Here is a 56,748-nt window from a genome sequence, read left to right as displayed (position 1 = left end):
TTGATGGAGACGATCTAAGGCTTCCTTCCTCCTTTTGGTGATTCTTTTCTTTTTTGTCCCGGTGACATGTTTCTCGTCGCCCCGTTGACGTTCTACCCGCTCAAAAAAAATCTGAAGCTCCGGAAGGCTTTGAATGCAGGACATACAAATATAAAATTTTTTGAAGTATATGGTTTTTTTCTCACTTGAGCAAAACAAACATTCTTTTGTTTGATATCTATAAACCATAATTGCCTTTCTCTTATCATCTCCGAAATATTCCAATTTATCATGGGGATGAAGATTCAACACGTTCCTATACTCCGTGGGAAGCACAATTCTCCCTAAGCCGTCTATCGCCCTAACAATTCCGGTTACTCTGCCCTCTTCCATCAACACACCTCAAAATGAAAATTTCCTATTAATCAATTAAATGTCGTACCAAACGGCTCTAACTTATACACCTCATTTTCCTGGTCTGAGCGATTAAAATGTACTTATCCAACTCTTGACTTAACCGAACGATATGTTCACAAGTCAAACTCTTTCCTTGTTGTATAGCTTCTTCCATTTGTCTTAGAATGGTCTTCATTTCATCTTGAATGACTTCGTCACTAAGGCTTTCCGTTTCGGAAACTTCATATAGGATGGTCACCTTTCCTCCCCCCTAAAAAGGTTTCATAGCATCATTGTAATTAATTTTTCGAGTTTTCTATAAAATTCTAAAACATGATAAATTTGTAGTTAGAAACAAAAAAAAACAGGCATCTGCGCCTGTTCATTTTTATAGCAATTTATAAGTATCGCTCTGGGGAAATTAATGTCCCGGATTTGCATCACTATACATCATAATTTGAGTTTGCTTTTCTATGGGGTAAGTTGGGGTATTGTAAAAGCTGCCGCTCAAAGATAAAAACAGAACAATGGAAAAAAGAATTGCTTTCTTCATAATCCTTTCCCTCCTTGACGCTTAATCATTTACATTATATGCCATAATATAAATTATATCCATAAGCTCTTTATTAAGGATTATTGAATTTTTGGTTAAACAATAAAAAAACTCACGCATGCAAGCATCCTTTTCTTCAAAAGCATTAATCTTATTCAAATATTGTAGACTACTGGCGTAACTCTTCACTCCCTCATCAATTACACCAATAGTTAACTGATAATGTCCTTTGTGTCGATAATACTTCCCTTTCGCTCTGCAAACATTAGGGTCATCAGGATATGTATTCATTATTTCATTCTCTCTTTCTAAAAGTTTCGAACAAGCATCCAAATTATCTATCTTTAAGTAAATCTCAAAAAGTTCGTCTACTATATATAAACGAGACTGCGGGCTAAACATCCTAAGATTCTCTTCAAGTAAGGGGACTGCAATTTCATATTCACCTTTTCTTGCTTTTGTTATTGCCCGTGTATGCTTAGCAGCTTCGTTAACAAAGTCATACTCGTATTTTTCAAAAACGTCTAATAACTCTTCAACCTTATCATAGTTTTTCAGAGCCGAATAAGAATTTATCATGGACAGATGCGCTCTTGCCTTTAATTCTGATTCATTTTTTTCAAGCACCATCCCATTCCCACAAAACTCAATGCACTCCCTGTATTTTTTCGTATTATGAGCGTGCAATCCGATTCTAAAAAAATATGTTACCTTTTCTTCATCAGATAAAAAATCAGTATAATGTATAATTTCCAAGCCAGATTGAAACGTTTGTTCAAGACGCTTTAAGTCTGATCTTTCTATCAGATATTTCTGCAATAAGCCTTTCGCAACGAAGGTAGTAGTGCCGTGCTGTCTCGAATACCTAACAATTAATTTATATATCTCTAATCTTAGACTAGGATCATCCACCCTTTCAGTAAAATCATAAAGCCGTTTTAAAGACTCTTCCGTTTCGCAATTAGGGTTTTCAAGTAACCGTAATGCCACTTTAGGAACCAGTGAAATATGCTCCTCATATGACACCACATCTTGTAGAACTTCATATAAGGTATCAATTCGATTTTCTATCGTTATGTAGCACTCCATGATCTCTTTATAAAAATCGGGAAAAGCCGTAGCGATTGCTTTCACTGTTTTAAATTCAGGACGTTTTGTCACCCCTGATTCAATTTTATGTATCGTAGGGAGACTTACACCTGTAAATTCCTCAAGATTAGCATATGTCAAATTTTTCTCTTTTCTAAGTTGGAAGATGATATCTGAGATGGTTTTATTTTCACACTTAATATCCACCATGGCACATACCTTCCTTTTGACTAAATTTTACATGGGTAATTATAGCAAATTAAGTTTCGACCCACAAATTTTAATTTTTTACAATATACATGTAATTATTACATTAAATATATTTATTCGACAAATATTCACAAAATTCAATGATTTAGTGGTAATTAATGTAAGCACTTTGCTTATATGAAGTAATCGAGGGGAATCAAGGGGATAAAAAATAGACATCCATTCCTATCCCAAATATTGTGTTATTGTGATAAATTATGTTTGAACAAGCCAGTCGGCCGACCATTGTTCAAAATTACCCAGTTGGGAGGGATTTATATGCAACTTTTCTAACACAGCATGCGTCAATATATTCGAAACATTACAAATTTTTAAAATGGAGGTAGTATCTTGAAAAAGAAAATTTTATCTGCTATTTTGTCCGCTGCTTTAGTTTGTTCCTTCTCTTCCGGGATCGCCAGCGCTGCTGCAACGAAATATGAAAACACGAATTTGCTTAACTGCTGGAGAGTTTCAACTCAGGGATCTGTTTATACGCCTGTATCATTAACTGCGCGGGTTTTAATCAATTCTGAGCAAGTAAGTGGGCAAGATTTTATTACAATGTATCGTGAAGATTTGATAGCTGAAACTCTTTCTCAGTACTGGGGGTCTTTTCCTAATGCATCATTGAATGTTGGACAACTAAACATACGTGGAACAGGTCAATCGCTCCCCAATGACGGAACATACTGGTCTAGTCCTAGTTACCGTGTAGTAGGAAAGTATAACGATTCTCAGCGTACTTTTAATTTAAGTTCTGGAGCAAGCAATGGAACGGCGGTATTTTTCGTGAATTCCGGTGGATATCAGTTAAACAATACTGCCCAAGTCGACTTTACTTGGTAAAATGGAGGAGGAATTAATATGATTTTAAAAAAATCAAAAATGACGTTGCTCGTTGCAGTCGTTTGTGTTTCAGCGGCAGTTTCTTCGCTGTCGGTTTTCGCCAGTGATAAGTTTTCAGAACCATTCTCCAAAGTTGAAACCAATTTAACTAAAAACAAAGCATATGCAAACGAAAAACTGGTGCAAGTTGGAAACGACTATGTATCGAAAAAAGAGTTATTGGATTTCAAAGCGAATAAAGAGTTTGAAATGAGTTTATCAAACAATCCCAGCCTTAGTCTCAAGGAGGGCGATCTTTTAGAAGAACTAGTTACCGAAAAATTACTTTTGCAAAAAGCCAAAGAATTAAATGTTGAAGCAACCATAGAAGACGGGAAAAAAGAAGCTTTCAGAGTGAAGGATATTTTGGAAAAACAAAATAAAGATGTTCAAGACTTCCAAAAAAGAGTAATTGCACTTACAGGACTTTCCGAAGAAGAGTATTGGAAGAGCTACGCACCAAAACTTTATCAGGAACAACTGACACAAGCGAATCTTTTGCTTAAGCTTCAAAAAGATGGCGTTCTCTCGGTAGATGAGGATCTGAACAAATTCGGTGAAAAATACAGAGAGTATAGAAAAGGGCTATACAAATCATCGCTTGGTAATAAAGTTAAATCATTGGATGCAAAGACTCTTTTAAACGAATAGGTTGAAAGGCACCTTTATCATAGATAAAGGTGCCTTTCTTATTTGAATATGGTCATGACAATTCCAACAATAATCATGAAGAACATGCAAATCACTATAAAATATCCGAAGATTCTAATTGGTTTCGGTAAGTTGTTCCAAACGACTTTTTTAGGCGGACCATTGCCTTCTATTCTTTGGAGTTCTAATAACTGTTCGTCCACGCCGCCTTGTGTCATCTCCTGTGTAGATGGAACTTGTTGAGTTTCATGAATTTTACGTTTCACAAACTCCCCCCCTTTTTAAGGTTGTCAGATTTCGTTACCGTAAAATGTTTCTATTTATTAATTATAATAAATTCAATGTATGATTTCTAGTATGTGGAAGTTCCTTCTTTCTTGATTTTCCGCCTTGAGCGGTGATTTTAATTTCATGGAACAATGGAAAAAACGGCTCTTGTTCGCATTCTTGCAGCAAGGGCCGTTCTTTATTTGTTGCCTCTGCGAATTGGTGGTGCGTCCGCCGTGTTCCGATCCGGAGCAGCAAGCCTGGTACGCCCGATCTGGTCAGGTCCGGGCGCCTACATCATAAAGGTTGCATGCTGATTTTGTTAAACCTCAATTTGTTGCCCCGAAGCTTTCCGCAGCTCATTCGCCAGCCAATGAATGTAATCGGCCTGCTCTTCATACGCTGCGGCCGCGTTGCCGTCTCCGGCCTGTTCTGCCTCCTGCCGTTTGGCGTCCATCTCCTCCCATGCCGGACTCATCCATGTATCGATTATCGTGTCGGCTACCCCTGCATTTAGCATTGGCTCCGTAGCCTCCTTGTCGTATTGTTCGAGATAGTAACTCGCGATCAGGTTGTTCAACTTTCGTGTATAATCCGGGTCGGTTGCATAGCCGCAGACACGCAGCATTTCTGTTTGCTCCTGGGGCGTCTGGGCTCTTCGTACACGATCATACCGACTCCAATCGAAAAGCAGGTCCTGATCGCGGAAGCAGTCCTCGATGCACTCGTAAGCTCTCCAATGAGCCTGTACACCATCAACCCGCACGTTGTTGTAAACCTCCCATGTCTTGGTGCTTACCGACTTTCCCTTCCAGAACTCGTTCGGCCGACCGCTGCCGACTTTATAACCGACGAGGTTGTTCCATTCATGAATAACGCATCCAGTCTCAAGCATAGCCTGGGCGATGCGAACGGAAGGGAAGATCGGCGAACCTTCCCTCCGCAGCTTCACCGCAACCGGGGCAACGATGGCGATGAAATCCTCACGTTTCATTGCTGATCATCTCCGTTTGCTTTCTTCAACTGCTTGACGAGCTGATTTCCATAGACCGCGACGGCACCGCACATCAGGCCCTGCATGACGGCCACGGCCGAGAAACCGATCAGAAGCGAAACAAAAAATACAGCGGCTGCCGTGACCATGTAGACAATGCTCCAATCCGGCACTAAAGGCGTTTGTTTCAAGATATACCCGAGCACCCAGCAAGCAACTACAACGACAACAAGCTTCGGATCGATCATGTTATATACGTTAGTCCAATCCATTTCCATTTGAATGTTCCTTTCTGCCGATTCAGGCTCCATGTTCTACGCCTTTGGTACAGTTACAAATTGATTTGTTTTTGGATCGTAAATTTTGCCAATCAATGTTTCGTCAAATGAATCGACCTCGATAATATGGCCGTCATAGTCAGCAATAGCTTTTTCACTAAGACCGTTCGGGTACTGGCAAACAGTATGGACTACCCCGTCCGGGTGTGTCATTGCATATACCATCTTAAAACCCTCCTATTGGAATTCGATTACTTGCCATGCGACACTTACACGCCTAGTTTCAGACGTGTTCGAGAATGTTGTAATGGACAAAAGGATATGTTCATTGTCCTGGAAGTACGCGCGAGTGGGTACCCCCAGATATGAAGCTTGAGTCGCTGCGGGATCGCCACAATATGAAATCACGATATAGGACTTGTCCAAATTCACAGGCTCAATCCGAACTGAATTTCCTGCGTAAACGTCGTTTACGCTGGTGACACCATGTTGTACTTTTTTCAATCCTCCTCCACCTCCTACGGGCATCCATTTACCATTGTTGTTGAACTCAAGTCTACTTTCGGCACCATTCCATCGGAGTTGTAACGTAGTCCATATGGAGCCGTATTCGGTTAAGTAGTTGGTGGCGGTTCCCATGGTACCGTCATTTCGAAAATGTGTTACTCCGGTGCCTTGTCCCTCAACTCCAAGACGAAGTCCGCCTTCCTTGATCGAAAGAGTTCCGGTCATAAGCGATTTTCCATCAAGTTGCACATAGTCGTTTAATCCAACATTAGCGTTAACAGCCATGGCTTGAGCAAGGTCGGCAGTTGATTGAGCATTTTTTGCAGCAGATTTCGCAGAATCCGCCGTGCTCTGGGCATTAATAGCTCTATTTTTTGCATCGTCGGCCGTTACCTGTGCATTTTGTGCCGCCGTAGCAGCGGCATTTGCCGTTGATTGGGCTTTGTTAATATCTTGCGCCTGGTTCGCCAGTTGTCCCGAAAGAAACACATCGTTGTTGATCAGGGTTTGATGAATAGGGCCCCATGTTTCAGGAACGGCGTTGTCGCTTTCCTCTAATTTTCGAACCCGATCCTTGAAATTAGGCGAGCCGATCAGATCAGCCATTGACAAAAACCTCCTTCAATTTAGAATACTTCGTTCCAATATAAGTCAAACACGTCTTCCGGGTCCTTCGCTTTCCCGCCGAATACTTTTCTTGCGATCATGTCTCCATCACTGTCAAAAATCGCAGCTTCCGTAATCACGGAATGATCGGCCTGGCTATTGACCGGAATCCGGCCGACGTAGACAAGCGTAATGTCGTCTGGTGGAGTACCGTACGTGATTGGCACTCGAATACATTCGTGTTCAAGCTTTGTGTCGTTTATGGTTGCTGCCGTCGTTCCGGTACCAAATGCCATTGTCGTAATTTTCGCCAACACCGTACCGTCCCGCCGAGCTGCCAGCATCTTCAGACGTCCGATTTTTGTTGTCACAGCTCCGCTCACACTAAAAAACTCCTTTCTTTAATTTCGCCGGATCGGGAAACAATCAGGCCAAGGCGATGCCTTCCTCCATGTTCAAGGGCTTGGGCTCCAAGCTTCATTTTTCCATCCAGTTGAAACGGATAGGGTGCCGGTTTGGAGGATATCTTCCAAAAGTATTTGATCATGAGATAATCGTCGATCACATTTTGTCTCACGTTGATACGTATCCGTGCGGCTGCCGAGTAGACCGGCGCAGCCTGGTATGAAGCCTTCATGAAAACCTTCATATGAGCATTCACGGAATGGGGAATGAGCTCTTGAACATACATGAACATCAAAAGCCATAACAGCTTACTTTCAATGGGCTTTGCTCGATTGATCGAATCCCGGAATATCATACGTTTCCCGGCCGTAATTTCTCGATTCGTCACATCCAGCATGATCACAAATTGCGACCATTTCCCCAAATACTCCGCATTTGGATTCAGGTTGTACTTTTCGCGCCACAAGGGATAAAGCGTCGCGTCCGCGTATCCTAGACTAGCCAGAACGCTTTTCATGCCGATCTCGGTGCCTCCCAAGCGGTATAGATCGTATGCCGCCAAGAGCCGGGAACGGTAGTTTTCATCAGGCTCTCCGGCATGCCTGGGCATTTTTCGATCGATACCATGCAGATCGAGCGCCCGGCCAGTTGCCGAAGAAATAAATTTGATTGTTCGCAGTTCAAACATGGCGATCTTGGCGTCATTCAAAATAGCCCCCGCAGCATTCGCCAGCTTGAAAATATCCATATCCTGCTTGCGGGGCTGCTTCTTAAATATGTTGTGCGCCCAGGTAAAAAGGTCATCGGCAAATGTTCTCATGTGTGTGCCACCGTCTGGATTTTGACTTCTACCAAAACCGCCACCTGTCGTCGGGTCATGACGACCGAATCTAACGGGCGTATGACATCCACTTGAATCACATAGTCGATCGTCCGCAGATTTGTGATCAAGAGCGAGACATCAAACGGATAGCGCGGATCAATATGCAAAATCTCGCCAGCCTGGTCGGCAGCTCCGTACCGGAACATTTCCCGAATGCGAAGCAAAGCTTCTTTTTCTACCGCTTCGGCTTCAGCAAACTGGGGGACATAGTGGAGCATCACTTCAATATCGATTTTGACCGGCTCCGCAGCGTATGCCCGAATATCCCCGATGAGTGATCCGTATTTTGTGATCAAGGTTTGCGCCTCTTGCACGATCGCAGCCGATGGGACACCGGCCACACCCATGATGATAATATCCGCCGTGCCTTCGCCTCGGGGATGCTGGTCTTCGATATGCACGGCGACGACGCCGGAAATCGACTCGATCAGCGATCGGTAATAATCACGGATGCCGCCCGTGGATAGTTGTTCCCATCGGCCAAGCGTCCGCTGTCGAAGTGAATCGTCTGTTTCCAGGTCTGTCCCTTCACGGATGATCCAGTTTTCCTCATTGGTGACAGATACATAGGGTACAAACGTCAGCATATTTTGAATGTTTCCGGCAGCAACGTTAAATCCGGCTCCGGCTTCTTCGGCCTCAATCTCGCCGTCTGCTTTGAACGCGCCGAGCGGCAGGACAACCGTCTTTTTAAGGTAGAACCGTCTCACGATGCCTTTTAAATCGGGATTTGTAGAAAACATCGTACCTGCCTCTACCGTCACGACTTGTTCGGCGTTCGAGCGGATGAATGTGATCCTTCCGTTTGTTTTGGTAGCTTGTTTCCGAAAGACGCCATATTCCCGTGCGGCTACATCCAGCCAGGCACCGGAAGCCGAATGTACAAACATTTGCCGGATAATGACCGGTAATAAACTGTACAGCCCTGCAAGCGCCCGCATAAATAACGCCAGCAGCGTATAGAAAACTCCGCCTTTCCTCATAATCCGTGCCGGAAATTGCTGGCTTCTCAATTGCTCTTTCATTTCGTCAAGCAGTTGATCCTCATTCTTGACCTCAATCAGTTCGTGCGGCTGCATCTTATCAACTCCTTATCAATCTAACACCGTCCACGGTGATGAGGAGTTTTAGCGCGGATCGGGGGTCCTCTAACTTGGCCGTCAGAAGACGGAAGGAAGCAGAAATAACTATTTCCCGCATGGTCCATCGTTCGACCTGGACAACCACGCTGCCCGGATCAATGCTAGAATGCTGCCTAAGCCGTTCCTTGATATCCTGGATCAGTTCCTCGCGGGCCATTTTGGTATTTTCGCGCTGAAGATATTGAACGAGCAATAGACCATATTCCCGATCAAAGGGGTACGAGCCTTTGACTGTTTCCAGTTCATGCTGGATGTCCTGGAGGATGGCATCATCACCCGAAACCAGTTGCACATCGCCGTCCAATGCTTCCCGGAAATTCCCTTCATCATCCAGATAAATGTCCGTCCATTCGTCAACCGTAGTCATGGCCGAATCACCTCGTCAATGAAAGGGAATGACGGGTCCCCGTAATAAAATCCGATGCGGACGAGCTGCCCGGTTTGAATAGTTGAGCCGATCGGGGAGGGCACATGTGGAAGCGGCGGAAAAAGGGCATGCGGGGTATCATCGACCGCAAGCACCTGAAGATCGCAAAAATCACCCTTTACATCCAGCACGACGGCACGCATCATATGCCGGGTTGGCGCCAGCAGCTCGGGCATTTCCGTCTCAATGATCACCTTGATCGCCTCTTTAAATGTTCCAAGCTGATCCGACATGCTTCGTCACCCGCTTTCTAACGTGTAATAAATTTCTGTTCGCAATTTTTCATCCTTAATATAGTGATGCACGGTATCCACGAGGGCAATGCCTTGTACGCGGGGATGTAATAGGGAAACATACTGCGAGTGATCAAGACCAGGAACAAAAACCGTACGCATCCGGCCGCGATCGCCGTCAGTCATGAGCTCAAGAATGTTTTCGTCGTCGAATAAGAACATTTCCTTGGGCCGTTCCACGGGCCGCCAGATAAAAACATCTCTTGTATCGCAGTATGTAGCGAAATCAATACCCCATTGCGGATGGATTCTCTGTTTGATCATGTCATACCCGTTCAACCCCGCGACAACCGTATTTTTTGGTTCAAATACTTGTGGTGCGAGACGAAATTCCTCCATCCCAGCCTGTTCAAGAACGTACTTGATCATGTCTTGCGGGCTGGCCTGAATGAATGATTGAGATACTTTGACGTTCAACAATTTTGCCATGCTGTCTTTAGCAACGTTCTGGCCGCTCACTTCTCCCGTAAATACTCGCGCAGCCGTTGACTCGTCATATCCAAGATCGACCTCAACGATCGATCCGATCGTCACCTGAAGATCGACTTCCGGTTTAAACAGGAACGTCACATATCCACCCGGTTCTTTTCGGGACCGCCACAGCTCAAGCTGGGCGATCCCGTTGGTGACAATGACATTCCCGATACGAATGCGTTGATATATAGTCATCACTCTACTTTCGGTATGGGTGCATCGTCGACAGCCGCCGAAGTGGTTTCTGCCGGAGGCGGATTCTCTTGCACACTGGCCGCCGGAATCACCAATTGCTGGCCGATGTGGATCAAGTCAATATTTGCGATGTTGTTTGCCGCCGCGATCGCTTCGACCGTTGTCTTTTCGGCCAAAGCTATTGCAGAAAGCGTGTCGCCTTTTTTCACCGTATAGATATTGCCGTGACCGGTCGCCGCCTGCACCTTCTGAACGGAAATCGTCGTGACCTCCACAACCTGAAATTCGAGCGTGACTGAAATAAAATCAGAATTGTTTTTATCGCTGCTGCGCAGCCGCATCAGCATGACGCGGCCGACGCCTCGCGCTTGAGCATGGCTGGAAACTAACTTATACGTCTCCGGTTTGGTCTGTGATGGGGAAGAGCGGAACACCTGATGAATTTCTCCAAGCTTATCCTCGGCTGATCGTTGTTCATCGGGAATGATGATCATATTGAGGCGTATCGTCATTGGGTTATAGCTATAGTTGACAATCTTTTTCTTGGTCGTTCCGGTTTCTTCATCCGTCTTCACGTCGCCGGTAATTTCCATGCTTTCAAACACGCCAGGTAACAGCGTGTCGCCCACTTTTATCTGCTCGTCTTCCAGATTAATGTCCATGTTCTCACTTCCTGTTATGTGCCTTGAGCAGCCGTTCCAGATCGTCCATCAGATCGCGGCGTTCCTTCTCGGTGCCGCCGTGGTAATTCAGCACGATCGAAGGGGTCCCGGCTGCCTGCTCACGAATGGTTTCACGTTCGGACACGGATTCCCGGAACAGTTCCCGAACATTCATATTAGACCGCGTTCGCAGGCCAGGGGCCGGAGCTTCCGAAACGGAACCCTCGGCGATCGGACCGGAGCTGAAGGCCAGCCCGCCGCCCGTCGCTGCGAGTCGAACGGAAAACGCACGATCCAGCCCCAAACCTTCCATCATGGAATGGGTGGCGGCTCGCAATTGTCCCGCGCCCTGACGCACTCCTTCCGCAATCGTTCCCGGTATTTTCGATCCCGAGTATGTGAGATCGGAAAGGGGGCCTACCTTGGCATCACTGAAAGGCAAATATTGACGTACTTTCTCGAAAATCCCCTTCATAGCCTCGACCGGTGCTTCCCCCACAGCTTTTATGCCTTCGACTAGCGTCGTGATGATTGCCTTTCCGCTGTCAAAAAGTAGAGTGCCTAAACCTTCAAAGAACCGGCTGATACCGTCACGAATACCGGTCAGCATGTCAAGCATCCCCTGCCAGGCTTGCGCCCAATCCCCGGTTAGTATAGACAGCCCTATTCCAATGACACCGGAAATGATTGACCAGGCGACTTGTACAATACCGGCGATCATATTCCAAACGCTATTAGCGACCGACCATATCAAGTTAAAGGCTGTGACGATGGTCTGAACAATGAAGTTGACATACGTCGAAATATACGGACCTAACCCCGCCCATACGAAACTGATTACTTGCTGGATCATGGGCCAGTACGTCATAACCCAATTCCAGACAGCCATAAACCCGTTCACAATGGAGCCCACGATGTTCATCACGACGGGGGCGACAGTCACATAAATTGCTCGGACGGTATTGATCACCGTATCGCGGATCATGGGCCAGTTTGCGATTACCCAATTGACAATGGCGGAAAAAGCCGCAAGTGTCTTTTGCAAAATCTGCATCACCGTCGGACCAATGACCGCCCATATGTTTTGCCAGGTCTGTTTGGTTATGGCCCAGTATTCAAGCAGTTTAGCCTTGGCTCCATCCATGCCGCCATTCATCTTGATAAACGCCCCGATTAGAAGGCCGATCACCAGGATCACCCATCCGATCGGGTTGGTCAGCATCAAAACGCGCATGACCTGCATGGCGATGTTGAAAGCTAGAACTGCACCTTTAGCGATGCCAATGACGCCAGCGAATGCCCCGAATGCGATCGCGATCCCACCGATGAACGGGGCAACGGGACGGAGGAAATTAGTGACGGATTGGCCCGCGCTAATGAGTGCCGTCAGCACTTTCGCAATAATTTGAGCTACGAACTGCACGGCTGCCGATATTTGCGGCATATGGGAAATGACTTGGTCCAACAATCCGTTGAGTATCCCGGCGATCGGCCCGCCTGCCCGAGCTAATTCGACCGTGATGCTACGCCACAATCGGGAAAATTTGGTCCCCAAATTGTTGTATAGCGCATCACCGGCCCGTTGGGTTGCGCCTCGGAAATCGCCAAGCCCTTTCTGTCCTTCCATCATGGCGAGAATGACACGATCCTCCATGTCCTCCCATTGGGTGCCGAATAGGGCCACCCCAGTCTGATTACGCTTCAGAGAGTCATCCAAATTTCCGAGCGCAAGCAGCGTGGCCTGGAAGGCTTGATTTGCACGATCGCCACCGGCTGCGATGTCGGCAGCCATTTTTTGACCGTCCATGCCAAGAGCCTGAAAGGCTTCTTGACTGCCTTTGGACATATCTTGCATACGAATGAATGATTCCTTGACACTATCGCCGACCTTGTCCAGATTGAAACTTCCCTCGCGTGAACCTGCGATCAGCGTGGCAAACATTTGCTCGGCGCTCATGCCAAGCCCGGCGAAATGGACGGAATACTCATTGATCGTGTCCATGAAATCGCCCGCGTAATCGCCGCCGAGCTGGAAGCCGGTTGTAATCAAGTCAAGGGCATCGGTTGCGCTTAACTCGGCGAAGTTTGCCTGAAGCGTGCGAACAACCTTCGACGTTTCGGAAATCTCCGCATTAAAGGCATCGCGGATTACATAGCCACCGGCAAGAAAATCACCAGCAGCTTGATCGGACAAGTCTTTCATGCTTTGTCGGACGGTCGCTAAGTCTTCAGTGATCCCCGTGATCGAGTCGCCGCGACCGCTGGTGTATATTGCTTCAGAGACTTTCATCAACTCTTCGGCCTGTTGGCGAGTCAAACCGGTTTGCGCTTGAAGCTTCCCCGTCGCTCGATCGACTTCGGCAGCCATGGAGGCCGCAGCGCCTCCTAATGCTGCAATTGCGGCCGTAATGGCGGCCACAGCTCCCGCCGACCACATGCCCGCTCGTTTGAGGAAAGAGCCGGATTTTTGCTCCAGACCTCCAATGTTTTGTTGCAGCTCGTTCGCGGACCGTCCGGCTCTCATTGCTTCCGGTGTCATACGATCGACCATGCTCATGATGACCGATAGTTTGAAAAGAGAACTTAGCCCCCCTATAGTGCGCGCCTCCTTCCTAGCGCCGCGTTATTTTTTGCGGCCGCCGCCAAATGCTTGCGCGATCGCAGCCGCATGCAGCTTGATTTCTCGATCTTCATACCAAAGCGACCGCGCATAATATTCGGCGAAGTCCTCCAGCTCCAGGCTTTCGGAAACTTCCGGGAAGTATTTGCGGATCAGCAGGTGCCCGGCTTCGAGGAAGTTCGTATCGATTTCCTCGAAGCGTTCGGACACCGCGTTTATAACTTTTTTAAGCTGGTAGCCGCACTTGCCCCGACGATCTCCATCAGACGGGACGCTGTGTTAAACGGCAGGCCCGGAAACTCTTCGGCAGCTCGCCGAAGCTCCTCGTCTTGTTCCGGCACGATGCAACTGAACGTCAGATTTTTCATCGCCATATCGGGCTTGGAGTTGAGCTCCTTCGTAAAACGCGAAATGTCACTTGCTTTCGGGCGGGTAAAATAGAACGCGAACTCGGCCTCGTCGCCATTTTCGTATTCCAATCCTTCAATGCGAATTTCGTACACGCGTCCGTACTTTTCTTTCAGTTCCTCTTTGTTGATCGTTGCTTTACTCATGTTTATTTATCCTCCTTAAATTGGGCTTACGCCGTCGCGAATGATTTTTCCTGTGACCAAAATTTCGAGCTCGACTTCTAACTTCGTATCGCCTTGAGCGCCTTTATGCGCTGCTTTTGTGAACTTGCAGCCCCGAATTTCATCGGTCCTTGTTCGTTCGCCATCGTTGGCATACGAGACAGTGATCGGGAAAAGCGGAAGCCGGTATAAGGCTTGCCCTTGGCTGCGTGCAAAATCAAGCAGTTTATTGAACTCGTCACGCAGCAGAGTGATTTTGGCACTTGCGGTATAGTTTCCGTTCCCGTATCCAACAGGAGCAGCCCCTTTTCCGTATGCCAGTTCACCGGCCAGCTCGTCGTCATAGTCGATACCGGAGATAGCGATCGCGGTGCCATAGGGCAGGCCGACAGTGATCGATTCCCAATCGTACAGCTTGCCGTTTATCATATTTGCCTCCTACAATACTGGATTTTGCAACTTCAACCGTACCGTGATCCATTTCATGATTGGGATCGGCACGATCGCAAGATCGATCTCAATGCTTCGGGTTGTTGTGACGTTTTGCCCTAGCGGAATGTTGACATGGAACTCTCTGATTTCCGCAGCTCCTGGGGTCATCATTTGACCGTATAGAGGGGCGGCGATATTGGCGAGCAAGTTGTCGAGCCCGTCCGCATCCGCCTCGCTCTGCACAAAACGAACGCTCGCTTGGCGAACCAGGCGGGCCGCTTTGTCTACCGTGCGACGTATTTCTACAAACTCAAAATCGGAACCAGGCTGCGCCATCATACGGCCGTTCGTAATATAGAACCCAGGAAGCCCTTCAAATGAGCGAGCCGTGATGAATCCGGCCTCGTCGAGCGCTTTTATGTGCGTGTTGTCCATTCCTTCCATCAGTGACAATACGTTTGAAAGCGGAAAGCTCATCACTTTGCCGGGGGATTCACTCACACGACAACGGGCCAAGATGCCGCAATAAACGGCTGCAAGATTCGTCCAGCGCTGTCCATCTAAAGCAGCTACCCGTACAAGAGGAGCAACTACCGATACGCGGTTACTTGTGAAGCTTTGGCGCTCCTTGATCAGATCCTGAACCCATTCATCGATTGATTCTCCTGCGTCCGGTCGCCGAGCTTCACATACGAAATGGATTGGTTTATGAAGCTCTTCAAGTGCGTTTGCTTCTGAAGCGCACATCGACCAAAGCGACGCGCCGGAGCTGCCGACAACGTGGATATATTCAAATTCCAAGGAATTGTTTTTGACCACGTTCATCGCGGCAATAAAGTCCTGATTGCTCATTTGTGGACCGGTAGTCTCGAAGCGATATTCGTCGCCTTCCGCGAACGCACCGGAGCCCGAAAAGGTTAGGGTTAGACCGGTCCCATCCACGGCAATAATGCCGTTTGTGGGAATGGTTCGCGCCGCTTGATACGATTGGCCGCCATCAAAGGAAAGTACATACTGCGCCTCATTGAGCCCGCCGGCCTTGTTGATTTTCACAATGACGTTATACCGGTGATTCGGCTGCCCGGAGACGGACAACGTCATTGTACCGGTGCCGCTGCGTACCACCGTCCCGATCGTACCGGCGACACTTGCGGCAGCCGGAACAACGATGATTTCACGCGCACCGACTTGCATCGAATCAAGCAGGGCAGAAACTAACTCGCCTTTACCAAACTGGTCAATCACCGCAGATGGGGAGGAAACCCGGTATATGCGGTTTGGTACCCCTTTCGTTGACACGCCAATTTTTAGGTGAACGCCTCCAGCAGCATCGTTTGCTGCTCCAAGCCCGCCGTCCTGGATGACGACTTTCGCATCAGGAAGCCCCTTTGCCATACCATCACCGTCCTTTCCTGGTAGGCGGAATCGGCTTTTTTAAAAAAGCCTCGACAGCCTTCTCGTATTCTTTTTGCGTACATTCATAGCCTTCAGCCCAGCCGCTTGTGGCGAGCAGCCCGACATATACCGCTTGCCCGGTATTCAGAGCATCCCGCCAATATTCGATTGGCTTTCGCTCTGCCGTTGACTTGGGGCTCGTTTCGGCAGGCTGCGATTTCTCGTCACTCATGGTCTGTTTACCTCCGTCGTAATAATTACTTGTTCGATAGTATCCAGTTCCTGGTCGCGGAAAATGCCGGATTCAAATTCGATGAACACCGTGGCAGCCGCCCGATCTTTTTGATCCGGTATCCATTCAATTGCGCTCGGGCGAAGCGGCGTGTAATTGCCCTTACCGTCGTCAATCCCGTCCGGCAGCTCGTTCAGCAATAGTTGAATCCAGGAATCGACCTTTTCTTCGTCCCGATCGAAAATCGAAACTTCGATCGGGATGATCCGCTTAAATCGTTTCGAGCGAAGATAGCGGCGGCCACCTTGTTCGAACTTTGCGGCCTTCTTCCGATCAGGCTCTAACTTTTCGCGTGCCGTAAGGATGATCGCGGAAGGGGAAGCCCGAACCCGATCGAAAGCATCCTCGTCGCGGAAAATCTGTTTGACGCCAATGTACTTTAAAGTCGTTTCAATGAGATTTTTTGCACGATGGATCATGTGATACGCTCCTTCACAAACTCGTTGATCAGCTCCATGATGTCGGCCTCTTCGCTGCTTGATACGCCAAGATAGGGGCGAGCAGGAATAGTCACCTTTTTCCCACGACCGGCAGGACCGCCGAACTGCTGAATTGCAGCTTGTGCCAGATTTGTACCTACGGCCAAGCCCTCATTGGTTGCCTTTGTCGCGATGGAACGCATGAGCCTGCCTGTGTCTTTCAGCGGTCGGCCGCTCGCGATGATGCGTTGAGCCCGCTTGGAAACCTTGCCCCGTTTGGTCTTGTATCCGCTAGAACCGTCTTTTCGTTTGCTCCGACGACGGGCGCGGGCTTCCAAGGTAGCAGGGGAAAGTGGTTTCCAGCGTTGACCGTCCGAGGATTTCTCCGTTTCGAAGCGCTCTTTGCTTCCTTCAGCCACAATCTGCGCAATCTGTGCATTGAGCTGCTTCAGCTCGGCGGGGCTCAAATTCAGATCACCCAAAACATTGAGCAGCCTTGACCAATCCCCGTCCACCCGCACGCCTTCGGTCGTCATTAGTCATACATCCTTTGGAAGACCGAGCCGTATTGCTTCGGGCGCGAATAGGTGCGAATGCTGCTTTCGTTTGCCGTTAGCTTGACTTCATCGGCAGCGATTTTTTCCAAGAGGTTGATCGCATCGCGGTACCGGCGGACAAAGACGTTATCCTCATCGTTATAATGCCGGGTAAACAGGTTGTAGATGGTGATGTCTGCCGTCAACTTGTTCACGATTTTCGGAACGGGGTCGAGCGGGACAGGGTAGCGCATGGCAATGTAGGTGTTCACAACCGCCATTGCTGCCTCGATCGCGCTGTTCGCGTTGCCCTCATGAATGATTTCCTGGCCGTTTTCATCGACCGCAGGATTTTCCCGGTCGTTCGTAATTTCGATGAGCTTCGATTTGTCGATTTGACCGAGCAAGTCGTCAATTGTGCAATACAATTCGGGTTTCACTTCCTTCCAGCCTTTCAGCGCGTCCATAGACCGCGTTATCACGCGTGATAACGGCCATTACATGGTTCGATGGATCGCTCGTACCCCTAAACCGTTAGAAGGCAATTTCGGCGGTCTAGGACTTACTTTTCGGGTGTACCCTCGGGGTCTTGATTTTTGCCTTGGGACTTCATTTTTTCAGCCGGTTGTTCAAGTACTTTTACAGCGCCGAGCTCCAGTAGCTCGCCTGCTTCCTCCTCGGTCAGTTCCACCGGTTGTCCCGGTTTGAACTTCGAGTCATTATGGCGGAGCTGCCGAACGACCGTGTATGTTGAAGTCTCTTTTACTTTTTTTTCTGTCATAGTCTTCTCCTTAAATGACATTTTGAATGAGGAAGCCCGCATCTTTGGCGGTCAGCTCTACACCGTATACGTCGGCAACGTGAATGACATTCGACTTGATCGTCTCGTCCCGATACTTGCTCGTTTGCGGGCGGCCCTTCTTTCGCATCGTGTACCCGAAGGCAGGCACCCAAATGTCGCCCACGCCTTCCGGGACGTAGGCCAGCGTCATGCTGTTGCCCCAAACGTCGTGCATCACGCCGTCCCGGTCAGCATAGACGGCTTTGCCTACGACCACCTTGCTAACCTCAAAAATCTGCGCCAGCAGGTCGGCCGTTGCAATGCCCTTCTGGGAATACTTGATTTTTTCCAGAATCGCTGGGTGTTCCTTCAGCTTTTCGTAAACCGAAGCGCCGATCTGAAGCACGTTCGGGTACAGGCCGATGCTCGATCGGATCGTCGACTTGGCATCGCCGATGATCTCAATCGGCTTACTGGTCGGATCGCTCAACTTGTCGCTGCCGGACAGCGTTTCGACGTGGCTGGTGGAGTAGTTGGCCGCGTTCTGCGCACGATCCGCCTGATCCTTCTCCTTGCGCAACTGGATGTTGTCGGTCAGTATCTTGGTGCGCGACATTTCCAGCTTCAGCACGTCGGCGGCCTCTTCAAGCTCGCGGTCATCGATCGGTGCTTCGAGCGTTTCTTCTTCCAGCGAATAGGGCAGTGTCGTCGCGTCGATTTCGATGCGGTTCGACTTGCTGCGGATTTGACGCCGGGTGTTGTAAATCCTAAAAGCTTCCGGCCCCCATTTCGGGATTTTACCGGCTTCCTTGTCGACCGGCGCGATCGGGAACAACGCGTCGCCGATGTACTCGGCGTTTTTGTACCCGATCGCTACGTTCGTCAGAATCGGGTCGACCAGACGGTTTTTTGCAAGTCCTGCCATGATTAAGCTCCTCCTTTAGTAGCTGCCGGTGCGCCGAGCAGCACTTCCGTATCTTGGCCGACCGTCGCCACCTCCAGGGCGACGGAGAGAATGACATTACCCGACGCGGCGGGAACGGCGCGTCCCTGGGCGTCGCTGGCGAGCTGATCGCCGACCGCAATCGTCGCCCCGGCGATCACCGGCACCGAGCCGGATGTCGCTACTGTGATTGATCCACCAGCCGCCGCGCCTGTGAGAGACACGCCGATCGCGGCAGCTCCGGCCCCGGCCTGGGCTCCGGCAGCGGTGACGAATCGATACTCCTCTACGTTCGCGGAGGTTTTTCGGGTCAGCGTGTGACCAGGATTGTACTGTGTTGTCATGAACGTTTGGCCTCCTTAGCTCCGGGCAACGGCGATGACCGCTTCCTCGTAGCTCACATTGTTTTTTGCCGCGAAGTCTCGGGCCTTGCGATCCAGCTCCAGTCGATCCTCGTCGACCGTTTCCCCAGCACCGACCGAGAAGTCGGCCGTATTGCTGCCGCCCTGGGTCTGGGTCTTGGCGAACTCGGTGAACAACGCTTCCTTGTCCGGCAAGTTGCCGATAAACGCCTTAAAGAACTGGTACGGCGATTGCTTTGTCGCCTTGCCGTCTGCCGAGAACTCGACGGTTTCTTCGTCGGGGAGCTGCTGCATGAACTCGGCCAAGCCGCTGCGAAGGGCAGGGGTGAGCTTCGTTTTGTGTTCATCGATGAGCGCATGAATGTCACGTTCACGCGCCAGATGATTTTTCACCTTCTCGCGCTCGGCCGCGAAGTCGGCCTCCAGCTTCCGCTTGAATTCGTCCTGCTTGGCGGCGAACTCGGCTTCGAGCTTCGCCCGGATTTGTGCTTCTGACATGGTTGGTTCCTCCTTGGTTTTGGTGAAATCCAGGTCGATCTGTACACCGTCGCGATCTTCCTCGCCGAACTCGATCGGCTTCAGACCTTCGACGGCCGGAGCTGCTGCACCCAGGAAACCGACATGCCGCAGCGTCCATCCGTCATCCGTCTTGCGCAGCCGCACCGACACTTTTTTGTAGCGCCCAGCGTTAACCGCCTCCGAAAATTCCGGCACCACTTGACGGAACGAAGCCAGCAGCTTGTCGCCTTCGCGCTTCAGCGCAGACACCCAGCCAAAGGCCGGGTCATCCTGCTTCGGATGCCCGATGACGATCGGGGCCTCAAACTTGTTCGGGTCGTAGTTGTCCACGACTTGCTGAATATCGTTTTCGGTGAAATCGCCTTGCGGCTCATACTTTCCAGCGCGAAACACTTCATACCATTTCATCGCTTGTCGTCCTCCTTATTCACGATCTTTGACCGATTCGGGCACTTCTCGCAGCGAAACGCTGGGGGATTTGGACCATCCCGGATCGGGTGAAACGTCCGGCCTGAAATTGGCCGGGGTGATGCCCTCGCGAGCGGCGCGGTATTTGTTGATCGCAATCACGCCGCAGCGGCAGCGGTGCCCGTTCGGCGGCCACCATTTTTGCCATATCGGATCGTCGCGATGCGCGATCAGGCCGTTCATTGCCCAGTGACTGGCCCTTGTTCCCGAATCCAAAATCGCGGAATAGCGATAGTACGGGAACATGTCCACCATTTCCGGCTGCTGAAGCTTCTCATACTGGCCGGTTTCATAGGCTGTCTGAATCTGATTGCGAAACACCGTCTCCAGGTGCCAAGGGTCCAAGTCGCTAATACCAAGCGCCTCCGCTTTGGATTCCACAACTTTCAGAAAGTCCTTGAAGGTTGTTCCCTGCTCCAGTGAAGCAAGCAGCGCCTCGTGAATCGCCTGAACCATATCCTGGCTTTGCACACCCGCCAGCGTGAAATGCTTGACGCGCAGCTCGTCCGCAAGCTGCCGGTATTGCTCGATATTGATCGGCATCAGTTGCGAAAAGTAGCGGATCGCCTCCTCGAACTTGACCGGCTTCGCGATGGTCTTATACGGCGGTTCGTCGTCGTCTTCCGCAAAGGAGGCATTTCCTTCGCGTTCGGCCTTCAGATAGTCGAGATGCACGCCGTATTCGCCCATCGCGTAGGCGACAATGCCCGTCCGGGTCATCAGATCGGCCAGTTCGCCGATCGCTTCCCGATCGGACTGCAAACGGGAAACATCGGCGTTAGCAAAGTCGTTCCATTCGCGGACTTGGTTGACCAGTTGCGACCATATTCGGCGAACAATCGGCTGCGCAGCATCCACGGACCGGGCGAACAGTAGCTGAAGCTCATCGTTCCGTTCCTGCTTGTCATCGCCCCGTGCGGTGAACTGAACGACGTGCAGCTCGCGATCATGATCGTGCGTGTTTCTCGCTTTTCGTGAGACGTTTTGTTCCGAAAATAGCGGGGAAGGGGCGGGCTCCGCCTTCTTCACCAGCACGTCGTCCTTTCCCGGTCGCGGGATGTTGTACTTGTCGTAAAAGTAATCGACAGAGATTGGCAGGCCCATATCGACCAGTTTTTCATCCCGTTCAGCTCTTTCCTTTTGAATGTCTTCACGTTGCCGATATATGTGAAAATACGGATAGGCGTCCACCGTGCCAAAATTGAACCAGACGAGAAAGGGGATCAGATCGGTATTGATCGCAGCCATGACCATCTTGGCATCAGCGTCTACGATCTCGTCCTTTACGTCCGCGTGGGTTTGGCTGGCCGCGAACGAACCGCCACTTGGCAACTCGCTAGTCAACGTCTGCCCTAGAATCGCCTTTGAGATTTCAGCGTTACAGAATCGAAGGAACGCTTCGTGAGCATCACCTTTGGCGTTTCCGGCTTCGACGAAATCCACGGAAGAGTTGGCCGGGATCGCAACGGCTGCGTCCTGGACGATAGAAACAAGCGCATCGAGGAGCTTGTCTTGATCGGCCTGTGATGTTCCCGGTTGGTATTTGCCGATCGCCGTAGGCATACCGTACTTCTCCATGAAGATCGCCCAAAACTTGAAGCCGTGCTTTTTGAATTGCCAAGCCCAAAAACATTTGGTAGCAAGGGCGACACCATAGGGATTATGATCATCGCCGGATTCGTGAACGACGGTCAGGAATTTTCCGGGCGGTACCGGCTCGCCTTGAAGATCACCCAGGTTACGCAGGAACCGAAGCTGTCCGTCGATGTCGAATGTGAAATGCTTGATTGGGCGATTTTTCATATTTTCGATCACCCAGCGATTGGCCCGTTCCGTCCAGATCAGCTCATGAATGTTATGGCCGGAAAACACAGCATCAAGCATTTGCCGCATGTCTTGGTCGAAATTAAGCCGCTCGAATGTTTCTTTGACAAACGCGGCAATCTCCAGATCACGCGGATCATCGGAGGCAGGAAGTACGTCCCAATCTTTTGAGAGCACGCCGCTTTTTCGTTTGGTCAGCTCGGCCCACACATGCGCATCGGTTTTCATTTCCTCGAAAATCTCGACCGACTTGCCGGTTTTCTTCAAAATGATATCCGGGTTAGGCAGCGACTTCAGGAATGCCGAGAACGTATTCAGCACACGGGCGATTTCGCTCGTATCCGGTTTTTTGATCGGCTTTCCATCGGGTCCAAGAATCATCCGTATCCCTCCAATATCCGCCTGATTTTACTGCGCCCGCCGACGTGAACGTTATCCGGGTCCAGATATACCGACTTGCCGGTGGCGAGCCGCAGGGCGATTCTAGCAGAGTTGATCGCCATGCCGAAGTGATTCGGGACTTTTTTCTTGTAGCCGATCCGCTTCTCGCCGTTCACTTCTGTTTCTTCCTTGGTCAGCTTCAGCAGATGAGTTTTTACCTGCTTGATGATTTGCTCTTCCTTCTCGTCCCGAGGCTTCGGCAGCAAGGCGAGAGGAGGATTACTCGCGAACAGGTCCGTCGTCTCGTCGAGCGATTCGTCGCGATCCACGGTCACGACGTTCACTTCGCGCTCGCCTTCGCCTTCGGTGCCTTCCTTGATCTCGGTACCCTTGAAATACTGGATGTACCCGAGACACTTCGTCAGGCTGCGCACGACCTCTTTCGACTTCGTTTTGTACGGCATCGCGTCGATAACGAGCGCCCCGATGTTGAAATGCCGTTCAATGTGCAGTACGAGCTCCAGCAGGTCTTCGACATCGATTTCCCAGAAGTTCAACAGGCGAATGCCCTCGTCCCGGTATGGCGCGACGACGGCGACGTGGGCCTTGTCACCCATGTCGATTCCGACCGCTGTCATCTCGTGCGAATAGTCCGTGAAGTAAAAGTCGCTGATATCCTCGATGCGCCGGAGCACATCCGGGCCGACCGGCTGCAAATTGCCGCTGTCGGGGATCGCCAGCGCAGAACGCCGGAAGGTTGCCAGCTTGGAAGGCTTGTCCTTCGCCTTGTCGTACCGGTCCCAGATCAGATTCATGTTCGCGCCGGGGATGATGATCTGCGGCACCCGGTAGCCTCTTCGGCTCTTGCGATCCGGGTGCTCAGCAACCCACTCGCCGTTATTGACATTCAAGTGCTTGCCGCACTTCGGACAGCACAACCGGACATTGCCCGCTTCTCTAGCATCGACGTTCTCCGGCCAGTCATCCTCAACCGGCGCTTGATAGTTGCAGCCGCTGCACTTGATCAGCCACTTGCGCATGTCGCTTTGCTGGAACAGCTCGTCCGTGCCGTCTTCCGGGAAGAGGGCGACCGAGAAATACTTTTGCCAGCCGAGCGATCCGGGAGCGGAGATGCGGTCCTGCGCCAGCTCCATGTTTTCCGGGTCGATCAGGGCCACTTCGTCGAATACGATCTCATCCGCCGGAATGGAGATTGCGCCGGTCTTGCTCATCAGGCCAAGGACATACAGGAAGTGCGTACCGATCTGCTTCAGACCGGCTTGATCTGTCCCTTGCAGGCGCTCCTGCAAGTAGGTGCTGCGGTTGATGTACGGATCGAACCTAGTCGGCCCGAACCTGCGGGCCATGATGTCGGTCGGCAGGTAATAAATGATGTTCTTCTCCAGCACATCGACCATATACATCGTGTGCGCGATCGCCAGCGTGGAAAAACCGGTCTGCGCGCCTTTCTCAATGACGATATGCGGGTGGCTGTGATAGTCCTCGACCACATCCGCCATACAGGCCCGCGCGGTTGGATCGTAGCGCTGTCCGTTGTCCAGGATGAAATACTCCCGGCAGTAATCGACGAAGGAAATGGTCCTCCGGCGATTCGTTCCAACAATGCTCCCCAACATCGAGTTGTTCTTTGGTTCCTTGCTCATGGCTCACCATCCTATCCGGCTGTCAGATCGGATTCGATTCGATCTGCGATCGCCGCCAGCCGATGGTAAAGGTCTGGATCGCTTTTCAATTCCTCCTGGAGCTGCTGCTTGACTTGATCGATCGCCTTCGAAATGCCTTTGTCGAACGTGAACTTCAGCTTCTCCGTGGCAACCGAACTGCGCTGAAGCTGCGTAAGTGCCCGCATCACATTGGTCAGCTTTTCATCCTCCAATGTATTCTGGGCGGTCATAAGCGTCTCCATGACCAACTGCAAAGCGAGCTTGTTCGCCGCTTCGGCCAGCGCTGTGTCCGGTCCTTCGCCGTGCGTTTCGACGATCGCTTTCGCTTGCTCGTTGACCACCTTCAGGCGCTCCAGGCGCGAAAGAAAGTCTTTGCCATACCGTTGAACGGACATGTGACTGATCTCAACACCTGTATCCTCGGCCATTTGGTTGATCCAATCCGCAATTTCGCGGTACGTTGTGCCGGTCGTCAGTTTTTTGTTGACCGCTTCAACAATTTCCGGCGGTAGCTGAAGCACTTTGCTATGTTTGCGTCGGCTGCTCATCAGCGGATCACCATCACACCGGGATCATCCGCGATACTTCCATCCAGCAGATCGATCCCCTTGGCTGTCAGGGTTGCCATCGTGCGCTGGATGCCGAGCTCGTTGCCTTCCTCGGTTCGGACATAGCCCTTCTCTTCGAGATACCGAAGATGAATGCGAATTTTCGGTATGGAGCTATCTAGCCGACTATCATTGAGCGTCAGCGAAATCAGCCGATCGCTGGCCGGGCTGGGGTACTGCACTTTTAAGATAGTCAAGATGAACCCACGGATTTCCTTGGCTTCATTCGTATTCACTCGCTTTTACCTCCTGTTCCCATAATCTTGCTCACGTTTTGCAACATTTCCCGCACGTCGCGGGTCAGTGTATCGACCTTATGTTCCAGACCAGCGATCGCCCGCGTTTGGTCGTCTTTCAGTTCCTTCAGCGCCCGATTAAAGTCATCTTTGAGAACGTACTTTTGCGGCAGCTCGGCCTTGAGCTCCGAAACGTCTCGCTCGATATTCTGGATGTGTTTATCTTGGGCGGATTGATTTTCTTTGACGCTATTGCGAATGTCTTTGAGGAAATAGCCGATGATGCTGGCAAGCGTTAATAGAATGGAACCTAGAACAGAAATTACGGTGATGAGTGCTCCTGTCGGCAATTGATTCAATGCCGTTTTCCTCCTTTGATTCAAACTGTATTCCAAGCATAGCAAAGAGGCGTGCTCGTCTCCGAACACGCCTCTTGATAAGTTTATATGATTTTGTTACTTGAATGATTTAACCGGAATCGCCCGGCAATACATCGAAAATAGAAATTTGGTTCTCGTCAGCCTTGTCCACGATTTCCCGAACCCATGATTCCGATAGCCTGTACCTGCGGGCGAGCTCCTTATAGTTTCCTCCGTCGAACTCCCTTCGAATCATCCTGTCGCGGGCAGCGCGGATTGCGGCCTCCAGCTTCGGGAAGTATACGCCGGTGCCGCCGAACTGTTCGGCCAGAACAAGCGTCGGCTTCAGACCGATGGCTTCGGCGAGCTGGTAGTAAGGATGGGGGAGCTGCGTCGGGTCGATCTCGGCGATGATGTCATCCGTCAAAGACATACTTCTCGCTCCTTCCTGGCATTATATATTATCATGCCAATTTTGTCGCGCCATTTTCCAATCATTGTTAGGGGGCGGCACGCCGATCGGCGCGCCCCCGCATGTTCTTCAGTCCTTCGATCAACTTTATGCCTTGCTGCTTTGTTAGCCATTCCAAACGGTCCACTCCGGTCATACGTTTCATGAAACCAAGCAGTCGGTTCGGATCATCCTTCCAGCCGAGCTCCTGTTCCAGCTTCCGTATGTAACCGATCATTGCTTCGCTTGCCCGGTGCTCCCTTGGCTTCGGGACTTCCCCGACGATCTTGCAGAGCCGATCAATCAACTTTATGCCTTGCTCTTTGGTCAGGGCTGAAATGCTTCGGTTGCCGCTAATCTGTTCAACCAACGAATATAGATCATCCGTTTCGATGCCGTGCTGCTTCTGGATTCCGAAGATTTTTCGTCGTTGTTCTGGGGTGATCTTCATCGCCGGTTACTCCTTTCCGATCGTGCTGATCGCACCGTATTCGAACAGCCGGTCGCAATCGGCGACCGTCATTTGACGGCGGTACATGGTACCGTTAGCGGTGGTTAGATCACCGTCGAATAATTTGTCGTATTCGGGGCTGATCTCCACCTGATGGGATTGTTCAAGCTTTTGTTGGGGCATTGCCATTGTTTTCGTCCTCCTTATTCGATTCAAGATTTATGGGAGTCTGGACCGATCCTTTCAACATCCCGGAGCTTCCAACTGTCGCCGATCATTTCGGCGAGCCGGGCACCTTGGCTGATGCGACGATGGATCGCTTCGACCTTCTCTTCCAATTGAAGCTTTTTGACAACCTTCATATACACATTATCCGGCGCGTAATTGCTGGTGTAGAAGGTAGGGAGCCCGTTCGTAAAGCGGGCGTTCAATAGCTCGAACATGATATCGACGGTAAAGTCGGTCGGGCTCTCCTGGGCGAACTCATCGATCGCCAACACTTCAACCGAGGCATACCGCTCGATGATCGGGCCGATCTCTTCCTTGCGGGACAAATACGCCTTGAAGTTACGGAAGATGGAATCCGTGCGAATAAAGAGCACGGGCACCCGGCGTTCCTCTAACCGGTTCACCATAGCAAGCATAAGCCATGTTTTGAAAGTGCCTGCCCGGCCGTGAAGGTAGATGCCTTTTGTCTCGTCGCCGGGCTTGTAGTTGTTTGCGAAGTCATAGAATGCGGTGCAAATATCCTTGTTTTGTCTTTTCGGCCCGATCGGGAAATTTTCAAAAGTATAATAGCTGTCTTGCTTGGCCTTGCCGGAAAACTCTTGCAGCTTCGCCCAATGCTGTTCCCGCAGATAGTGAGAATATTCGTTACATGTTCCATGACAAGAAGAGATATATGCGGCTGCCGTTGTATTTTCTTCGTCGGGAAGCACAGGGAAAAGGCGGATCACCGTTCCTTCCATGCCGGGCGGCCGTTTGCAAGAGGGATACCCGGTGCAGCCTGCGCACTCTTTCAATTGCTTCAGACGCTCATAAAGCGGGATTTTGGAATGGGCGATCATATCGTCGGTTGCCCCCATATCTTCCAGCTCGGGCAACTGCTCCCGGAAGTAGGCCGGAGAATAGGTCGTTTGAACGGTGGAGAGGCGCTGTTTGATTTTTTGCAGAATATCGTTTCCAAGCGCCTCTTGGATACCTTGCATCATGGCTGCTTGCCCTCCGTTTCAAATTCGATTTCCAGCCGCATCGTGGCCGCGTCGTAACGCATATTTTTGATCGGTCGATCGCGGGGATGCTTGTCCAATTGGCTTGCCAGGCTGCGAAGCCCGACGGCCGCAGTCCCTGCATCGTGGCATATCTTTGAAAACAGTACAAAGCACCGATTCGGGTCAGGAGGGGTTGCGAATAGGATAGGCTCTGATTTTACTTTTGGTTTCGCCATCCTAAATAACCTCGTGCGTGCTTCGGGCCCTACGAACAACGGCTTTTATCATGTGTCCGTTGCCTTCTTGAATCTCGCCATCGCTCAATCGCTTCACCTTGAAAAAAAGCCCGAATGATGTGCGCCGAATATCGACGACGATTGCTTCCACAAGGTTCTTTCCATCTTGTTTTAATCCCCCAAGCAAGGGGTTCGGAGCTAATTTTGCAACCCGAACCGTATCTCCGATTTCTGGCGATGCTCGCTCTTGTTTGATATCCTTGGCTCTTTTCATCACGTCTCGCTTGAGCGTGGATTCCTGTTTTCGCGTCATTCGTTCCGGGTGCTTGCAGTAGCAAGTCAGTAAAATACCTTTCATAGCCTCTTCAAACTTGATGTCTACACATTTAGCAGCTAATGCCTCTACACACGCAACACGGTCTATCCATTCGAATTTAATGCCCGGTACAAAGTCATTCAAATTAGGGGCCTCCTTCCTTGATCAGCGATGTTAGAAACTTGAATAGCCGCTTGACATATGTTTTAGTAAAATAGAAGCAAATTCCATAAGGAGGAAATCTTTTATGCCGCAGCCTATAACGGTCTATCCTGCTGATATCATAGGATTAAAGTCGGAAGAAACCGACATCATCCACGATTATGTGAAAATGTGCGACTTTTTGTTAAAGAAGATGGACGGAAAACTTACGGAACATAGTCTGGAGATTATTCAGGCGAACCGAGATCGTTGCAAGCCCTTAATGTCGCCCCTTCGCCATCAAAACCGTGTGTACGTGACAACGAATCTGGACTTTGTGACGCTCATGATGGTTGATATTGAAAAGGGGATACTAGATCACCTTCAATTTACGCTTGACATCATCGGACCTTTGCAAGCATGGGACGAAGTTGACTTTGAGCTTCTTTCCGCTTGCGTTTGGATTTTCGAGGGAGAGGAACTGATCTTCCGCTCCCTGGTGACTTCGAAAACGTTATGCAAACTCATGGTGGTATTCGACAAAGAAAATCTAGTAGATTACAACTCTAGTCGGTATGACTGGAAGACAAAGCATCGGACAAAGAAACCCCGCAGCAAGGGCAAGTCATTCCTTGAAGAAGACGAATCAGCCGATCCAATTTAGCTTTGTCCGACAGTTGATATGTCTCCGATCCGTAGCGCTGTCTAATCGTTTCCGCGAGCCGTTCGTCATGAGCGGTTCTCTTCTTTACAGCTTGCATGTAGCGCACCCCTTTCCGGCCTGCCATCATCAGGCGGGGTAGGCCATATCCCCGCGACGCCTCCTATCGCGAGGCGTTTCGGCTATTTCTTTTCTGTGGGATACGGAAGGGAGGCTTCAGCCGCTGTCCATCCGATCCCGTCGGCGGAAGAGAAGGCATTTCCCGAAGTTTTACAAGTTCTTCGTCGTTTAGTTTCCAGGTTCTGATGCTGGATGATTTGTGCATAGCCATAGGGGCCTCCTCGTTAATCGTGCATATGAATGCCGAGTTTATCTGCATAGTACAGGCCGATCATCATCATTTGTTCGGGTGTGAACCGATCAAGCATAAGGGAGACGGAGGCGTTTCCCTCGTCGGTCAACTTGTATTCACCAAAATCATTGCAAGAGACAAGCTCCTTTGAAAGAAGATGACAGATCACTTTAGCATGTGCTGTTTCCATGCCGCTTACACCCCCTTACGCGTTTGCATTTAAGTTAATTTGGCCGATGTGCAGGACCATTTCTTCCGTAATCGTCTTCCCTTGAGTCATATCGAGCAGCACGTCCAATATCTCGACACAGTTTCGAAGCCCGCCTTTGCGAGGATTCAGCGCGATTTGAATGATTAGCTTTCGTGCCCCTGGGGTCAGATTTACGTTTTCAAGCAGTTGTTCGACTTCTTCCCGTGACGGGCCTTGCAGCCGCTGGTGAAAGGGAGCGCGGTCGGCCAAGCGCTTCAGCTCCGGCCGCATGTCCGCGAAGTCGAGGAACATTTCCGCCAGGGCGAGGTTACCGACCAGGGCGACGCCGATATTCCCGGCCTCGTCGTAAATGTCTCGCAGAGCTTCGTATTTCTCCGCCGACTTCAGAAGATCGGCTTCGTCGAAAATCAGGAAGAAGGGCGTCCGTTTCAGTTGCTTGACGATCCGGCGCGTGAGCTGGTTGGCCGATCCGATGTCGGTCAGGCCGAGTGCATCGGCCAGCTCCTGAAGCAAACTTTTGACCGTGTGCGTGCTCTTGCAGCGAACATAGATCGCGCTGCCCGGATTCGTCAGCATGTACTTCTTCAGCGTCTCGGTTTTGCCGAGGCCGGGATCGCCTGCAACGATGCCGAACTTCTGCTTCGTTGCGGCCTTCTTCAGCACGTACCGCATCCGCTTGACATCGTTTGTCTCGATGAATGGGAGCTCGTCCGCGCTCGTGATGTAGCTGGCAGCAGCAGCTTTTCCCGCGTCGTCCTCTTGCTCGTCCTCCCACATGCCGATGCGGGTAAGGTAATTTCTCGCGGCCTCTCGCAGCTCCTCGCTTTCTGGATACTTCCCATTGATATAGAGGGAAATCGTGCTTCGCGACTTGCCTAATTCACGCGCAACGTCCGTGATTTTAGCGCCTTCTTCTTGAACCAACTTCAGGAGGAGGGTTCTTTCTTTCGAAAACTCCTCTGCCATCTGAACCACTTGAGCAAGTGCCATGTGTAAATCCTCCTTTTATCCTTCCGTTCCTTCACGGAGAATGTATTCGTCGTAGACGCTCATCGGCTTGGCCGAGCGTTTTGCTTTCGCTGATTTGGCTTCTTCCTCGCGCTTTTTGACCACTTGTTCGGTCCCGAGCATTGCTCGAACATTGCCTTTTGCTGTCCCGTTCGCGCCGCTCATCATTCTAGTTCCTGCTGCTTCACGTTCCGTTACGATGCTTTCCAGCGTGGTTTGTGCTTCGCGAATCGATTGTTTGACCAGCTTGCGCCGAGCAGCGCGTCGTTTTTGCAACTCTTGGATATCGTCTTTCTTTGCATTGAAGGCAAGCAATTCTTTATTCGTGGCGGTAAACAAATACTTGCCGGTCTTCGGATGAAATACAAGCAGCTCCCCGATCCGGTTGGGGTCATATCGAATGATGACCTTTTGACCGGCATAAGCTGGCAGTTCGGGGTGCGAATACCACCGTTTGCGTCCCCGCGTACCGAACCGCTCGATACCATTTGCCGACACGGCTGCTCTCTCAACATCCATGAGACAAATGTCAAGGGCTCGTTCGTCAGCGAAGCCTTCCCGGATTTTAGCGGTCGAAAAGTGCTTTTGCATCGGAGTCATGCCGATGGTTCGATGAACCGTAGTATGGTAGTCGTACAAATATGCCTCGACGCGGGATGATAGTTCTTCCAGATCGAGCAATTGCCCTTTCTCATGCAATTCCTTTTCGTTGTAGCCTTCCGGCCGGGCTTTGTTGTTCGGTCCGCACCAACCGGGCTGATAGCGCGTGAATTGATCGGTGAATGTGCCGAAGAATCGTTCGACTTGAGCCTTCGCCCATGGATGGTAAGGCGTCGCGAATTGAACTTTGATGTCCATCGACGTACAGATTCCCCGTGTTTCACGCGACAATTCAAAATCTTCATGTTTTTTTCCGGCTTTTACTTGTGCCTTGTAATCCTCACCGTTGTCGATGTAGAGCATGTCCGGCAGGCCGCCGATCTCTAGCGTGTCTTCTGTGCCGTCTTCACGTTTGATTTTCTTCGGCAGCATGGCGTGACGAAGAGCCAGGGCGATCGTTCGTCCGTTTGCCTGGATGGAGAGGCACCAGCCGACCACCGTACGGCTGCAAACGTCAAACCATACAGTCATCCACGGCCGAACCGCACGGCCTTGGTACGAAATGAACAGATCGAGCTTGTGATGGTCACCCATCCACACCTGATTGACAAAATCCGGCTCTTGGCGGGTTGCCTTCTCGGCAAACTTTTTCCAATATGCTTCCTTGCTTTCACGGGCGAGGCAGCAAAGATCGGGTTCGTAGATTTCCATGTCTTTCAGGTAACGGAAAACACTTGCCCGCGAAGGCATTTTATAACCATTTGTCTCACAGAATTGCGGCAACTTCTTATTGAAAATGTGTGCTGGCTTGGGCTGGCGTAAATCCAGATAAGCGGCGCGAAGGAAACGTTCCACTTCGGGTTCAATCGATGTCCGCTGCGGTCCCTGTGTGAGCAGCCGCGACTTTCGCATAAGTCCCAAAATCCCCCATTCCTGAAATTTCTCAACGTCCCGGTACAGCGCGGCCGTGCTCTTGCCGTACTTTTTCGCCAGTTGTGTGATCCAGATCGTTTTCTTGATGCCTTCAGGCGGGTTCATCGCCTGTTTGATGATTTCCATTTTGTATTCGGCCTCGGCCAGCATCGCCTCGAACCTCTCTTCGCCGACAGCGTGCTTTAGCTCCGCCAATGTGTAGTTGATGCCGGTATGTTCCGGCTTAGCCTGTTCGTCGTTACAATCCGGTGCGGGTGCGGAAGCTGTGGCTTCATTCGTACTCGTCCAGTATTTGCGCTGCACATCGACCGGGAGGGAGGATACAGGGATGTAATAAATTTTTCCGTTACGGCCGCCGCTGGTGAGTTCCGCTTTTAATTTTCCTTCACTAATCTGCTTTCGAACGGCTCTCTCAGAGATTCCCAGCATTGACGCGGCTTCCATTACAGAAAGTTGTGGCTTCATATATTCCCTCCTCTCTTATGTGTCGATTACTTACCGTTTAAGCGATTATCATACGATGCGCTAATCTCGTTGTACTGCTTCTCCAGTTCCTTATAGAGCTTCGACAAAGCTTCTCGACGAAACTCCAATGCCGTAAGCTGGACGGACAGCTCGCCGATCTCGTTTGCAATAGGCTCAGCCATACTTGCTAGGCGTTTCATTGTTTCCAGTTCGGTCTGGATCAGAGCCTGCTGCTTAGCTTCATTTGCGCCAGGACAATGTTCATACCAAAGGGTGACAGCATTCGCCCAAGGTTTGAATACAGGTTTTTCCATTGTCTAACTCCTTCCAGATCAATCTTTCAACTAGACAGAAAAGAGGCGTTCTCTGTCTTTGATATGAGGTTTTTTTTCGGAGGTTGGTTATTTCGCTTTTGTTTCGGGGTATTTAATACCGAGGATTTTTTCTACCTTTTCACGGTAACGGGTTGCTTTGCGTGTGCCGGTTATAAGATCGCCGAGTCGATTCTCCGGGATGTCGTATTCTTGACAAAATTCGCGCTGATCTATTTGCATTTCGGCCAATCGTCTCTTGATCTCCCAACCGAACGCTGTGACGGGCCTTTTACGTGCCATCCTATCACTTCCTTTTTCGACAATCTTAGTCATAGCACCATTTCATGTTTACTGATATAATTCAGTTGGGTATCTACTACCCACCTTCATAATACAGACTATAGTCAGTGATGTCAAGTAAAAATACAGACTACGATCAGTAAGTCGCAGACTTATTTCAGTCATACAGACTAAATTCAGTAGGAGGTTGTTCGAATTGAGTAGTATCGCCGAAAGAATAAAGCAGCTAAGGGAATCTAAGGGGGTATCGATGAATAAACTCGAAGATTCAATAGGCGCACCCAGGGGTAGCGTTAACAAGTGGGAGAAGGGAAGTATTCCAGGCGGCAATTATCTCATTTCTTTATCCAATTTTTTTCATGTTTCTACTGACTGGATTCTGAAGGGTGAAGAGGAATACCGTGAAGAGACAACAGAGGAGAAGCATACAAAGGACTCTCTTTTTTTTAACGATAATTGGGAAGTAGTTTCCCAATTTGAGAAGTTGGACGAGCAAGATCGAGCATTCATAAAGCGATATATTGAATTAGCGATGTTCCAGAAGGAACAAACAACAAAGAATAACCCTTCGAATGTGACCACTCCATTCAAAAGAGAACAGTCGGAGCAAGCAGCTTCAAAGGAATTGACACCGGATTCTGCTGCGTCTAGCACTATTCCAATCCTTGGCCGCGCGGCCGCCGGGGTGCCGATTGAGATGGTTCGATTCATTGAAGGCTATCTTCATGTGCCTGGAAAATACAAGAATTGTTTCGCGGTGAAAGTAGACGGGGAATCGATGATCAATGCGGGGATCGAAAACGGCGGTTATGTCGTCGTGCGCCAGCAGCCGAGCGTGGATAATAACGACATCGCCTTAGTAAAGGTAGACGATGGTGTGACGATCAAACGGTTCAAGTTACAAAATGATCTGGCTTATCTCATTTCCGAGAATGACTCGATGAAAGATATGGTATACGATCCGAAAGTCAAGGATATGCAAATTTTAGGCCTGGTAGTCGATATAATCAGTCCGAAAGATGCTGCGGAATTGGTCATCAACGAACTGTAAATCATGGTTCCGCAGTTAAACGAGCGCGTGGCGACCGAAAATCCTAAAAACTCCAGCAGTGACGCGGGTTTCCGGCGAAGTTCCGCAGTCGAATTCAAGTTCCGCAGTAAAGTTCCGCAGTCATCCGTTAATTTTTCGTTCGATTTCGGCCCTTTTTCGGGCATGAAAAACAGCATTAACGCAGTAGTAACGCGGGTTCTAACGTTTTTACACACACTTACACGCTCACTATCTTTTTTTGTTCTGGAACGCATAAAAGAGGATGATCAGCCGGAAATTCGTCTCACTCCGGTAGATCGTCCTCTTTGCATACTGGACACACTCACACACTCACTTTTCCTTTATTTTCTTGGGTTCTCGTAACTTCAGGTAACGTTCAATCACGGGTTGTAACGGAGTTTTGTTTTTCTCATATTCAGTGATACCCCACAGCGGGATCAATTTCATCTGTCGCTCGATCCGGAAAGAGCACTGGAGTATCACGATGAGACGCTTCCGGCGGAAGGCGCGAAGACGGCGCATTTTTGCTCGATGTGCGGCCCCAAGTTTTGCAGCATGCGTATTACGCAGGATATACGGGAATATGCTAAACAACACGGTTTGGAAGACCGCGCCGCGCTTGAGAAAGGCTTGGAGGATAAGTCTAGGGAATTCAAGAAAGCGGGTGGTTTGATTTACAATTAAACACCCTGGGAGGGATCGTATGTTTACGGATCAGGAAAAGGAAGCTTTGTACAAGGTCATCTATACGAGAAGGGATGTCCGCTCCTTCCTGCCGGACCCGATTCCGGAGGAAGCGGTGACGAACGTGCTTCACGCCGGCCACCATGCGCCGTCCGTCGGCTTTATGCAGCCTTGGAACTTTATATTGGTAACTTCGGAGCCGCTGAAAGAGCGGCTGGCCTGGGCCGCGGACAAGGAAAGAAGGGCGCTGGCGATCCATTACGAAGGCCAGCGTCAGGACCAATTCCTCAGCCTCAAGGTGGAAGGGCTGAAGCAGGCGCCGCTGACGATCTGCATTACATGCGATCCTACCCGGGGAGGGGCCCATGTGCTCGGCCGCAATTCCATCCCCGAGACCGACATGCTGTCCGTCGCCTGCGCGATCCAAAATATGTGGCTGGCCGCCTGTGTAGAAGGGCTTGCTATGGGATGGGTAAGCTTTTATAAGAAAAACGATGTGCGCGAGATTCTGGGAATTCCGCCGCATATTGATCCGATCGCGCTGCTGTCGGTCGGGTATACGGAGAATTACCCGGAGAAGCCGATCCTGGAGACGGCTCAATGGGAGAAGCGCCGCTCCTTGCAGGACCTCATCTATCATGAGACATGGGGAAATCGGCATCCGGAATGATTGAATTTTTCTATTTTTCGATTGAAAATGTCAATGAACCGGCGTCTTGACGGCATAACAACCCGATGATACAGTAAAAATAAATACGTTATATCCGATGAGTTTAGTTGATATTTGGCTGTTGCCAATGGCGAATCGGATGGAGCTTAAGGAAAACGGGTGGGGTGCTATGGGGAAATCGGATGAAATTCGGATTCGCGATGCGACGGAGCTTGACCGGGAAGCGATTCTCGCGGTCATGCTGGAGGCTTATGAGCAGTACCGGACGGTGCTGCCTCCCGCCCGGTGGGAGCCATACCGGGAGTCGATCCGGACCTCCGTCGATGGAGACAGTCCTGCAGCCCGGCTTGTTGCCGAGCTTGCGGGGAAGGTGGTCGGCAGCGTGCAGCTGTTCTTGTCCTCCGAAGCCGCTTACGGCATGCCGGAGCTTGGGATTCAATCGCCGATCATCCGCTTTCTGTCCGTTTCGCCAGCCGTGCGAGGCCGGGGAGTTGCGACGCTCTTAATACAAGAAAGCGCCAGGCGCTCCCTCGCCTTAGGGGCGGCTACGCTGCATTTACATACGTCGGACATGATGGAGTCTGCGGTCCGATTGTATGAGCGCTTAGGCTTCGAGCGCGCCTTCGACAAGGATATGCGCAATGGCCATACGCTTGTGAAGAGTTACCGGATTCATTTGAAAGAAGCCGCTCTATTGTAATCACCGATTTTTGCAACGTCTTAAGGAGATATCGCTGAGACATGTGTCTTTTTGATATCTCCTTTTATTATTTGGCTATGCTTTAAATAAATGTTGAAAACAGATACATTATTGATGATAGGCTATAGTTGAGCCATATATACAGGTTCGTTAATAAAGAACGGTTACTTTCCTATTTAGTAGAACTGCTTGTATTAGGTACACAGATAGGTCAAGTGACAGAAGAAGTCAAGGAATTTAGATTTGCCAAGGGAAGAGTCTGCCGACATTGTAGTGCCGAAACTGTATCAAGAAACGGAAAGTATAAAGGAAAGCAACGATAGTAAATCCTGTTATAAGATTTTACTGACTTCACAAACTCTGCCACTTACAAAAGCAAGAAAACAATTAGATAGATGGCTTAAATACGCTAAATGTATGATTGCAGGTTATTTGCGTAGATGGAATGAAACACCGATTTGAATTTTAGGAATCATGAATTATTTATATTTCATGGAGGATAGATGTAATGATAAGACATAATTTAAAGATCGAAAATATTCCAGCAATTTTGTGGGGGGACAAATCAGATAAGTTATTTATAGTTGTGCATGGTAACATGTCAAATAAGGCAGATGACTCGATTATTGTATTTGCAGAAGAAGCAACAGCAGTAGGTTATCAAGTTCTTAGTTTCGATTTGCCTCAACATGGTGAACGTAAAGATGATACTTATCTTTGTAAAGTTCAAAACTGTGTTCAAGACCTTAATAAAATTATGACATATGCAAAATCGTTATCAAATAATATAAGCATTTTTGCTTGTAGCATGGGAGCATATTTCAGCCTATTAGAATATTGCAATGAGCCATTGAATCAGTGTTTGTTTCTCTCTCCTGTGGTAAATATGGAACGTATAATAAATAATATGATGTCATGGTTTAACGTAAGTGAGAGTAGACTAAAAATAGAGAAAGAAATTTCCACACCTATTGGACAAACTCTCTATTGGGATTACTACTGTTATGTGAAAGAACATCCTATTGTTGCTTGGAATAATCCGACTTCAATTCTCTATGGTTCAGGAGATAACTTATGTGAGTTTGACATTGTATCTGAATTTGCCAAACGCTTTAACTGTAATTTGCAAGTAATGGAGAATGGAGAACACTATTTCCATACTCAGGAACAGTTGCAGTATTTCAGACAATGGCTAAAGAACCATATATAGGTTAAATGATAATAGAAAATGGTTGATATATAACCTTCTTTAAAAGTGAATTAAGGGAAGTCAAAATGGCTTCCCTTAAAAGTTATATAATTTCAACATTATTTTAAAACATAGCCTATTATTTAGTAATAATAATTTATATTGGCTTAATGATTTTTGCGGGATTTCCGCCTACAACCACGTTATCAGGCACATCTTTTGTTACCACTGCCCCAGAAGCGATAACGACGTTATCGCCGATTGTTACCCCGGGGTTTATGACGGCTCTTCCGCCAATCCATACATTGTCGCCGATTTTTACGGGCTTCCCGTATTCAACCCCCGAATTTCTTTCGTTCGGATCCAGCGGATGCGTAGCTGTATAAATGTGTACACCCGGGGCAATGAAGCAGTTATCCCCAATCCGAATTTCGCATACATCCAAGAAGACGCAATCGAAATTTGCATAAAAATTTTCGCCAACATGAATGTTGTAACCATAATCACAGCGCAAATTCGGTTCTATGTATATACTTTTTCCAGTAGAACCGAACAATTCTTTTAATAGTTCAGTCCGTGTGCTTTCTTCCGTTTCTAATGTTTGATTGTATAATCTGGTTAGTCTTCGTGCATTTGCCCGTTCTTGCAGCAATTCCGGGTCAGCCGCAAGATAGAGTTCGCCATTCAGCATTTTTTCTTTTTCTGTTTTCATTTCTCCGTCTCCTTAACCAAAATAAATGAATTCTATATGTAGAATTCACTAGAATCATATCATATGGATCATATAATAGAAAAAAAATGAGGAGGGCTTAAAGGATGAGGTCTTATAAATTGATAAAACAGCACAATAAAGGAAACTATTCATTGAATATAAGGCTATAAATATTTATATATTGTACAATATTTCTTTTTGTGTTATACCTTATTGAGGGTGCTGGGCAAGGCCAGATATTGGATTGCCGGGCTCACACTTAACCAATATAACAACATGGGGGAAGTCCACGTGTCCTTGATCGTAAAGAACGAACAGAACGATAAGAATGAACCTACGCAAGCGCAAGAGAAGCTCAATTTGTTCGAAAGAACGCAGGACGTTATCCGTACCGCTCTCGATCGAATGGGGTATAAGGACGATGTATACGACTTGTTGAAGGAGCCGCTTCGACTGCTGACGGTACGCATTCCAGTTCGCATGGACGACGACTCGATTAAAGTATTTACAGGTTACCGCGCTCAGCATAACGATGCGGTCGGCCCGACCAAAGGCGGCGTCCGCTTTCATCCCGACGTAACGGAAGAGGAAGTCAAAGCATTGTCCATGTGGATGAGCATCAAATGCGGCATTACGGGGCTTCCGTACGGAGGCGGCAAGGGCGGTATCCAGTGCGATCCGCGGTCGATGTCCTTCCGCGAGCAGGAGCGTTTGAGCCGCGGTTATGTCCGCGCCATCAGCCAATTGGTCGGCCCGACCAAAGACATTCCGGCGCCGGACGTATTCACGAACTCGCAAGTTATGGCTTGGATGATGGACGAATACAGCCGCATCCGCGAATTCGATTCGCCGGGCTTTATTACCGGCAAGCCGCTTGTACTGGGCGGCTCCGCGGGCAGAGAGTCCTCGACTGCGCTCGGTGTAACGATCGTCATGAAAGAGGCTGCCAAAATCGCAGGCCTCGAAATTCCGGGCTCCCGCATTATCATTCAAGGCTTCGGAAACGCAGGCAGCTTCCTCGCTCAATTCCTGCATGAAGCGGGAGCGAAGGTCGTGGGCATCTCCGACGCTTACGGCGCTTTGTACGATCCGGAAGGCCTCGATATTCCGACGCTGCTGGACAAGCGGGATTCGTTCGGCACGGTCACGCCTTATTTTAAAAGTCAGCAAATTACAAATAAAGAGCTGCTCGTCCAAGAATGCGACATTCTGGTTCCGGCAGCCATCGAAAACCAGCTTACGGAGGAGAATGCGCCGGACATCAAGGCTCGCATCGTAGTCGAAGCAGCGAACGGACCGACGACGCTCAAGGCGACCGAAATTTTGACGAACCGCGGCATTCTGCTCGTTCCGGACGTGCTGGCCAGCGCCGGCGGCGTGGTTGTCTCCTATTTCGAATGGGTACAAAACAACCAAGGCTACTACTGGTCGGAGGAAGAAGTTCAAGACAAGCTGGAAAAAATATTGACCACCTCCTTCCACAATGTGTACCGGACCTCGACGGACAAAAAAGTAGACATGCGCCTGGCGGCTTACATCGTTGGGCTGAAGCGGGTGGCCGAGGCCATCAAGTGGAGAGGCTGGGTATAAGCCTGGATAGAAGCAAACGGAAATCCATCTATGGGAACATAGGTGGATTTTTGTTTTGCAGCCGTCGCCCCCGCATAACAAAATTACGGTTTGCTCACCATAATATGGGGGGCGACAGGCATGTGGAAATTTATTTCGACTCTTACGAGGCATTGGGAAATTATTGTGCAAGCCGTCCTCTGCAGTTTGGTGCCTTATGGCGTGTACAAGCTGGGAGCTTGGTTGAAATCAGCTTTGACGATCCGCAGCAGCGGCAAGCCCGCCTCCGAAGAGCAGTTATACGTCTTTACCGGAAAGTTCGAGAAGGACTTGCCGGAGCTTCAGGACAGATTAGGCCACAATGACGATATCTTGATCCGGACGTTTGAAATAGGCGGGGCGCGGACGAAAGCTGCCTTGATCCTGGTCAAGGAGCTTGCGGACAAAAACTACATCGATACGCATATTTTACCTTTGCTGATGTCCGACTTCGCCATGCCAAGCTGTGCGGATGAACTGCCGCTGCACATCAAAAATCGGATCTTGTCCGTGAGTGAGCTGGGAGAAGCAGGGAACCTGCGCGATTTGCTGCCCGGTTTATGGAAAGGGAATGCCGGCCTCTTGATCGACGGCTGCCCGAACGTCTTCGTCCTGGCCAGCGGAAGCGAGAAAAAACGCAGTCTCGGCGAACCGGCCTCGGAGGCTTTAGTTCGGGGGCCGCGCGTCAGCTTCAATGAAAGTCTGGCGGATAATACCGCGCTGCTGCGTCAGCTTGGCGGGAGTCATACGCTATGTATCGTTTACACGCTGGTGGGGCGTAAAGCTCCCCGAACGGTAGCGATCGCTTACAACAGCGACATTGCCAACGACACCTTGGTGCAGGAGGTCCGGAAGCGCATCGCCCGGATCGATATAGACGACGTTCCCGATTCCGGGTATATCGAACAGTTTATCGAAGATAACCATCTGACGCTGTTTCCCCAAGTGCAAAATACGGAACGGCCGGATCGGGTCAACTGTGCGCTGATGGAAGGCAGGGTGACGATCCTTCTGGACGGCTCCCCGTTTGCGCTGATCGTCCCGGTAAGCATCAGCATGCTGCTGCAATCCCCGGAGGATTATTACGAGCGCTGGATCCCGGGCACGCTCGTGCGCATGCTGCGTTATATCGCAGCGCTGATTTCTACGGTCGGGCCTGCGCTCTACATTTCGTTCATCTCGTTCCATCAAGGGCTGATTCCTACCAAATTGGCGGTATCCATCGCCGGCTCAAGGGAAGGTGTGCCTTTCCCTTCGTTAATCGAAGCGTTGATCATGGAAGTATCGATCGAAATTTTGCGTGAGGCCGGATTACGCTTGCCGAAGCCTATCGGTCAGACCATTGGCATTGTCGGCGGCCTAGTCATTGGGGAAGCGGCGGTACAAGCCGGCATCGTCAGCCCCATCATGGTCATCGTCGTTGCCATTACGGCGATTTCTTCGTTTGCCATCCCTCAATACAGTTCAGGAATTGCTTTGCGGATCATTCGCTTCGGTACGATGTTTTCGGCGGCCGTCTTCGGACTGTACGGGGTCATCCTGTTCTTCCTGTTGGTGTGCAGCCATTTGGCCAAGCTGAAAAGCTTCGGCATTCCTTACTTGAGCCCTGTGGCTCCTTACCGGCTCGGCGATTGGAAAGACTTCGTCCTGCGCGCGCCGCTGTCTCTCATGACTCGCCGTCCGAAGGCCATGCAGGTCAAACAACCGAAGCGCCGCGGATAAAAGCATGAATTCGTTATCGCAATCACCCGGGTGACACAAGTCGTCCGGGTTATTCGCTGTTATCCGATATGAAAACCTACTTTTATCCATTATTGAAAAATGATTGGGAACTTAGCTTGACCCCCCGTAACACATGCGGAGCGAAATTCATAAAAATGTTGTATGTTCTGTCGAGAGCGGAGAAAGCGTGATCACCTGACGCGCTCCTTGCCCGGAAGGTTCCTTTCCGCCTCTTGTCAGTCTCCGGCTGGAGCCGGCATATTACTTTTGACGGAGGGAATGTTCAACATGAGTGAATTTCAGAACGAGCTTCAGCAATTGCAAATCGGGGCATACGATGCGGGCCAAGTAACGCCTTTCGAACATCAGGGCCTATACGAAGCGGATTATCGTCTATGCGGTTGCGGTGTTTCCCGTTGCGTCTCTTCCTGCAGTTGTAGCTGCAGTTGTAGCTGCAGTTGCAGTTGCAGTTGTAGTTGCAGTTGTAGTTGTAGCTGCGGCGGTCGTTGCGGCATGCGTTGTGGCGGTCGTTGTGGCATGCGTTGCGGACGCTGCCACCACTAAATCATTAACGGGACCGTCCGAAAATTTCAGCCCCTGCAAATGCTGTTTCGGTCCAAACTGCGGGGGCTGGACCATCCCCTTAAAATATTTGACAAGAAGGACAAACAACACTACATAAGATAGCAATGAACATCCGGCCGGATTGAATAAAAGATCTGATAAGGAGGAGTGAGATGACCACATTAGATGCTTCCGTGCGCCCGAAAGTCAACGGGGATACTTTTTTTATACCCGATCCGAACGGTTCCGTCTATTTTAGAAACAACATGGGCTCGTTCAAGCTGGAAGGCGAGTCGATGGACCGATGGATCGAAAAGTTGATTCCGGTATTTAACGGGAAGTATACGCTTATGGAATTGACGGACGGCTTGCCCGACCCGCACAGAGGCCGCGTGTTCGATATCGCCGCTTTATTGATCCAAAACGGCTTCGTCCGGGATATAAGCGGAGACCTTCCCCATCAGCTGTCGGACCGGATTCTTGAGAAGTTCGGCTCGCAAATTGAATTTCTGAGCAATTTTGGAGGCTCCGGCGCACACCGCTTTGAGCAATATCGCCAACAGAAGGTGTTAGCGGTAGGTTCCGGTTCTTTTCTGGTTTCATTGGTTGGGGCCTTGTTGGAATCCGGGTTGCCCCGAATCGGAGTGGCCATTGGCGATTCAGTGCCGACCAATCGTGAGCGGCTGAAGGATCTGGGGGAGCATGCCCGGAAATCCGATCCGGAAATACATATTCAGGAAGTGTCTTACCCCGGGCGGGATGTTTCCGCTTGGCAGGAGGTCCTGAAACCGTTCGATTCCATCTTATACGTATCGCAGGAGGGAGATATCGAAGAGCTTCGGATCGTCCAAGCGGCCTGTAAAGGGGAGCAAAAGCTCTTTCTTCCCGCGATTTGCTTGCAGCAAGCCGGTTTGGCAGGACCTCTTGAGCGGCCGGAAGACGGGAATGGCTGGGAGTCGGCGCTGCGGCGCATTCATCAGCCTGTTCTACGCCAAGATCCGCAGCAGCACGGGTTTTCTGTCCATGCCGGGGCTTTGCTGTCGAATGTGATCGTGTTCGAACTGTTCAAAACGGTGACGGGGGCTGCTGATCCGCTGCGAAATCAGGCGGTATATTTGCTGAACCTGGAGACGCTGGAAGGGGATTGGTATGCGTTCATAGCTCACCCGATGGTGATCGGCTGCAACCGGATTGATCGCATTCCGGATATCGAGCTGCGGCTGGTGCAGGATTCGGGCCCGGGGCTGCAAACCGGAAGGCACAACCCATTATTGGATTATTGCGAACGGTTAACGTCGCCGGATACGGGCATTTTTTATGAATGGGACGAAGGCGACTTCAAGCAGCTGCCGCTTGCGCAATGCCGGGTTCAGGTGGCGGATCCGCTTTCCGACGGGCCGGTTGAGCTGCTTCCGTCCATGGTCGGTGTGGGATTGACGCATGAGGAAGCAAGACGGGAATCGGCATTTGCCGGATTGGAAGCTTATACGTCCCGGTTAGCCGAACGTATGGGGCAGGCGTATCCTCCGCCAGAAACAGAAGCAACGGGTCCGTGCGCATCCGAATATGTCGGCATAGGGGTGGGTGAGACGCTGACGGAAGCCGTATGCCGGGGCTTGCGCAAGTGTCTGGCGGAAGAGCTGGACATTCGGCGGACCGATCGAAAGCCGCTTGTCACTCCGGTGCAGCTGAGTATGGTGGATGACGAGCGGGTCCGTTATTATTTGAAATCCTTGTCTACGCTGCAGGAGGAGCCGGCTCTCGTTTTGGAGGAAGAGCTGTTCGGCTTCCCGGTGGTGCGTGCAGATATCGGCGGTAGATGGTACACAGGCGTCGATTTGAATATTACCCTTGCGCTTCGAAGGGCTCTGCTCCAAGCGCTGTCGGAGGTTCAAAATCAAGCGCCCCGGCTTCAAGTTCGGATTGCTTCGGTTCCAAGCCGGACACCGAAAAAAGTAAGGCCGCGCAGCTTGGCCATTCCGGCCTGTGAAGAAACGGCGCAAGCCAGCGTACTGGCCTCCGCCATACAACAGCTGAAGCAGCATGGCAGACAGCTGCATGTATTTGATTACAGGCTTGATCCTTTCTTGAATAAAGGGCCTGTTCACGTCTTAGGCGTTGGGCTGAGAGAGGAGGTTTCGCCATGAGCAGTGTTGTAGCCGTTATCGGCCAAGGCGTGCTGGCGGATTTAATATGTGCCGAGCTGAATTCTGCCTTTTGGGTGATCCGTACGGTCGAGCTTGAGGAGGAGGAATTCCGATCGGCAGATCTGGTTATCCTGGCGCAGGATGGCTGGCTTCCTGCCGAGCAGGACAGGGCGGAGGAGGTTCTTCATTCTGCCAAGGTTCCTTGGCTGCGGGGGTTCGTATCTTTCGGGGAGGCGTTAATCGGACCGTTGGTTCGGCCGGGAGTTCAAGGATGCTCCAGATGCGCGGACATGCGGCGGCTTATGGCCACAAGCGATCGCAAGGAGCTGCGTGAACTGCAACAGCAGCTTGCCGACCGCGGCGGAATCCCACAGGACGCCTGGGCTTCCCGCACGGGATTGACGCAGGCGGCGACTCTTCTGGCCGCAGAAGCCCGGCGCGTGCTTCTCGGCGGACAGCCTCAGTTGGAGGAACGAATTCTGCTGGTGAATCTGAAAACCTTGAAAACTTCACGCCACCTTTTTTTACACGATCCGATGTGCCCGATTTGTGGCGAATTGCCGGAAGATTCGGAGGAGCTGGCCAATTTCCCGCTCGGGTCAAGTCCGAAGATCCATCCGAACAGCTTCCGCTGCCGTTCGATCGATGAGCTGAAGCAAGTGCTTCCCCGCGATTATTTGGATTTCCGGACCGGACTCATGAACGGTAAAATGAAAGACGGCGTGTCACCGTTCGCCGATATTACCGTAAATCTTCCGTTTTACTCTGGAGATGAACCGGGTTCTGGGCGGACGCTCTCCTATGCGGACAGCGAGCTGACGGCCATACTGGAAGGCTTGGAGCGTCATTGTGGAGTATTCCCGCGCGGCAAATGGACAAAGGTTCGCACAAGCTACCGCGAGATCGCCGATCTCGCGTTAAATCCGATCGAGGTAGGAGTCCATGCGGAAGAACAGTATGCGAGGCCTGATTTCCCATTCCGGCGTTTTGATCCCGATCGTGAGATGGATTGGGTCTGGGGCCGATCCATCATACACAATCGTCCCATTCTGGTACCGGAGCTGCTCGCTTATTACAGCCCCAGCTGCAGCAACGGCATCGTCTATGAGACATCTAACGGATGCGCTTTAGGCGGCAGCATGGAGGAGGCCATTTTCCACGGCATCATGGAAGTGCTGGAACGCGACTCGTTCCTATTGACCTGGTATGCGCAGCTTCCGCTCCCTCGCGTCGATCCTTATTCCGCCGGCGACCGCGAATTAAATATGATGATCGACCGGATGAGGGCGGTGGCGGGTTATGAGCTGCATGTGTTCGATGCCACGATGGAGCATGGCATTCCATGCATATGGACCTATGCGAAAAATCTTAAATCGCGCGGGATGAACCTCATCTGTGCGGCAGGAGCCCATCTCGACCCGATCCGGGCGCTGAAAAGCGCAATCTTCGAGCTGGCAGGCATGATGCTTTCGCTGGATGAGCGATTCGAGTCCAAGCGGCAGGAAAGCGAACGGATGGCTGAGGACCCTTTCCAAGTGAGAGAGATGGAGCATCACTCCATGCTGTACGGTTTGCGGCAGACGGAGAAGCGTTTGGATTTCTTATGGAAGAAGCCTGGACCTCCGCTGACGTTTCGGGAGGCGTTCCCGCCGCAAGTCCTTCATGCGGATCTTACCGATGACTTGAAGATGATTTTGGAGAAATTCCGCTCCTTGAAACTGGATGTCATCGTGGTCGATCAGACCTCGCCCGAGCTGAAGCGGAATGGGTTAACCTGCGTCAAAGTGCTGATTCCGGGGATGCTGCCGATGACGTTCGGTCATCATTTGACGCGGGTTACAGGGCTGGAACGGGTACTGAAGGTTCCGGCGCAGCTCGGCTATATGAAGCAGCCGCTCACGGTCGATCAGCTTAACCCGCATCCGCATCCGTTTCCGTAAGGCGCAATGAGGGGGGAGTAGAGTGAGCCTTAAATCATTTCTGCATAAGCTGCATTATGATCCTGATCATTCCAGGCCGCCGGACTTCGAACCCGATTGGAATAATGCTCCGCTTGGTTATAAGCTGTATCGCGGCTTACCGACCTTTGCGCTCTCTTCGGAAGTGCCGCTGACCCTTGAAGGAAGATCCGTGCCGGATAGGGCGGACATTCGCGATATCGGTCATTTTCTCTGGTATGTATACGGACTTGCACAGCTGTGCCAGTCCGTCTTTTACATGGATTATGGCGGACTGGAGGGAGGAACAAGCGTAGTCCACTCGTTCCGGCGGTTCGCGCCCTCCGGCGGCTCCCTTTATCCGAGCGAATTATATGTGTACTTGAAAACGGACGATTTGCCTGTCGGGATCTATCATTACGATACGGCGCATCATCGTCTCGTGCTGCTGCGCCTTGGCGATTTTGATGCTTATCTGGCGCGGGGGTTGGGGGATCGCTGCGACCTTTCGGCTTGCTTCGGCGCTGTGTTCGTATCAACCGTATTTTGGAAAAATTTTTTTAAATATAATAACTTTAGCTACCGTTTGCAGGGACTTGACGCCGGCGCGCTCATCGGACAGCTGCTGGAAACGGCCAAACGATTCGGATATCATACGGGGGTGTACTTCCGTTTCCTCGACCGGGCCGTTAATCATTTGCTTGGCCTTACCGAGGAGGAAGAGAGCGTGTATGCAATCATCCCCTTATCGCTGCAGCCGGCCAGCGGCTGGTTCTCCAGCAACGGGACTGAAGCCGGAGTCTTGACATCCCGCCAACTGTGCGCCGCGCTGCCTGCGGTCCGGCACGAGCATTACGTCCGCTCACTTCAATCGATAGAGTTCCCGATGCTGCTTCGAATGAACGAGGCTTCGTTGATGGAAACAACGCAATCGTTCGGTCCGCTTGATGCCGCGAATATCGGAGGAACGATGATCGGCGGAGGGGAAACGGTAGCGCTGCCCCGGACGCAAAGGCTGTCGTTTGATCTGGCTTCGGTTGTTCGCAAACGGTATTCGCCGCATTTGGATTTTGTTTTTAGCAAGGTTGATGCTTACCAGGCCGCCGCTTTACTGCACGAGGCAACGGCCTCGTTCCCTTATACGAACGATTTGGATATGGCAGGCCACGGGCCCAGGAAGCGGGTGTCCATTTACGGCTGTTTGTACGGTATTGAAGGCATTCCCGCCGGCGCTTACCGTTATGATGCTCTGGCTCACGAGCTGCGGCTGATCCGTCCGGGAGACCACAGGATGCTGCTGCAGCAGGGAATAGCCATAGGTAATGTGAATCTGTTTCAGACCCCGCTTTGCCTGCATGTGGCCGCGGACAGGAATCACTATGCGGATGCGCTTGGTTTCCGGGGGTACCGCATTCAGCAGATGGAAGCAGGGATGCTTGTTCAGCGGCTGTTGATCGCGGGGGTCGCTCTTGGGCTTAACGGGCATCCGCTCCTCAGCTTTAACCCGGCCGATTGCGACAAAATTTACAAAATGGAAGCGGAGGGGGTTACCAGTCTCATCCAAGTGCCGCTAGGAGCTTGTAGACCCGGCTCCCGGCTAGAGGGCGGATTATACTCTTGAGAAAACGGCAAAAGACAGCAGCTCGAAGTCACATTCGGGCGTGCTGTCTTTTTTCGTTAATAGTAAGGCGAAATTAATAGATACACAAGAACTCCGGTGGAGCTTACATATAGCCAGATGGGCATCGTCCAACGGGCGATTTTCCGGTGCGACTCGATTTTCATATTGAAGCCCCGGGTTACGGTGATTAAGGCCATAGGGACGTTCACAATCGCCAGCAGCACGTGGGTGATCAGGACAAAAAAGTAAACGTATTTCAGCCACAGGCTTCCTCCGAATTTGGTCGGCTCGGTCAGAAAATGGTACATGACGTACGAAACAAGGAATAAAGCCGTGGTCACAAAAGCAAGAAGCACAAAGTTCCGGTGTGCCGCGATGTTTTTCTTCTTAACGAAATAAAGCGAAAGCAGCAAGAAAGCGAAGGTAAAGCAGTTAAAGACGGCGTTCAGCAGAGGGAGCAGCGTCACGTCGAAGCCGACCGTACCTTCATATTTCGGCATAAAAAACAATGCGGCGATCACTCCGATAAGGATAATGGAAAAAACCGTGATCCATGCGGTAAAATTGCGTGGTTTGCTCATGTTATTCCCCCGTTTTCTGGCATTCTGCAACTATCGTCCATTTAAGAATAGACATCCTTTTCTTCAAAAACAACGGGATTTTCCCGCGTTTTGTTACATTTTATCGAAAGCTGGGAACAGCGAGGTCCAGGCTGCCGCTCTTGCATAACATTGGAGCGGAATGCCCACCATAATATGGACTCCGGAGCAGAATGTGGAACCATGTTCAAAACACCGTTTTCGGAGGCAAATGAAGCATCACTACTTAGGAAGAGGGGCTTGCCGTGGCTTTTTTGCCGCCCGAGGACCGCATCACAACCATACAAGCAGCCGTGCTGATCTCCAATTATATGCTGGGCGTGAGTATTCTGACGTTGCCCCGTACCTCGGTAGAGGCGGCGCAAACGCCCGATGTCTGGATTTCGCTCATCCTCAGCGGATTGATCACGGTAGCGGTCGGAATTTTGATTGTAAAATTGTCCCAGCGCTTTCCGGGTCAAACCTACTATCAATATAACCGGCTGCTCGTCGGCAAGTGGCTGGGGATCACGCTCAGTTTTTTTACGGCTTTATATTTCATTCTTATGGCCTCTTTTCAGGTTCGGGCGGTGCTGGACGTTACCCGGCTGTTCCTGCTGGAGGGCACGCCTATCTGGGCGATTACGTTCGCTTTTATGTGGGTGGGCGTTTATTTGATACTGGGGGGAATCAATCCGGTCGCCCGGCTCTTCGAAGTGATCTTTCCGATCACGACCGTCATTCTGATCTTGATCGCCTTCATGGGGCTCAGCGTATTCGAACCCGACAATATGCGGCCCGTTCTGGGCCACGGCATCATGCCCGTGCTGCGCGGGTTGAAAACGACGATACTATCCTACACGTCCGTCGAGATCATGCTCGTCGTTCCCGCCTTTATGAAGCATCCGGAAAAAGCGATCAAAGCGGTGCTGATCGGGGTGCTCATCCCGGCGTTCTTCTATGTCGTCACCTGCGTCATTGTCATAGGAACGTTGTCGGTGGACGGCGTGATCACACGGACTTGGCCGACCATCACGCTTTTCCGGAGCTTCGAGTTCAGGGGAATTTTCTTCGAGCGCTTCGAGACACTGCTGCTTGTCATCTGGCTTATGCAGATTTTTACCACCTTTACGTTGTCCTATTATCTTGGAGCGCTTGGCATCGCACAGAGCTGGAAGGTGAATCATCGGACGGTCATCTTCGTCCTGCTGGCGGTTATTTATATGATCTCTTTTGCTCCTGCGGATACGAACGAATTGTTTAAGCTGGGGGATAGGTTAGGCTTGTCTTCGCTGGTTCTGTTTATTCTGGTGCCCGCGGTTCTGCACGTTCTCCCGGGCAGAAAGGGGGCCCGGTCTTGAAACGCCGAAATAGGATGCTCGCGATTCTAGCTCTGCTGCCGATGACGCTTTTGACGGGCTGCTGGAGTCAGCGGGAGATCGACGATCTTAGCCTCGTGGCCGGAATCGCGCTGGATAAAGCTCATGAAACGAAGGTTGAAAAGGCTCTGACCAAAAATGGGGCAGCGCGTAAAAAAGAGGATTTGATCTCGATCACCTATCAGATTTTTACTTCCAGCTCCGGCGGCGGGCAAGGCAAAGGGGGCGGCGGCTCGTCCGAGCAAAAGAAATATGAAAATTTTACGGAAACCGGCGATTTGTTATTGGAGTCGACCCGGGAAATCTCGCTCCGGACGGAACGCCCCATATTTGCCCAGCATTTTAAGACGCTGGTGATCGGCGACGAGCTGCTTCGTACGACACCGATCCGGAGTTTTATGGATCTGATGTACCGTGAGTCGGAATTCAGACCGAGCGCCCTGGTGTTCGTCGCCCGCGGATTGGCGAGGGAGACGTTTGAGCTGAAAGGGGCAAAGGAAATCCCGGCATTCCGCATCCTGAAAATGGTTGACAATCAATACAAATCGACCCGCATCCTTCCTTCGGTATCCTTGACCAAGCTGCTGACGTTCCTGCAGAGCAAGTCGAGCTTTTTGCTGCAAGCGATCGTCAAAGGGGGAGGAGAAATTAAATTTGCCGGGGCCGGAATCGTTCACGGACAGAGCGGAAAGCTGATCGGCTTTCTCGATGAAGACGAGCTGAGCAGCATCACGCTGATCACGGGAAATGTACGGGGAGGCGTCGTGAAGTTCGCCGACGAGGAAACCGGACAAAAAAACCTGTATGAAATCTTATCGTATAAGAGCGACATTGTGCCGCATGTGGAAGGGGACAACATCTCGTTCGAGGTTCGAATCGAAGCCCGGGGTCGGTTAAGCGAAAGCTGGGTGATGAACGAGAAAAGCTTCGACGACCGTTTCCTGAAGCGTCAGGGGCAGTATGCGGCGAAGCAATTGGAACGGAACATCCGCCAGACGCTGGAAAAAATTCAGAAGCGGTACAAAGCCGACGTGATCGGATTTAACAAGGAACTGCGCATTCATGAGCCGAAAACATGGGATAAAGTCAAATCCCAATGGGACCAAAAGTTCAGTCAAGCCGAGGTTCGCGTACACGCCAAAACGACCGTGACGGAGTACGGAGCGAGCGGTTCGAAAGTCATTGAGCATCGCAATCCGCCCGGACCATGAAGGCAATCCATAATTTAGATAAAAACATAAAAAAACATAACCGGACCTAAAAAAAACAAAAGACATTAGCAGACGGATGCTATAGATTGTAAGTACATAAATAAAATACGATATGATGAAGCATGTACATTCCGTGGATCGGCGCAGAACCTGTAAGTTTGTTTCAGGTTCTTTTTTGCACATGCTTCTCCGCTGGAATACGGGCGAACGATCATACTAAGCGGAAAGGAGGAAATGGTTTACCGTAGAGCAACGAATCCTACCCGACTAAAGGAGGAAAATGACAATGTACAGAACCCAGATTCAATCGACCCGCAGCAAAATGAGAACGTTTTCTCTGATTCTGCTTTCCGCTGCGCTGCTTCTGGCGGCCTTCGGCTTGCCCAGTCCGTTGCAGCCGAAGGTTCATGCCGCCGGAGAAATGAAACCGTTCCCACAGCAGTTGAGCTATCCCGGCATCCTCAAGCCGAATCATGTTTCGCAAGCTTCCATGAATGCGTCCGTCGCTGCTTACTACGACTACTGGAAGGGGGCACATCTGAAGAACAACTTATCTTCCTTGCCGGGCGGCTATTACGTCAAGGGGAACGTTGCGGGCGAAAAGGACGACTTTGAGGCTCTGGGCTCTTCGGAGGGACAAGGCTACGGCATGGTGATTACGGCGCTGATGGCCGGTCATGACCCGGATGCGAGAACGATTTTCGACGGGCTGTTCAAAACGGCAAGAGCTTATAAAAGCTCCGAAAATTCGAATCTGATGGGCTGGATCGTAGCGGACGACAAGAGAGCTCAAGGGCATTACTCCTCGGCCACAGACGGAGACCTTGATATCGCCTATGCGCTCATTTTGGCCGATCGTCAATGGGGGTCCGGCGGTTCCGTTAATTATTTGGCGGAAGCGAAAAAAATGATTACGAACGGCATCAAGGTCAGCAACGTGACGACCGGAAACCGGCTGAATCAGGGAGATTGGGATTCCAAAAGCACCTGGGAGACACGTCCGTCGGATTGGATGCTCAGCCATTTGCGGGCATTCTACGAAGTGACGGGGGATCAAACCTGGCTTGACGTCATCAACAATCTGTACAACGTCTACGGCCAATTCAGCAGCAAATACACGCCGGTCACCGGTCTGATCTCCGACTTCGTCATCGACAATCCGCCGAAGCCGGCTCCGCGCAAGCACTTGCCGGGGGAAGAATTCCCTGACGAATACAATTACAACGCCAGCCGCGTTCCGCTGCGCATTGTGATGGACTACGCGTTCTACGGGGATGCGAGAGGCAAAGCGATCGCCGACAAAATGGCGACATGGATCAAAGGAAAGACCGGCGGCAACCCGAACAATATCAAAGACGGCTACAAGCTTGACGGCACCGTAAACGAAAAAGCAAGCTATGCGACGGCCGTGTTCGTCTCGCCGTTCATCGCCGCGTCCATGACGAACAGCAACCATCAGGCATGGATCAATGCGGGCTGGGATTGGATGAAGAACAAGAAAGAAGGCTATTATAGCGATTCCTTTAATCTGTTATCGATGCTCTTCATTTCCGGCAACTGGTGGATTCCGACGGCCGGCGGCACGCCGGATACGCAGCCGCCTACCGCTCCGGCGAACTTGACCGCAACGGCCGTGTCGAGCAGTCAAGTGAATTTGAGCTGGACGGCTTCCACCGATAACGTCGGGGTCAAAGAGTACAAAATTTATCGCGGCGGCGTGGAGGTCGGCACGGCAACAGGCACTTCGTACAGCGATACGGGCTTGAATCCGTCTACGACCTACAGCTACACGGTCAAGGCTTATGACGCGGCAGGCAATGCGTCGGCGAACAGCAATACCGCAAGCACCACGACAAGCGACGGTCCTTCCACGGAAGCCAATCTTGCGAAGGGGAAAGCAGGCAAGGCCAGCTCAGTGGAAGGAAGCGGCTACGAAGCGTCCAAAGCGTTCGACGGCAACGCCTCCACCCGCTGGGCGAGCGTGGAAGGAAGCGACCCGCAATGGATTTACGTCGATCTCGGGAAGACGTACAGCATCCATAAAGTGAAGCTGAACTGGGAAGCCGCCTACAGCAAAAATTACAAAATTCAAGTGTCGAACGATAGCGGCTCGCCGACGAATTGGACGGACGTATATACGAAGACGAACGGGAAGGGCGGAGTCGAAGAGATCACGTTTGCCCCGCAGGATGCCCGGTATGTCCGGATGTACGGCACGGCAAGAGGCACTTCCTACGGATATTCGCTCTATGAATTCCAAGTGTACGGCCCGAGCGGAATGTGAGAGGATATGTAAGCGTTCTATTGTTAAGGTTTTATTTTGTTTTTGGCAATTCGTGGACAAGGGGCGTTTGACGGGATTAGACTGATGAATGTTCGAACCTCAGCTTGTGCGACACAACATTGATCAGAGGAGCAGTCATCATGATATCCCCAAAATGGAAACGCGCCTTATCCCTTATTCCCTTGTCCATTTGTATCCTTGGTCAAGGCCTGCCTAACGCAACCGTATATGGAGCGCCGGCCGATGCAGGAGGTCAAGCAAGTCCGTCTGCCGGAAAATGGATGACGGGCGAATACCACGCACACACCTTTCAGTCCGACGATGCGCAGGAATCTCTGGAGCACGTGCTGGATGCCGCATTCAATCAGCACGATTTCGATTGGCTGGCCCTTGCCGACCATTTGAGAATGTCCAAACGGGACGACAACGGAAACAACATTCCCGGAGGACCGGTTCCTTTCTCCAGGGGTCTTGCCCAGTATCAGGCCCCTAAAATCAAACAATGGCAGGAGTCGGGCAAGTACAAAGATAAAATTATTTTTTCGGGCTTCGAATGGGACATGCCGAAATACGAGCACGTGGGCATCGGTATCGTAACTGACAATCCGGGCTCGCCCGAGGCGCTGAAAGCCGTAAGCCAGTTCGAATACTTATTCACTAACCGGGATGAAAGCCTGTTCGATCCGGCGGACGTTGCCGCCTGGAAGGCGCAGGACAACCGGGCATACACGACTCGCGACGACGCGCTGACCGCTTTGCGGTGGCTTCGTGAAAAATATCCCGAGACCAGCTACGCGATCTTAAATCACCCTTCGAGAAAAGGCGTTTACACAATTGCCGATATCCGGGATTTTAACAGCGCCGCACCGAATATCGTCTTCGGATTCGAAGGCATGATCGGCGGACAGATGGAGCCTGACCGGGGCGGCTACAACCTGACTACCCCGGCCAACCGGTCCTATGGCGGAACGGATTACATGGTCGCCAAGCTTGGAGGCGTATGGGATTCGCTGCTTGGGGAAGGGCGTAGATTCTGGAACTTTTCCAATTCGGATTTTCATTTCAAAATCAGCAGCAACCGCTTGTACTCCAGCGGATATTGGCCGGGCGAATACTCCAAAAACTATACGTGGGTGAACGGTTCCGATATGAAGGCGGTTGTTGCCGGCATGCGGTCGGGAAAATCGTTCTCCGTATATGGCGACCTGATTAACGCGCTTGATTTTACGGTTACCGATGACGGTCGCAAGGAAGAGATGGGCGGAGAGCTTCAGGTAAAGGAGGGGGACAACCTCCAGCTTACGATCCGGTTCAAAAGTCCGGAACAAAATAATAACGGAAATCCCGTTCAAGTTGATCATGTCGATCTGATTTCCGGCGATGTTACGGGACTGGCGCAGCCGGGTACCCCCGAATATAACAAAGATACCAACGATTCGACGAAGGTGCTGAAGCGCTTCACAAGCGTGGACTGGACGACAGATGCGGAAGGTTACCATGTCGTCAGGTATAATTTGGGAACTGCAAGCAAGAACCAGTATTTCAGGCTCAGAGGAACGAATCTGGGGCTCAACGTCGAGGGCGAAACAAGCAACGGGGAGCCGCTGATCGATCCGATAACGGATATCGCCGACAACGAAACCCGGTTTATCGAAATTAACAAGCGGAATTACCGGGACCTGTGGTTTTATTCCAATCCGATCTTCGTAAGCGTGGCGCCCTACAGCGATCAGCAGGCTGTCGACGATACGAAGCAATCGTTGTCCTTGGGCGATATAAGTCAAGTCGCTGCCAATCTTCAACTGCCGACGACAGGGAAGCATGGGGCAAGCATTTCGTGGCAAAGCTCCGATCCTCAACGGATGACCGATGACGGCAAAATCGTATCGCGTCCTCTGCAGGATACGGCTCTTACGCTGACGGCCACGATCAAGCGCGGAAATGCCGCAGCGAGCCAAGCTTTTGCGGTGAATTTGAAAGGAACTTCCCTGGAGCTTCACGGCACATGGAAGACAGCAGACGGACAGCCTTATTCCAGCGGCGCCTGGACGAATCAGATTGTTACGGGCAGCGTCTATGCCAGCGTATACGGTAGTGTATATGGGACCGGTACCGACTTGGAGCTATCAACCGACAACGGGCAGAATTATAAATCCTATCATAGCAACAGCAACGTCGAGATTTCTCAAGAAGGCGTGCATTCACTGCTGTTCCGGGCCACCGATTCTTATAAAAACAAAGCATTGCTTCCGTTGACGGTAAACATTGACCTTACGCCTCCGGTCATCACGCTCAAGGGAGACCCGACCGTGAATCTGACCGTCGGTGCGGCTTACGTCGAGCAGGGCGCTTCCGCTGCCGATAACTTTGGGGTGGACGGCGATGTCGTCATCACCGGAGCCGTCGATACGCATACGGCGGGAACTTACACGGTGTATTACAATGCCCGGGATTTGGCGGGGAATCGTGCCGCCGAGGTACGGCGTACGGTCATCGTAGCGAAAGCGGCGGACAGCAGCGATTCGAGCGGCGACTCCGGAAGCTCCGGCTCCGGCGGAAGTTCGAGCTCGACGGGCGGCAATTCGGGCAGCACGACAACCCAACCGGCATCCGGCGATAAACCGAACCGCCCTGACTCTTTGGAGCTTGCGGTCAACGCGAAGCAAGCGACCAAGGGCAGCATCAAGGACGCCGTGACGATCGAAGTTCCGGCAGGCGCCTTGCCATCGAACGGTACGATTCGGGCCAGCATCCTGTCTGCCAAGGAGACTCCTTCCACCGGGAATCTGCGGGCGGTGAGTCCGGCGATCGAGGTCACAAGCACGACCGGTCATACTTTTAATCAACCGATCGCTCTGACGTTCCATTATAACGCCAGTCAATTGCTTCCGGGGCATCAGGCAGCGGTGTATTATTATCATGAGCAGCAAAAGCGCTGGATTTATATCGGCGGGACCAATCGTGCGGACGGAACCGTCACCGTGAACGTTAACCATTTTACGAAGTTCGCCGTATTCGATTATCAGCCGGCCGCTTTCCCGGATTTGGCCGGGCATTGGGCGGCGTCGTATACCGACCGTTTGGTTGGGATGAACGTCATTCAAGGGTTTGAAGACCGGATGTTCCGTCCGGAAACGTTGGTCACGCGCGGGCAATTCGCGAAAATGATGGCGGAAGCGCTCGGTCTTCAAGGCTCCGCGGACGCCTCCGGGTTTGCCGATGACCCGCAAATTCCGGATTGGGCGAAATCCGGCGTAGCCGCAGCGGTCAAAGCAGGCCTGATCCACGGATACGAAGAAAACGGCCGCACGTGGTTCAAAGCGGACCAAACGATCACCCGGGCGGAAATGTCCGTGATGATCGCGAATGCGCTGAGCTCCGGCGGCGGATTCAATTCGGGGAACCAAACCAATGCATTCCGGGATGCCGCTAGCATTCCCGCATGGGCAGAAGCAGCTGTGAACGCCTCGGTATCGGCCGGGATCGTGAGCGGGTATGAGGATCAAACGTTCCGCGCCGGTCAAACGGCGACGAGAGCGGAGGCGGCAACGATGATTTACAAGCTTTTGGAAGCTTTGAAGCTGTAGCCGATCCATTCGAACTTTAATAAACGGAGAAAGCCTGACAGGGAAACCTGTCGGGCTTTTCGGTGTACGCCCAGCATGGGCGTC

62 protein-coding genes, 1 other RNA gene and 4 pseudogenes (1 of these 67 only partly in view) are annotated in these 56,748 nt (G+C 50.9%); 19 read left to right on the top strand and 48 right to left on the bottom strand.

The genetic code is table 11. The features are described from left to right. The 4 genes from ET33_RS25390 to ET33_RS25380 all read right to left on the bottom strand — a co-directional run. Positions 1–291: the 5' portion of a helix-turn-helix domain-containing protein gene (locus tag ET33_RS25390; RefSeq protein ID WP_309599517.1), read on the bottom strand. The gene continues 99 nt to the left of window position 1, outside the view; the window shows 291 of its 390 coding nt (coding positions 1–291); its start codon is at positions 289–291; its stop codon lies off the left edge, out of view. A gap of 139 nt (positions 292–430) precedes the next feature. After that, positions 431–550, bottom strand: a complete 120-nt coding sequence (locus tag ET33_RS25385; RefSeq protein WP_235206814.1) for a Spo0E family sporulation regulatory protein-aspartic acid phosphatase — start codon at positions 548–550, stop codon at positions 431–433. A gap of 246 nt (positions 551–796) precedes the next feature. Then, positions 797–928: a hypothetical protein gene (locus tag ET33_RS40305; protein ID WP_258958899.1), complete on the bottom strand. Its 132-nt coding sequence runs from the start codon at positions 926–928 to the stop codon at positions 797–799. A 21-nt stretch (positions 929–949) separates the two neighbouring features. After that, entirely contained in the window at positions 950–2,227 is a 1,278-nt protein-coding gene (locus tag ET33_RS25380; protein WP_036688659.1) for a helix-turn-helix domain-containing protein, read from the bottom strand. 390 nt (positions 2,228–2,617) lie between these two features. On the opposite strand from ET33_RS25380, the gene ET33_RS38590 reads away from it, so the two are divergent. Both ET33_RS38590 and ET33_RS25375 read left to right on the top strand, forming a co-directional pair. Next, positions 2,618–3,115 carry a hypothetical protein gene (locus tag ET33_RS38590; protein ID WP_144028733.1) on the top strand — a complete coding sequence of 166 codons (498 nt, stop codon included), beginning with the start codon at positions 2,618–2,620 and terminating at the stop codon, positions 3,113–3,115. Positions 3,116–3,133: 18 nt separating this feature from the next. Continuing rightward, positions 3,134–3,805, top strand: a complete 672-nt coding sequence (locus ET33_RS25375) for a hypothetical protein (protein ID WP_036688656.1) — start codon at positions 3,134–3,136, stop codon at positions 3,803–3,805. 38 nt (positions 3,806–3,843) lie between these two features. Here the strand turns inward: ET33_RS25375 and ET33_RS25370 are convergent, their stop codons facing one another. The 36 genes and pseudogenes from ET33_RS25370 to ET33_RS25195 all read right to left on the bottom strand — a co-directional run bounded on the left by ET33_RS25370 (position 3,844) and on the right by ET33_RS25195 (position 28,179). Continuing rightward, positions 3,844–4,071: a hypothetical protein gene (locus ET33_RS25370; RefSeq protein ID WP_051775592.1), complete on the bottom strand. Its 228-nt coding sequence runs from the start codon at positions 4,069–4,071 to the stop codon at positions 3,844–3,846. 323 nt (positions 4,072–4,394) lie between these two features. Next, entirely contained in the window at positions 4,395–5,066 is a 672-nt protein-coding gene (locus ET33_RS25365) for a glycoside hydrolase family 73 protein (RefSeq protein WP_051775590.1), read from the bottom strand. Continuing rightward, positions 5,063–5,344 carry a phage holin family protein gene (locus ET33_RS25360; RefSeq protein WP_309599518.1) on the bottom strand — a complete coding sequence of 94 codons (282 nt, stop codon included), beginning with the start codon at positions 5,342–5,344 and terminating at the stop codon, positions 5,063–5,065. The genes ET33_RS25365 and ET33_RS25360 overlap by 4 nt, the downstream gene beginning before the upstream one ends. Positions 5,345–5,380: 36 nt before the next feature. Further along, entirely contained in the window at positions 5,381–5,569 is a 189-nt protein-coding gene (locus ET33_RS25355; protein ID WP_036688652.1) for a hypothetical protein, read from the bottom strand. Between the two features lie 12 nt (positions 5,570–5,581). Further along, positions 5,582–6,457 (bottom strand): hypothetical protein, encoded by an 876-nt coding sequence (locus ET33_RS25350; protein ID WP_036688648.1) that lies wholly within the window; start codon positions 6,455–6,457, stop codon positions 5,582–5,584. A 20-nt stretch (positions 6,458–6,477) separates the two neighbouring features. After that, positions 6,478–6,840, bottom strand: a complete 363-nt coding sequence (locus tag ET33_RS25345) for a hypothetical protein (RefSeq protein ID WP_036688644.1) — start codon at positions 6,838–6,840, stop codon at positions 6,478–6,480. After that, the gene (locus ET33_RS25340; protein ID WP_036688641.1) at positions 6,837–7,682 is read right to left on the bottom strand and encodes a phage tail protein; all 846 of its coding nucleotides are present in this window, start codon (positions 7,680–7,682) and stop codon (positions 6,837–6,839) included. The genes ET33_RS25345 and ET33_RS25340 overlap by 4 nt, the downstream gene beginning before the upstream one ends. Beyond that, positions 7,679–8,824 carry a baseplate J/gp47 family protein gene (locus tag ET33_RS25335; RefSeq protein ID WP_036688638.1) on the bottom strand — a complete coding sequence of 382 codons (1,146 nt, stop codon included), beginning with the start codon at positions 8,822–8,824 and terminating at the stop codon, positions 7,679–7,681. The genes ET33_RS25340 and ET33_RS25335 overlap by 4 nt, the downstream gene beginning before the upstream one ends. Before the next feature lie 4 nt (positions 8,825–8,828). Then, positions 8,829–9,254, bottom strand: coding sequence for a GPW/gp25 family protein (locus ET33_RS25330; protein ID WP_036688634.1), 426 nt, complete (start codon positions 9,252–9,254; stop codon positions 8,829–8,831). After that, positions 9,251–9,547 carry a hypothetical protein gene (locus ET33_RS25325; RefSeq protein ID WP_036688631.1) on the bottom strand — a complete coding sequence of 99 codons (297 nt, stop codon included), beginning with the start codon at positions 9,545–9,547 and terminating at the stop codon, positions 9,251–9,253. Before ET33_RS25325 ends, ET33_RS25330 begins: the two co-directional genes overlap by 4 nt. A gap of 6 nt (positions 9,548–9,553) precedes the next feature. Beyond that, a complete protein-coding gene (locus ET33_RS25320) occupies positions 9,554–10,276 on the bottom strand; it encodes a hypothetical protein (protein WP_036688629.1) in 723 nt (240 codons plus the stop codon). Between the two features lie 56 nt (positions 10,277–10,332). After that, positions 10,333–10,494: pseudogene (locus ET33_RS39915) on the bottom strand (LysM peptidoglycan-binding domain-containing protein); the annotation flags it as partial. A 448-nt stretch (positions 10,495–10,942) separates the two neighbouring features. Continuing rightward, entirely contained in the window at positions 10,943–13,477 is a 2,535-nt protein-coding gene (locus ET33_RS36675; RefSeq protein ID WP_161783566.1) for a phage tail tape measure protein, read from the bottom strand. 84 nt (positions 13,478–13,561) lie between these two features. Next, positions 13,562–13,768: a hypothetical protein gene (locus tag ET33_RS25305; RefSeq protein WP_036688626.1), complete on the bottom strand. Its 207-nt coding sequence runs from the start codon at positions 13,766–13,768 to the stop codon at positions 13,562–13,564. 5 nt (positions 13,769–13,773) lie between these two features. Beyond that, on the bottom strand, positions 13,774–14,112 hold the full coding sequence (locus tag ET33_RS25300) for a DUF6848 family protein (RefSeq protein ID WP_036688623.1): 339 nt from the start codon (positions 14,110–14,112) through the stop codon (positions 13,774–13,776). Positions 14,113–14,127: 15 nt separating this feature from the next. After that, a complete protein-coding gene (locus ET33_RS25295; RefSeq protein ID WP_036688618.1) occupies positions 14,128–14,559 on the bottom strand; it encodes a hypothetical protein in 432 nt (143 codons plus the stop codon). A 9-nt stretch (positions 14,560–14,568) separates the two neighbouring features. After that, a complete protein-coding gene (locus ET33_RS25290; RefSeq protein ID WP_081890484.1) occupies positions 14,569–15,957 on the bottom strand; it encodes a DUF2586 family protein in 1,389 nt (462 codons plus the stop codon). Positions 15,958–15,961: 4 nt separating this feature from the next. Continuing rightward, positions 15,962–16,189 (bottom strand): hypothetical protein, encoded by a 228-nt coding sequence (locus ET33_RS25285; RefSeq protein WP_036688610.1) that lies wholly within the window; start codon positions 16,187–16,189, stop codon positions 15,962–15,964. Then, positions 16,186–16,668, bottom strand: coding sequence for a hypothetical protein (locus ET33_RS25280; RefSeq protein ID WP_036688606.1), 483 nt, complete (start codon positions 16,666–16,668; stop codon positions 16,186–16,188). Before ET33_RS25280 ends, ET33_RS25285 begins: the two co-directional genes overlap by 4 nt. Next, the gene (locus ET33_RS36670) at positions 16,665–17,204 is read right to left on the bottom strand and encodes a phage virion morphogenesis protein (RefSeq protein ID WP_051775587.1); all 540 of its coding nucleotides are present in this window, start codon (positions 17,202–17,204) and stop codon (positions 16,665–16,667) included. The genes ET33_RS25280 and ET33_RS36670 overlap by 4 nt, the downstream gene beginning before the upstream one ends. Further along, a complete protein-coding gene (locus tag ET33_RS25270; RefSeq protein WP_036688603.1) occupies positions 17,204–17,671 on the bottom strand; it encodes a DUF1320 domain-containing protein in 468 nt (155 codons plus the stop codon). Before ET33_RS25270 ends, ET33_RS36670 begins: the two co-directional genes overlap by 1 nt. A 95-nt stretch (positions 17,672–17,766) precedes the next feature. Then, on the bottom strand, positions 17,767–17,985 hold the full coding sequence (locus ET33_RS25265; protein WP_036688601.1) for a hypothetical protein: 219 nt from the start codon (positions 17,983–17,985) through the stop codon (positions 17,767–17,769). 10 nt (positions 17,986–17,995) lie between these two features. After that, the gene (locus ET33_RS25260) at positions 17,996–18,910 is read right to left on the bottom strand and encodes a major capsid protein (protein ID WP_036688597.1); all 915 of its coding nucleotides are present in this window, start codon (positions 18,908–18,910) and stop codon (positions 17,996–17,998) included. 2 nt (positions 18,911–18,912) lie between these two features. Next, positions 18,913–19,272, bottom strand: a complete 360-nt coding sequence (locus ET33_RS25255) for a capsid cement protein (RefSeq protein ID WP_051775586.1) — start codon at positions 19,270–19,272, stop codon at positions 18,913–18,915. Between the two features lie 15 nt (positions 19,273–19,287). Further along, entirely contained in the window at positions 19,288–20,217 is a 930-nt protein-coding gene (locus ET33_RS36665; protein ID WP_051775585.1) for a hypothetical protein, read from the bottom strand. A gap of 15 nt (positions 20,218–20,232) precedes the next feature. Then, complete coding sequence (locus ET33_RS25245) at positions 20,233–22,482, bottom strand: phage head morphogenesis protein (RefSeq protein WP_036688594.1); 2,250 nt, start codon at positions 22,480–22,482, stop codon at positions 20,233–20,235. Further along, on the bottom strand, positions 22,479–24,146 hold the full coding sequence (locus ET33_RS25240; RefSeq protein ID WP_051775584.1) for a phage terminase large subunit family protein: 1,668 nt from the start codon (positions 24,144–24,146) through the stop codon (positions 22,479–22,481). Before ET33_RS25240 ends, ET33_RS25245 begins: the two co-directional genes overlap by 4 nt. A gap of 11 nt (positions 24,147–24,157) precedes the next feature. After that, positions 24,158–24,715: a phage protein Gp27 family protein gene (locus ET33_RS25235; RefSeq protein ID WP_036688591.1), complete on the bottom strand. Its 558-nt coding sequence runs from the start codon at positions 24,713–24,715 to the stop codon at positions 24,158–24,160. Beyond that, positions 24,715–25,011, bottom strand: a complete 297-nt coding sequence (locus tag ET33_RS25230) for a hypothetical protein (protein WP_036688588.1) — start codon at positions 25,009–25,011, stop codon at positions 24,715–24,717. The genes ET33_RS25235 and ET33_RS25230 overlap by 1 nt, the downstream gene beginning before the upstream one ends. Continuing rightward, positions 25,008–25,370, bottom strand: coding sequence for a hypothetical protein (locus ET33_RS25225; protein WP_036688586.1), 363 nt, complete (start codon positions 25,368–25,370; stop codon positions 25,008–25,010). Before ET33_RS25225 ends, ET33_RS25230 begins: the two co-directional genes overlap by 4 nt. A gap of 109 nt (positions 25,371–25,479) precedes the next feature. Further along, positions 25,480–25,803 (bottom strand): Mor transcription activator family protein, encoded by a 324-nt coding sequence (locus ET33_RS25220; protein ID WP_036688583.1) that lies wholly within the window; start codon positions 25,801–25,803, stop codon positions 25,480–25,482. 67 nt (positions 25,804–25,870) lie between these two features. Continuing rightward, positions 25,871–26,272 (bottom strand): regulatory protein GemA, encoded by a 402-nt coding sequence (locus ET33_RS25215; RefSeq protein ID WP_036688579.1) that lies wholly within the window; start codon positions 26,270–26,272, stop codon positions 25,871–25,873. Between the two features lie 6 nt (positions 26,273–26,278). Continuing rightward, positions 26,279–26,461 (bottom strand): hypothetical protein, encoded by a 183-nt coding sequence (locus ET33_RS25210; protein ID WP_036688576.1) that lies wholly within the window; start codon positions 26,459–26,461, stop codon positions 26,279–26,281. Between the two features lie 23 nt (positions 26,462–26,484). Further along, entirely contained in the window at positions 26,485–27,483 is a 999-nt protein-coding gene (zapE, locus tag ET33_RS25205) for an AFG1/ZapE family ATPase (protein WP_036688570.1), read from the bottom strand. Then, complete coding sequence (locus tag ET33_RS25200) at positions 27,480–27,719, bottom strand: hypothetical protein (protein WP_036688566.1); 240 nt, start codon at positions 27,717–27,719, stop codon at positions 27,480–27,482. The genes zapE and ET33_RS25200 overlap by 4 nt, the downstream gene beginning before the upstream one ends. A 1-nt stretch (position 27,720) precedes the next feature. After that, complete coding sequence (locus ET33_RS25195) at positions 27,721–28,179, bottom strand: hypothetical protein (protein ID WP_036688561.1); 459 nt, start codon at positions 28,177–28,179, stop codon at positions 27,721–27,723. A 103-nt stretch (positions 28,180–28,282) separates the two neighbouring features. Here ET33_RS25195 and ET33_RS25190 point away from each other — a divergent pair, with 103 nt between their 5' ends. After that, the gene (locus ET33_RS25190) at positions 28,283–28,840 is read left to right on the top strand and encodes a hypothetical protein (protein WP_036688556.1); all 558 of its coding nucleotides are present in this window, start codon (positions 28,283–28,285) and stop codon (positions 28,838–28,840) included. 111 nt (positions 28,841–28,951) lie between these two features. Here the strand turns inward: ET33_RS25190 and ET33_RS37060 are convergent. From ET33_RS37060 to ET33_RS25165, 6 genes are all read right to left on the bottom strand, one after another. Next, positions 28,952–29,021: hammerhead ribozyme type II (locus tag ET33_RS37060), an RNA gene on the bottom strand. A 160-nt stretch (positions 29,022–29,181) separates the two neighbouring features. Beyond that, complete coding sequence (locus ET33_RS25185) at positions 29,182–29,379, bottom strand: hypothetical protein (protein WP_036688554.1); 198 nt, start codon at positions 29,377–29,379, stop codon at positions 29,182–29,184. Positions 29,380–29,394: 15 nt separating this feature from the next. Further along, positions 29,395–30,390 carry an AAA family ATPase gene (locus tag ET33_RS25180; protein ID WP_036688551.1) on the bottom strand — a complete coding sequence of 332 codons (996 nt, stop codon included), beginning with the start codon at positions 30,388–30,390 and terminating at the stop codon, positions 29,395–29,397. Positions 30,391–30,405: 15 nt separating this feature from the next. Beyond that, positions 30,406–32,406, bottom strand: coding sequence for a Mu transposase C-terminal domain-containing protein (locus tag ET33_RS25175; protein ID WP_081890483.1), 2,001 nt, complete (start codon positions 32,404–32,406; stop codon positions 30,406–30,408). Positions 32,407–32,432: 26 nt separating this feature from the next. Beyond that, positions 32,433–32,720: a hypothetical protein gene (locus ET33_RS25170; RefSeq protein ID WP_036688547.1), complete on the bottom strand. Its 288-nt coding sequence runs from the start codon at positions 32,718–32,720 to the stop codon at positions 32,433–32,435. Between the two features lie 87 nt (positions 32,721–32,807). After that, positions 32,808–33,020: a hypothetical protein gene (locus tag ET33_RS25165; protein ID WP_036688545.1), complete on the bottom strand. Its 213-nt coding sequence runs from the start codon at positions 33,018–33,020 to the stop codon at positions 32,808–32,810. A gap of 196 nt (positions 33,021–33,216) precedes the next feature. On the opposite strand from ET33_RS25165, the gene ET33_RS36660 reads away from it, so the two are divergent. The 6 genes and pseudogenes from ET33_RS36660 (at position 33,217) to ET33_RS25140 (ending at position 37,335) form a co-directional block, all read left to right on the top strand. Continuing rightward, positions 33,217–34,071, top strand: coding sequence for a helix-turn-helix domain-containing protein (locus ET33_RS36660; protein ID WP_051775583.1), 855 nt, complete (start codon positions 33,217–33,219; stop codon positions 34,069–34,071). A 432-nt stretch (positions 34,072–34,503) separates the two neighbouring features. Further along, positions 34,504–34,755 (top strand): annotated as a pseudogene (locus ET33_RS37745) (phosphomethylpyrimidine synthase ThiC); the annotation flags it as partial. A 19-nt stretch (positions 34,756–34,774) separates the two neighbouring features. Then, complete coding sequence (gene bluB, locus ET33_RS25150) at positions 34,775–35,425, top strand: 5,6-dimethylbenzimidazole synthase (RefSeq protein ID WP_036688542.1); 651 nt, start codon at positions 34,775–34,777, stop codon at positions 35,423–35,425. A gap of 169 nt (positions 35,426–35,594) precedes the next feature. Beyond that, the gene (locus ET33_RS25145; protein WP_036688539.1) at positions 35,595–36,125 is read left to right on the top strand and encodes a GNAT family N-acetyltransferase; all 531 of its coding nucleotides are present in this window, start codon (positions 35,595–35,597) and stop codon (positions 36,123–36,125) included. 128 nt (positions 36,126–36,253) lie between these two features. Then, positions 36,254–36,557 (top strand): annotated as a pseudogene (locus ET33_RS37740) (IS1595 family transposase); the annotation flags it as partial. Between the two features lie 76 nt (positions 36,558–36,633). Next, positions 36,634–37,335: an alpha/beta hydrolase gene (locus tag ET33_RS25140; protein ID WP_036688534.1), complete on the top strand. Its 702-nt coding sequence runs from the start codon at positions 36,634–36,636 to the stop codon at positions 37,333–37,335. A 136-nt stretch (positions 37,336–37,471) separates the two neighbouring features. Here the strand turns inward: ET33_RS25140 and maa are convergent, their stop codons facing one another. After that, a complete protein-coding gene (maa, locus tag ET33_RS25135; protein WP_036688530.1) occupies positions 37,472–38,026 on the bottom strand; it encodes a maltose O-acetyltransferase in 555 nt (184 codons plus the stop codon). Positions 38,027–38,431: 405 nt separating this feature from the next. Here maa and ET33_RS25130 point away from each other — a divergent pair, with 405 nt between their 5' ends. The 5 genes from ET33_RS25130 to ET33_RS25105 all read left to right on the top strand — a co-directional run bounded on the left by ET33_RS25130 (position 38,432) and on the right by ET33_RS25105 (position 47,625). Continuing rightward, positions 38,432–39,616 carry a Glu/Leu/Phe/Val family dehydrogenase gene (locus ET33_RS25130; protein ID WP_235206813.1) on the top strand — a complete coding sequence of 395 codons (1,185 nt, stop codon included), beginning with the start codon at positions 38,432–38,434 and terminating at the stop codon, positions 39,614–39,616. Positions 39,617–39,736: 120 nt separating this feature from the next. Beyond that, on the top strand, positions 39,737–41,356 hold the full coding sequence (locus ET33_RS25125) for a spore germination protein (protein ID WP_036688527.1): 1,620 nt from the start codon (positions 39,737–39,739) through the stop codon (positions 41,354–41,356). 737 nt (positions 41,357–42,093) lie between these two features. After that, positions 42,094–44,067: a putative thiazole-containing bacteriocin maturation protein gene (locus tag ET33_RS25115; protein WP_036688519.1), complete on the top strand. Its 1,974-nt coding sequence runs from the start codon at positions 42,094–42,096 to the stop codon at positions 44,065–44,067. Continuing rightward, the gene (locus ET33_RS25110) at positions 44,064–46,007 is read left to right on the top strand and encodes a TOMM precursor leader peptide-binding protein (protein ID WP_036688515.1); all 1,944 of its coding nucleotides are present in this window, start codon (positions 44,064–44,066) and stop codon (positions 46,005–46,007) included. The genes ET33_RS25115 and ET33_RS25110 overlap by 4 nt, the downstream gene beginning before the upstream one ends. 22 nt (positions 46,008–46,029) lie before the next feature. Continuing rightward, positions 46,030–47,625 carry a SagB family peptide dehydrogenase gene (locus ET33_RS25105; RefSeq protein WP_036688513.1) on the top strand — a complete coding sequence of 532 codons (1,596 nt, stop codon included), beginning with the start codon at positions 46,030–46,032 and terminating at the stop codon, positions 47,623–47,625. Positions 47,626–47,681: 56 nt separating this feature from the next. Here the strand turns inward: ET33_RS25105 and ET33_RS25100 are convergent, their stop codons facing one another. Continuing rightward, a complete protein-coding gene (locus tag ET33_RS25100) occupies positions 47,682–48,206 on the bottom strand; it encodes a DUF420 domain-containing protein (protein ID WP_036688510.1) in 525 nt (174 codons plus the stop codon). A 263-nt stretch (positions 48,207–48,469) separates the two neighbouring features. On the opposite strand from ET33_RS25100, the gene ET33_RS25095 reads away from it, so the two are divergent. The 5 genes and pseudogenes from ET33_RS25095 to ET33_RS36655 all read left to right on the top strand — a co-directional run bounded on the left by ET33_RS25095 (position 48,470) and on the right by ET33_RS36655 (position 56,664). Next, a complete protein-coding gene (locus tag ET33_RS25095) occupies positions 48,470–49,564 on the top strand; it encodes a spore germination protein (RefSeq protein WP_268808333.1) in 1,095 nt (364 codons plus the stop codon). After that, positions 49,561–50,793, top strand: a complete 1,233-nt coding sequence (locus ET33_RS25090; protein ID WP_152570697.1) for a Ger(x)C family spore germination protein — start codon at positions 49,561–49,563, stop codon at positions 50,791–50,793. Before ET33_RS25095 ends, ET33_RS25090 begins: the two co-directional genes overlap by 4 nt. A 280-nt stretch (positions 50,794–51,073) precedes the next feature. After that, a pseudogene (locus ET33_RS39910) lies at positions 51,074–52,621 on the top strand (glycosyl hydrolase family 8); the annotation flags it as partial. 87 nt (positions 52,622–52,708) lie between these two features. Then, a complete protein-coding gene (locus ET33_RS40675; protein WP_407668115.1) occupies positions 52,709–53,077 on the top strand; it encodes a discoidin domain-containing protein in 369 nt (122 codons plus the stop codon). A gap of 140 nt (positions 53,078–53,217) precedes the next feature. Further along, complete coding sequence (locus ET33_RS36655; protein WP_081890482.1) at positions 53,218–56,664, top strand: S-layer homology domain-containing protein; 3,447 nt, start codon at positions 53,218–53,220, stop codon at positions 56,662–56,664. Positions 56,665–56,748: the final 84 nt, after the last annotated feature.

The organism is Paenibacillus tyrphae (assembly GCF_000722545.1).
Classification (GTDB): domain Bacteria; phylum Bacillota; class Bacilli; order Paenibacillales; family NBRC-103111; genus Paenibacillus_G; species Paenibacillus_G tyrfis.
This window is presented reverse-complemented; position numbering and strand designations above follow the sequence as displayed.

Excerpts from the sequence above, each read along its gene's own strand:
- ET33_RS25115 (WP_036688519.1), top strand. The coding sequence starts at position 42,094 with ATGACCACATTAGATGCTTCCGTGCGCCCGAAAGTCAACGGGGATACT.
- ET33_RS25335 (WP_036688638.1), bottom strand. The coding sequence starts at position 8,824 with ATGCAGCCGCACGAACTGATTGAGGTCAAGAATGAGGATCAACTGCTT.
- ET33_RS25165 (WP_036688545.1), bottom strand. The coding sequence starts at position 33,020 with ATGGCACGTAAAAGGCCCGTCACAGCGTTCGGTTGGGAGATCAAGAGA.
- ET33_RS25140 (WP_036688534.1), top strand. The coding sequence starts at position 36,634 with ATGATAAGACATAATTTAAAGATCGAAAATATTCCAGCAATTTTGTGG.
- zapE (WP_036688570.1), bottom strand. The coding sequence starts at position 27,483 with ATGATGCAAGGTATCCAAGAGGCGCTTGGAAACGATATTCTGCAAAAA.
- ET33_RS25145 (WP_036688539.1), top strand. The coding sequence starts at position 35,595 with ATGGGGAAATCGGATGAAATTCGGATTCGCGATGCGACGGAGCTTGAC.
- ET33_RS25355 (WP_036688652.1), bottom strand. The coding sequence starts at position 5,569 with ATGGTATATGCAATGACACACCCGGACGGGGTAGTCCATACTGTTTGC.
- ET33_RS25170 (WP_036688547.1), bottom strand. The coding sequence starts at position 32,720 with ATGGAAAAACCTGTATTCAAACCTTGGGCGAATGCTGTCACCCTTTGG.
- ET33_RS25295 (WP_036688618.1), bottom strand. The coding sequence starts at position 14,559 with ATGATAAACGGCAAGCTGTACGATTGGGAATCGATCACTGTCGGCCTG.
- ET33_RS25350 (WP_036688648.1), bottom strand. The coding sequence starts at position 6,457 with ATGGCTGATCTGATCGGCTCGCCTAATTTCAAGGATCGGGTTCGAAAA.
- ET33_RS25180 (WP_036688551.1), bottom strand. The coding sequence starts at position 30,390 with ATGGCACTTGCTCAAGTGGTTCAGATGGCAGAGGAGTTTTCGAAAGAA.
- ET33_RS25330 (WP_036688634.1), bottom strand. The coding sequence starts at position 9,254 with ATGACTACGGTTGACGAATGGACGGACATTTATCTGGATGATGAAGGG.
- bluB (WP_036688542.1), top strand. The coding sequence starts at position 34,775 with ATGTTTACGGATCAGGAAAAGGAAGCTTTGTACAAGGTCATCTATACG.
- ET33_RS25130 (WP_235206813.1), top strand. The coding sequence starts at position 38,432 with ATGGGGTATAAGGACGATGTATACGACTTGTTGAAGGAGCCGCTTCGA.
- ET33_RS25235 (WP_036688591.1), bottom strand. The coding sequence starts at position 24,715 with ATGAGCAGCCGACGCAAACATAGCAAAGTGCTTCAGCTACCGCCGGAA.
- ET33_RS25365 (WP_051775590.1), bottom strand. The coding sequence starts at position 5,066 with ATGAAACGTGAGGATTTCATCGCCATCGTTGCCCCGGTTGCGGTGAAG.
- ET33_RS25290 (WP_081890484.1), bottom strand. The coding sequence starts at position 15,957 with ATGGCAAAGGGGCTTCCTGATGCGAAAGTCGTCATCCAGGACGGCGGG.
- ET33_RS25240 (WP_051775584.1), bottom strand. The coding sequence starts at position 24,146 with ATGAGCAAGGAACCAAAGAACAACTCGATGTTGGGGAGCATTGTTGGA.
- ET33_RS25360 (WP_309599518.1), bottom strand. The coding sequence starts at position 5,344 with ATGGAAATGGATTGGACTAACGTATATAACATGATCGATCCGAAGCTT.
- ET33_RS25385 (WP_235206814.1), bottom strand. The coding sequence starts at position 550 with ATGGAAGAAGCTATACAACAAGGAAAGAGTTTGACTTGTGAACATATC.
- ET33_RS25185 (WP_036688554.1), bottom strand. The coding sequence starts at position 29,379 with ATGGAAACAGCACATGCTAAAGTGATCTGTCATCTTCTTTCAAAGGAG.
- ET33_RS25270 (WP_036688603.1), bottom strand. The coding sequence starts at position 17,671 with ATGGACGCGCTGAAAGGCTGGAAGGAAGTGAAACCCGAATTGTATTGC.
- ET33_RS25260 (WP_036688597.1), bottom strand. The coding sequence starts at position 18,910 with ATGGCAGGACTTGCAAAAAACCGTCTGGTCGACCCGATTCTGACGAAC.
- ET33_RS25175 (WP_081890483.1), bottom strand. The coding sequence starts at position 32,406 with ATGAAGCCACAACTTTCTGTAATGGAAGCCGCGTCAATGCTGGGAATC.
- ET33_RS25340 (WP_036688641.1), bottom strand. The coding sequence starts at position 7,682 with ATGAGAACATTTGCCGATGACCTTTTTACCTGGGCGCACAACATATTT.
- ET33_RS36675 (WP_161783566.1), bottom strand. The coding sequence starts at position 13,477 with ATGACACCGGAAGCAATGAGAGCCGGACGGTCCGCGAACGAGCTGCAA.
- ET33_RS25245 (WP_036688594.1), bottom strand. The coding sequence starts at position 22,482 with ATGATTCTTGGACCCGATGGAAAGCCGATCAAAAAACCGGATACGAGC.
- maa (WP_036688530.1), bottom strand. The coding sequence starts at position 38,026 with ATGAAAACAGAAAAAGAAAAAATGCTGAATGGCGAACTCTATCTTGCG.
- ET33_RS25325 (WP_036688631.1), bottom strand. The coding sequence starts at position 9,547 with ATGTCGGATCAGCTTGGAACATTTAAAGAGGCGATCAAGGTGATCATT.
- ET33_RS25125 (WP_036688527.1), top strand. The coding sequence starts at position 39,737 with ATGTGGAAATTTATTTCGACTCTTACGAGGCATTGGGAAATTATTGTG.
- ET33_RS25255 (WP_051775586.1), bottom strand. The coding sequence starts at position 19,272 with ATGACAACACAGTACAATCCTGGTCACACGCTGACCCGAAAAACCTCC.
- ET33_RS25285 (WP_036688610.1), bottom strand. The coding sequence starts at position 16,189 with ATGAGTGACGAGAAATCGCAGCCTGCCGAAACGAGCCCCAAGTCAACG.
- ET33_RS25265 (WP_036688601.1), bottom strand. The coding sequence starts at position 17,985 with ATGACAGAAAAAAAAGTAAAAGAGACTTCAACATACACGGTCGTTCGG.
- ET33_RS25100 (WP_036688510.1), bottom strand. The coding sequence starts at position 48,206 with ATGAGCAAACCACGCAATTTTACCGCATGGATCACGGTTTTTTCCATT.
- ET33_RS25320 (WP_036688629.1), bottom strand. The coding sequence starts at position 10,276 with ATGACTATATATCAACGCATTCGTATCGGGAATGTCATTGTCACCAAC.
- ET33_RS36665 (WP_051775585.1), bottom strand. The coding sequence starts at position 20,217 with ATGAAATGGTATGAAGTGTTTCGCGCTGGAAAGTATGAGCCGCAAGGC.
- ET33_RS25220 (WP_036688583.1), bottom strand. The coding sequence starts at position 25,803 with ATGTCTTTGACGGATGACATCATCGCCGAGATCGACCCGACGCAGCTC.
- ET33_RS25280 (WP_036688606.1), bottom strand. The coding sequence starts at position 16,668 with ATGATCCATCGTGCAAAAAATCTCATTGAAACGACTTTAAAGTACATT.
- ET33_RS36655 (WP_081890482.1), top strand. The coding sequence starts at position 53,218 with ATGATATCCCCAAAATGGAAACGCGCCTTATCCCTTATTCCCTTGTCC.
- ET33_RS25380 (WP_036688659.1), bottom strand. The coding sequence starts at position 2,227 with ATGGTGGATATTAAGTGTGAAAATAAAACCATCTCAGATATCATCTTC.
- ET33_RS25210 (WP_036688576.1), bottom strand. The coding sequence starts at position 26,461 with ATGGCAATGCCCCAACAAAAGCTTGAACAATCCCATCAGGTGGAGATC.
- ET33_RS40305 (WP_258958899.1), bottom strand. The coding sequence starts at position 928 with ATGAAGAAAGCAATTCTTTTTTCCATTGTTCTGTTTTTATCTTTGAGC.
- ET33_RS25200 (WP_036688566.1), bottom strand. The coding sequence starts at position 27,719 with ATGGCGAAACCAAAAGTAAAATCAGAGCCTATCCTATTCGCAACCCCT.
- ET33_RS25375 (WP_036688656.1), top strand. The coding sequence starts at position 3,134 with ATGATTTTAAAAAAATCAAAAATGACGTTGCTCGTTGCAGTCGTTTGT.
- ET33_RS25215 (WP_036688579.1), bottom strand. The coding sequence starts at position 26,272 with ATGAAGATCACCCCAGAACAACGACGAAAAATCTTCGGAATCCAGAAG.
- ET33_RS36670 (WP_051775587.1), bottom strand. The coding sequence starts at position 17,204 with ATGACGACCGAAGGCGTGCGGGTGGACGGGGATTGGTCAAGGCTGCTC.
- ET33_RS25190 (WP_036688556.1), top strand. The coding sequence starts at position 28,283 with ATGCCGCAGCCTATAACGGTCTATCCTGCTGATATCATAGGATTAAAG.
- ET33_RS25110 (WP_036688515.1), top strand. The coding sequence starts at position 44,064 with ATGAGCAGTGTTGTAGCCGTTATCGGCCAAGGCGTGCTGGCGGATTTA.
- ET33_RS25300 (WP_036688623.1), bottom strand. The coding sequence starts at position 14,112 with ATGAGTAAAGCAACGATCAACAAAGAGGAACTGAAAGAAAAGTACGGA.